Origin of the sequence: Paraburkholderia bryophila (assembly GCF_003269035.1) — a bacterium.
Taxonomy (GTDB): domain Bacteria; phylum Pseudomonadota; class Gammaproteobacteria; order Burkholderiales; family Burkholderiaceae; genus Paraburkholderia; species Paraburkholderia bryophila.
Map to the genome: position 1 here is coordinate 1 of NZ_QLTK01000022.1, position 56,511 is coordinate 56,511.

Here is a 56,511-nt window from a genome sequence, read left to right on the forward strand (position 1 = left end):
CCGCTGAATAGCGTTTCATCTTCCATTCGCTGTCCGCCCTCCATCTTTACACTAATCGGTTCGGCTGAGGCGACAACTAGCCTGACATGGAGGGCCGCAAAGAAAGTGAGTGCCGCCCCGCACAGGGGCAACGCTAATAGACCACAAGCAAAGCAACGAAACCCCAACACGACAAAACAACAACCAAAAAACCGCCGAACAGGCAAATAAACCCCACCAACCACCCAAAACAAGCGCACACTACCCCCCAGCTCCAGTAAGGAGCAAAAACCGCCAACCTGGGGAGTCCATCATGGCAAAAGGTCAAATGCGCAGCAACCGTGAAGTAAAGAAGCCTAAGCAGGACAAGAAGCCGCAGCCGGCGACATCCCCATCGGGTGGCACGCCGATCCGGGTCACGCCGAGCGCATCGACGCCTGCGAAGAAGAATTAACGATTGAGGTGAGCGCCCGCCACACCACTGGCGGGCACCCTAACCCGCGTCCAGCAACAAGCATCACCACCAGCTACCTGGAAATATCCTCCAACGCAACATCCCGCGTCTTAGGTCCCAGCACCCCGATCGCCACCATCACCACCGCCATCGCGCCGGAGATAAAAACAAACACCCCATTCACCCCAAACCGGCTCAAACATCCCGCAATAACAAACGCGGAAAACATCGCCGAAATCCGGCTCCACGAATAAACGAACCCAACAGCCCGCGCCCGAATACTCGTAGGAAAGAGCTCCGCCTGATAGGCGTGATAGCTATACGAAATAATATTGCCCGCCAGCACGAGACACACGCCAAGGCTCACCAGCAACACCGTCTCCCGCGCCTGACTAAAGGCCAACCCGCACACCACGTTCACCGCCGCCATAAAAATAATCACCGTCTTTCGTTCGAAGCGGTCGGCAATCAACATCCCCAGCAACGGCCCAAGCGGCGCGGCAATCGCGATAATGCTCGCGTACATCAGGCTGGTCGTCACCGTAATCCCCTGCTTGATCAGCAGCGTCGGAATCCAGTTCGCAAAGCCGTAATACCCCATCGTCTGAAACACGTGGAAGATGATCAGCATCAGCGTGCGTTTGCGATACGGCGGCACCAGCAGATCACGAAACGCCGCCCGCGCACGCACCGGCTCAGGCATCGCAGGCTCAGGCAACGGTCGGCCATATTCGCGCTCCACGCGTGCTTCGAGACGCGTCATCACGGCATCCGCTTCGTCGATGCGGCCTTTCTGAGCGAGCCAGCGCGGGCTCTCCGGCAATCGCCGCCGGATCCACCACACCACGATCGCGCCGACCACGCCGGTCAGCACGACAAGCCGCCATCCGTCGATTCCGAAGTACCGATGCGGCACCAGCAGATACGACAGAAACGCGACGATCGGCACCGCGCAAAAACCCACCGCCTGCGAACACGCCGACGCCCGTCCGCGCACATGCTTCGGCACCAGTTCGGAGATGTACGTGCCGATCGTCACGATTTCCACGCCAATGCCGATCCCTGCAATGAAGCGCCAGAGATTGAGACCGCCCGCCGTGTCCTGGAACGCCATGACGATGTTGGCCGCCGTGTACCACAGCAGCGACCACGTGAAGATCGCGCGTCGGCCGAAGCGGTCGGCGAGAAATCCGCACGCCGCCGTGCCGATAAACAGACCCGCGAACAACGAGGCGATAAAACTCGCCACGCCGCTGGTGCCGAACAACCCACGCGTGGTCGCGGTGAGAATGCCGCTGCGCACGAGCCCCGGTGCGATATAGCCGGAGAACATCAGGTCGTAGAGTTCGAAGAAGAGCCCGAGGCTCAGCAGCATCACCAGCTTCCAGATCGAACGCGTCGCCGGTAGACGGTCGAGCCGCGCGGAGATGCGCGCGCCGTCCAGCGCCATGCCATCGGCACGGCCGCCGCTCGACACATCCGTGCCCGAAGGCACGCCGCCCAACGCGCCGGCATCGCCGAGCGCCGTCGCATATACCGCCTGATTCGACGACTTCATCGCCTGTCTCCTTTGTTGCGGTCGGCCAGAGTTGACGCTTTCGCTCTGGCTACGATCCGGTGCAACGTGTTGCTGAGTTCCGGTCTTGGCGCCGGGTGAAATTGATTGACTACCATCGACGCGTCTCGCGGTGCATTCGCTTCGAGCCGCTTCAAGCCACCTCGCGCGGCGCCTGCGTCACGCCACCACCCAGCGCCGTGATTTGCGCATCGTCATAACCCAAACCGCGCAGCACCTCGACGGTGTGCTCGCCGATCTTCGCGATCGGCTGACGCGGCTGCAAACGCGCGCCATCGAGCGAAATGGGCAGCAGCGGCATGCCCGTTTCGCTGCCGTCGTCGAGCGTCAAACGCGCGAGGCCGCCGCTCGCGTTCAGGTGCGGATCGTCGAACAACGCTTCGGGTTTCGTGATCGACGCAAACGGAATATGGTCGCGTTCGAACTGCGGCACGAGCGTTGCCCCCTCGCATTCGCGCAGCGTTTCGCCGAGCGTCTTCAGCAGCCACTCGCGTGCCAGCACGCGGTCGTTGTTGGTCGTGAGGCGTGGGTCGGCCAGCAGATCCGCGCGGCCGAGAATGGTGCAGAGCGCGCGCCACTGACCGTCGCCGGTCGCGGCGATAAACATCTGCTCGTCATGGGCCAACGCGAACACGTCGTACACGGCCCAGGCGCTGATACGTTCGGGCATCGGCGCTGCCGGCACACCGGTCGCGGCGTACTGCTGCATGTGCTGCGCGGACAGCAGCACGCAGTTCTCGAACAGCGCGCTCTGCACTTCCTTGCCGCGTCCGCTCACGTGTCGTTCGTGCAGCGCGGCGAGCACGCCGATCGCTCCGAACATGCCGCCCATGATGTCGTTGACCGAACTGCCCGCGCGCAACGGACGGCCCACCGGACCCGTCATATACGCGAGGCCGGCCATCATCTGCACCACCTCGTCGAGCGCGAGGCGGTGTTCGTAAGGGCCGTTCAGAAAGCCCTTGTGCGACACGTAGATCAGCTTCGTGTTGCGCTCGCGCAGCGACGCGTAGTCGAGACCGAGACTCGCCATGCGACCGGGCTTGAAGTTCTCGACGAACACGTCGGCGGTGTCGACGAGCTTGTGCAGCGCGGCCAAGCCCGCTTCGCTATCGAGGTCGAGCGCGACACTCTTCTTGTTGCGATTGAAGGTGCGAAAGAACCCCGCGCCGGTGCCGAGCAACCGCCGCGTGCCGTCGCCGCGCGGCGGTTCGACCTTGATCACTTCGGCGCCGAGGTCGCCGAGAATCATCCCGCAGGTTGGGCCCATCACCATATGCGACAACTCGATCACGCGGATGCCGGCGAGCGGCAACGCGCCCGCTTGCCGCGGCACAGCCTGAGCCGAAAAAGAAGATGAAGCAGAAGTGGAGGAATGCGGGGTCATTGCAACACCTGTGATCCGGTAGAGTCGAAAGAGGAACTCGTGGCAGCGCCGATAGCGGTGAACTGCGTCGGCAAGCCGGCGCGTGCGAGATAGCCGTACAGCGGTTCGCCGGGCAACGCGTCGGCGAGCACGGCGCGCGACGCGAGCAATCGCGTGAGGTCGATGCCCGTGTCGTAGCCCATGCTGTCGAGCATGAAAACGAGGTCTTCGGTGTTGACGTTGCCGGTCGCGCCCGGCGCATGCGGACAGCCGCCGAGACCCGCCAGCGACGCGTCGAATTCGCGGATGCCGTGTTGCAACGCGATCAGCGTGTTGGCGAGACCGAGGCCGCGCGTGTCGTGGAAATGCAGTGAGCGCAATGTGTCGCCCACCGCGTCGCGGACCCGTTCAATGATTTCGCCGACCTGGCGCGGCGTCGCTTCGCCCGTGGTGTCGCCGAGCGCGATCACATCCGCGCCGGCCTGCGCGGCGGCGCGCGCGATCGCGGCGATATCGGCGTACGGCACCGCGCCTTGCAGCGTGCAGCCGAACACCGTCGACAGTCCGGCGACTAGTTCGACACGGCGTCCGCGCGGTCGGGTATTGATCTGCCCGTTGGCGGCAGCGCCAGCTTCAGCGCCTGTGCCTGTGCCTGTGCCTGCGTCAGTGCGTACCCCAGCATCGCTCGCCGCGCTATCGATCAACTCGCGCATGGCCGCGAACGCGTCGATCATCTCGGCAGGCGTCTTGCGCACATTGGCAAGACTATGCGCCGCGCTCACCGAGATCGGCGCGACGATGCGGTGCACGCCGGCTTCGAGCGCCCGTTGCGCGCCCTTCAAATTGGGCACCAGCGCGCTCACGATCAGATCGTCGTAGGTCAGTGCGTGGGCGATGACGGCATCGGCATCGGCCATTTGCGGCAGCAGCTTCGCGGGCACGAACGACGCGACTTCCATATGCCGCACACCGGCGGCGTATGCGGCGTCGATCCAGCGACGTTTGAATTCCGTGGGCATCGTGCGGGCAATGCTTTGCAGGCCGTCGCGCATGCCGACTTCGGTCACGACGACGCGCTCCCTGGTATCACTCATGATGTCGAATCCCGATCTTTAAGGTCGCGTTGAAGGCGGGGAATGAAGCAACCGGGTGACAGCGTGCGCGCGCCGGGTCGCGCGTAAAAGTCTGCGTTGACGACGCACTCCATCGCCGCTCGCGATGGTCGCGCAGGTAGGCGGGACGGGCATAAGCCGTCGCGAAGGGGAAACCCTTAAGGGCTTGTCAGGGGAATGGGAAGGAGAAAAACAATTGGCGCGGGTGCGGAAACGACGCCCACGCCCCGCTTCAAACCGTCCGCAACAAATGCTCGAGCAAATGCGAAGCCGCCAGCGTCAACGCCTGACGATCACGCACGCAAATCACGAACCGCCGCTCGGCCCACGCTTCGCGCAACGGCACGGCGACGATGCCGTATTCGTCCGCGGCATGGCGGGGCAGCGCTTCGCGCGGCAAGATCGCCACCGCGAGACCCGCCTGGATGAAGCGATAAGCCGCATCGAACGTCGACACGTAGGTTCGATAATTCAACTCGTGGCCCTTCTCCCCGGCGATACGCTGCATCAACGCATTCACCGACGCATTCGACGCAAGCCCGAGATGATCGAACGCCAGCGTCTGCTCGAAGCCGACAGCGGCCTCTCCCGCGAGCGGATGCGCGCGCGGCACGATCAGCGCGAGATGATCGGCGCGGTACGGCAAAACGTCGAGATTGCCCATCGCCACGACGTCGCGACAGATGCCGAGATCGGCGACGCCTTCCTCCAGGCCGCGCACGATCTCCGCGCTCACGCGCTCCTCGACATCCACGCGAATTTGCGGATTGCTCTTCAGAAACGACGACAGCGCCTCGGGCAAAAACTCCACCATCGACGACACGTTTGCCAGCACCCGCACATGCCCGCGCGCACCGGCGGCGTATTCGCTGAGTTCGGCCTGCAAGCGCTCATGGCCACGCATGATGAGCTTTGCGTGCCGCAACAGCGCTTCGCCGGCCGCAGTCGCGCGCACGCCGCGCTGGCTACGCGACAGCAGGGCGACGTCGACCAGCGCCTCCAGATCGGCGAGCCGCTTGCTGACCGCCGACGGCGCGATGAACTCGCGTTCGGCCGCGCGCGCGATCGTGCCTTCCTCGCAGACGGCGATGAACAGGCGCAAGGTCACCTGATCGATTTGCCACATGAACGGGCCCGCTCCGAGAAGGTGAAGTGAGAAAATTATGCCCGAGGAAAGCGCGGTTGAAGTTGGCCCCAGGGTATCCACGGCGGTCGGACGCACGCAGCATCGTAGCGAATCGCACCTCATCAGAAGGCTCGCCTGAAGCGACGGGGCATCCGCGCCGTGAACAACCTTGCCCGGTTTTTTAAGTCTCGCTATGCTGGGATGCTCTTCATTTTCAGCGCGCCGCCATGCAGCGCTGGAATGAAACACGACAATCCTCGTGGTAACGAACCACAACAATCAACCAGGGGTTTTAATGTCCACCACCAGCCTCTTCCTCACCTCTGCGGGCGTCGGTCTCGCGATTGCCGCGCCGGTCGGCCCGATGGGCATGCTGTGCATCCGCCGCACGTTGACCGGCGGCCCGCGCGCGGGCCTCGCGATCGGTTTCGGCATTGCGAGCGGCGACGCCGCCTACGGCTTGATCGCGGCACTCGGCCTCGTCGGCATTTCGCAGTTCATGCTGGCCTATGACCGCCCGTTGCATCTGCTGGCCGGTCTGTTCCTGCTGTATCTGGGCGTGCGCGCCCTGCTGCAAAAAGCCCCCGCCGACGATACCCACGGTGCCGGCAACGCCGACGGCAAGCTCGCGCAAGTCGGCCGTGCCGGCGCCCTGCGTGCCTATGCGAGTTCGTTTCTGCTCACGCTGACCAATCCGCAAACGGTGATCATGTTCGCCGCGCTGTTCACCACGCTCGCGCCGCGCGGCGCGTTTTCGTCGGCGGTTGCGCTGACCACGGTCGGCGGCGTTTTTTGCGGCTCGATCGCGTGGTGGTGTTGCCTCGTGACGGTGTTGTCGCTCGCGCGGCACGCGATCGGCAGCAAGCTGCGCGTCGCGATCGACCGGATGGTGGGGATCACGCTGGCGGTATTCGGCATCGTCGAGATTCGCCGCGCGCTTTGAACGCGAGCGGCGCCAACACATCGTGTTGCAGCGTGGCAGCGTGTGGGGCGGCTTCGAGCCGCTGCCCCTGCGCGCGTTAGGGCGTTCCGTACGCGGACGCGGCAGTTTTGCGACAATAGCGCCTTTCGCCGCACGCCAGCGCGTCCGCTGCAGCGCTCGCAGTTGCAATCGCAGTCGGTCTCGGGACTGTTGGGCAGCCAGGCGGCGCGTCGTCGGCAACGGTGCCATCGCCGGACTGCAGACACGCTGCCCAAGCCGCTGCGCGTGCCGGCGTCGTGACCTAACCTGTTCACCCCATCCGACCGTCAGCGGTCCACTCAATGGCTCTTCCCCACATCGATCTGCTGTACTCCGTCTCCGGCCTGTTCGTCGGCTTCCTGGTCGGCTTGACGGGCGTCGGCGGCGGTTCGCTGATGACGCCGATCCTGGTCCTGCTGTTCAACGTGCATCCGGCCACCGCGGTCGGCACCGACCTGCTGTACGCGGCCGCCACCAAGGCGACCGGCACGCTCGTGCACGGCCTGAAGGGCTCCGTCGACTGGCAGATCACACTGCGGCTCGCCGCCGGCAGCGTGCCGGCCGCCACGCTCACGCTGATCCTGCTGCATCGCTATGGCATGGACACGCCGGGCGCCAGCCGGCTGATTCAGATGGTGCTAGGCGTCGCGTTGCTGGTGACGGCGGTGGCGCTGGTGTTCCGCCCGCAACTCGCGGCGTTCGGCGCGCGCCGTCAACGCCCGCCGCGCCAGAGTCGCACGCTCGTGCTGACCATGCTGACCGGTGCGGTGCTCGGCGTGCTGGTGTCGTTGACTTCCGTGGGCGCGGGCGCGATCGGCGTGACGGTGTTGCTGCTGCTCTATCCGTTGCTGCCGACCACGCGGATCGTCGGTTCCGATATCGCGCATGCGGTGCCGCTCACGCTGCTGGCGGGCGCCGGCCATTGGCTGCTGGGCTCGATCGACTGGTCGATGCTGCTGTCGCTGCTGGTGGGATCGTTGCCGGGGATCGCGATCGGTAGCTATCTGTCGTCGCGCGCGCCAGACAAGCTACTGCGTAACCTGCTCGCGGCCACGCTGACGCTGGTCGGTGTACGGCTGGTGCTGGCCTGAGTTGCTGGCCTGAGGCAGTGGCCGTCAGCCCTGCGCCGCAACTCTCAGCCGATCTTCACTTGAAGAACCTGCACGTCAGATCGGCTTCGAACTGCCTGATCCATTGACCGTGCCGGTCATGATAAGACTGCGCCCAGCCGCCACGGCGGATCGTGACCAGACGCTCCTGCGCGGCATCGCCCGGATTCATGCACGCACTGATGTCGAAATGCGCCGGCGCGAAGCCGTGCCGCGCGCAAACCAGTTCGAAAGCCGCCCGATCGCCGATCGGCAGATCCGTATAGCGCAATAGCGTGATTTCCATCGCATCGACTCCGGTTTCCCATGCATCACAGTACGCTTGGGCCTACGGCAATTGTGTGTCGCAGCACACAGACTGGCGGTGGCGCTCGCCCGCGGTTCGGGACGCGACGGCGACGCACCATCTTCACCGCACAAAAATTCCTCGCGCTGAGAAATAAAGCGAAAAAAAAGCCCCGGCCGGAGCCGGGGCTTTTTGCACTGACCGGCTGTCGGCCGTGGCTTACTGCTGCACGACGGTCAGCTTGTTCGACACCGACGTCACGCCCGCGACGCCCTTGGCGGCTTCGCCGGCAGCGTCGATCTGGCCTTGGTCGGGCACCGAGCCCGTCAGGGTCACCGCGCCGCCACGGGCACGCACGGCGATGTTCGACACGTCGATGCCCTGCGCCTTGGCCAGCGCGCTACGCACCTTGCGGCCGAGTTGGCCGTTGGCCTTCTTGGTCGCCTTGGCGCTTGCAGCCGGCGCTGCGGTCGTGCTCGGTGCATCGCTTGCCTGAGCGTACACATTGCACGCCACTACCATTGCCACCACCGAGCCCAGCGTTTTCAGAAAACCGACCGATTTCATATTTCTCTTCTCCTTAGCTTCACATTGGACCGCATATCAAAGCGGCTTCGTTACGACTACCCGCGACCGCGCCGCGCGCGCGACAAGGCGCGGCGGGGCGTGGCCGACTAAGGCTGCAACACGGTGTGCGAGAGGCGAGAGAGGCCGGGCGCCGTGTGCGCATGGCAAGCCAGCGCTACGGGTCGAAACCGGCAAGCCGCGAAGTCCGCCGACGCGCCCGGTTCTTGTCTGTCATGCCGGGTCGCGCCGCGCAAACATCGGTTCGCGGCAGCGATGCACAATTTAATCTAGCCGGGCCAGAAGCGCAAAGGGTTTAGTCATCGGCGCGGTGTTCGAAGGTTCAGGTCCAGCGCCCTCGCACCAAGGTAGGCACGCTGTATCCATCGCGCGTGAACGCTGCGTTCACGCTGCGTTCACGATTTGTTACGGGTTTGTCTGCACAGCGCGCCGCCGCGCGTTTCGCCGCCGCGTGAATCTCAGGTACCATCGGCGCGACACACGCTGCCACGCGTCCCGTTCACCTTCAAGCGTCGCCGTCACGTCATCCGATGAAGCCTGCTACCGGCCGCAAACGCCCTCCCCGACTCGTTGCCCGTTTCGTCGCGATCTCCTGGCGCGACCTGGCGGTCTCGTTCGGCCCGATCCTGCTGATTGCCGCCGTGGCGGTTTGGGTCGCCGTGCGGCTGATCCAGCCCGCGCCGCCCAGTACCCTGACTATCAGCGCCGGCCCCGAGGGCAGCACCTTCTGGAACGCGGCGCAGAAGTACAAAACGATCCTCGCGCGCAACCGCATCACGCTGAACGTACTGGCCTCCGAAGGCTCGCTGCAGAACCTCAAGCGGCTCTCGGACCCGAACTCGAACGTCGATGTCGGCTTCGTGCAGGATGGCGTCGCGCCCGGTCCGGCCAACCCAGGCCTGATGTCGCTCGGCAGCGTCGCCTACGTGCCGCTGGCGATCTTCTATCACGGCCCCACGGTCACCCGGCTCTCCGAATTCAAAGGCCAGCGCCTCGCGGTCGGCGCCGAGGGCAGCGGCACGCGCGAACTGGCGCTCGCGCTGCTCAAGGCCAACGGCATCGAGCCGGGCGGCGCGACCAAACTACTGCCGCTGTCGGGCGACGACGCCGCCGACGCGCTCGTCTCCGGCAAGGTCGACGCGGCGTTCCTCGCCGGCGACTCGGCACAACCGGCGGTGATGGGCAAGCTGTACCGCACGCCGAACGTGCAGTTCTACGACTTCACCCAGGCCGACGCCTACACCCGCCGCTTCCCCTATCTGACGCAACTCGAAATGCCGATGGGCGCGTTCGACCTCGGCAAGAACCTGCCGTCCGCGCCGATTCACATGGTGGCGCCCACCGCCGAACTGGTGGCGCGCGACTCGCTGCATCCCGCCCTCTCCGATCTGCTGATCGAAGCCGCGCGCGAGGTGCACGGCAAGGCGAACATCCTGCAGCGCGCCGGCGAATTCCCCGCGCCGCTCGCGCATGATTTCCCGATCAGCGACGACGCCGCGCGCTACTACAAGTCGGGCAAGAGCTTCCTCTACCGGGTGCTGCCGTTCTGGCTCGCGAGCCTCGCCGACCGGCTGCTGGTGGTCGTGGTGCCGCTGATCGTGCTGCTGGTGCCGGCGCTGCGGCTGGTGCCGTCGCTCTATGCGTGGCGGGTGAAGTCGCGGATCTATCGGTGGTACGGCGCGTTGATCGCGATCGAGCGCAGCGCGCTCAGCGAGCATTCGGCAACGGAACGCGCATCGTTGATCGAACGTCTCGACGCGATCGAGGAGTCCGTCAACGGTCTGAAAATGCCGCTAGCCTACGCGGATCAGTTCTATGTGTTGCGCGAGCATATCGGCTTCGTGCGTCAGCGACTCACGCAGTCCCGCGACGCCCAGCGCGACGCCACGGCCGATGAATCGGACGACACGCCCGACGCCGCTGCCGACGAAGCCACCGCCGACAAAACCGCCGCCAGCGAAGCCGCCGAGATCGGCGAGACGCCGGGCAGCGGCGGTCGCAAACCATATTGATCGAGGGTGCAAGCGGCCGCCGCACCGCGTAAGATCATTACAAATCCGACGGTCCAGCAGAGGCGCCGTGCGGAACAGGCAATCCGGGAGACACTTATGACCGTTGGCATCGACGCCAGGCAACCGCTTTGGTTTTACGACTTCGTCTCGCCGTTCACGTACCTGTTGCTCGAGCAACACGACAAATGGCCGGGCTTCGACTTCGCCTTCACGCCGGTCGTCCTGAACGACCTGTATAGCCACTGGGGACAACGGCCGGCCTACAGTGTGCCCGCCAAGCGCACCTTCCTGTACCGGCACGCGCTGTTTCGCGCGGAGCAACTCGGCATTCCGTACAAGATGCCGCCGGCTCATCCGTTCGATTCGATGAAACCGCTGCTGCTCGCCACTGCGGCGAAGGGCGACGTCCAGTTCGTGCGCGAGATTTTCCGCTTCATCTGGCGCGAAGGCCGCGATCCGTCGAGTGACACCGCGTTTGCCGAACTGTGCGAACGCGTCGGGATGCCCGACGGCCCCGAGCTGATCAGAAGCCCGGACATCAAGGCGCAATTGCAGCGCAACACCGCGGACGCGATCGGACTCGGCGTCTACGGCGTGCCGACCTTCCGGCTCAACGATCAGCTGTTCTGGGGCGAAGACGCGCTGCCGATGGTGCTGTATTGCGCGCGCACGCCGAACTGGCTCGAGTCGCAGGAAGTAAAGCGAATCAGCGCGCTGGCTTCGGGTTTGGTCGACCCAGCGCCGAATCTGCCGAACCCGGCGTAAGGCACGCGAAAGCTTCGCGCGATTCGAGTGGGTCGCGCGTGCACGTGCGCTTCGGCAGAGGCTTCAAAACAGTCGAAAAACAGCCGCGTCAGCGCCGAAAAGGCCGTGCTGATGCCGGCCATACCGCGCCCGCTATGCTGCGGCTCCGCAAACGGCCTAAGGTTATAACCTTTGCGCCCGGAGCGCGGGCAGGTCCGCGGGCGGCCCGCGTCCGACGCTCTTTTGCGGCCCGAACCGCCTGCCCCGTTTAGCCTCGAACATGGACGACACCGCCGCCTCCCTCGATATCTGGCTCGTGCGCGTATTGCGCACGCTGCTGGTCGAGCGCAGCGTCACGCAGACCGCGCTGCGTCTGAATCAAACTCAACCTGCCATCAGCACCGCGCTGCGCAAACTGCGCGAGACGCTCAACGACCCGATCCTCGTGCGCGGCAAGTCGGGCATGGTGCCGACCGAATATGGCGAGTCGCTGCTCGCCTCCGCACAACGCGTGCTGCGCGAAGTGGATTTTGTCGCGACACCGCATGGCGATTTCGATGCCGGCCGCTCGCGCCGTACCTTTCGCGTCGCCGCGCCGGATTATCTGAACGACTTCTTCATGCCGACCGTGATCGCGCAGTTCCGCGAAGCGGCGCCGCATGCCCGGCTCGAAATCGATTCGTTGAGCCCGATGCTCGACCATTCCGCCGCGCTCGACGCCGGCGAACTCGATCTGGTGATCGGCAACTGGCCGAAACCGGACCCGCGTTTCGAACGCAGCGACCTGTTTTCCGACACGGTGGTGTGCCTGATGCGCGCCGACCATCCGCTAACCCGCATGCCGCTGACGCGCGAAGCGTATCTCGCCGCGCCGCATCTCGCGCCGACGCCCTATAGCGGCGCGCGCGGCGGGGCGATCGACATCGGCTTCGCGCGGGCGCGTGCCGACCGGCGCATCGTCGCCACGCTGCCTTACTTCGGACTGGTGCCGCAAACGCTGCTGCAATCGGATCTGATCTTCACGACCACGCGCCGCTTCGCGATGCACTACGCGAGCATCCTGCCGCTTGCGGTGGTCGACGTGCCGATTCCGTTCCCGCGCATCAAGTGCTATCAGTTATGGCATCCGCAGCCGGATCGCCCGAGCGATGTGGGCTGGCTGCGCACGCTGATGTCGCAAGTGTCGGATGGCCTGGTCGCACAGAAAATGCGCCGCGCCAAACGGCCGCCCAAAAAGGAAACGTCAGCCGCGTAGGGCTGACGTTGTCGTCGTTGAAGCGGGCGCCTCGCGCCCCGCTGCGTCTTTCTTAGTCGTTCCCACGTTCACACGTTCACACGCTGGCGCACAGCTTCTGCATCGTGGCCTGCGCCGCTGCCTGTCGCGAACGGATCTGCAGCAACTCCGCACACACCGCCACGGCAATCGCCGCAGGCGCCTTGTCGACGATCCCTGCCACACCAATCGGACAGGTCATCTCGACCAGCCGGTCCAGATCCACGCCACGATCGATCAACCTGCGCTCGAACTTCACGCGTTTGGTCTTCGAGCCGATCATGCCGAAGTACGTGAAATCGCGCCGCCGCATGATGCGCGCGGCCAGCGAGAAATCGAGCGCATGGTTGTGCGTCATCACCAGAAAATAGGCACCCGGCGGCGCGGTGTCGACGATCGCGTCCGGCGTGTCGGTCGCTTCGACCTGCACGTTGGCGGGCGTTTCGTCGGGGAACAGATCGTCGCGTTCGTCGACCCACTGAACCACGCACGGCAAGCTGCCGAGCAGCTCGACGAGCGCATGCCCGACGTGACCCGCGCCGAACAGCACGATGTGCATCGGCGCCGGACGCGGCGCTTCGACCGTGCTGCGCCGGCCGATCTGAACGGAGGAAAAAGCGTTCATGGCGATCATTCCAGTGAGTGAGTGATTCACGCGTCAGCGACGCCGCGACGTTTATTGCCGGGCCGCGGCCGTCGCCGCCCGCACCGCGCCGACCGCCTTGAGGATTTCCTCGCTGGTGGCCGGGGCGTTCAGCGGCGGGTTGACCTTGTGGTCGCCCACCGCCGAGACCGCGTCGCGCACCGCGAAGAACACCGAGAACGGCAGCAGCAGCGGCGGCTCGCCGGTTGCCTTCGAGCGGTGAATGCTGTCTTCCGCATTGCGGTTCTTGAACAGGCGCACACGGAAGTCCGGCGGCGTGTCGTTGACCGTCGGAATCTTGTACGTGGACGGCGCATGCGTCATCAGCTTGCCGCCCGCGTTCCACCACAGTTCTTCGGTCGTGAGCCAGCCCATGCCTTGAATGAACGCGCCTTCCACCTGACCGACGTCGAGCGCCGGATTCAGCGACGCGCCCACGTCATGCAACGCATCCGCCCGCAGCACGCGCATTTCGCCGGTCAGCGTGTCGATCACCACTTCCGACACGGCCGCGCCGTACGAGTAGTAATAGAACGGCCGGCCTTGCAGCTTCGACTGATCCCAGTAGAGCTTCGGCGTCGCGTAGAAACCGTCCGACCAGAGCTGAATACGCGCGACGTAGGCCTTCGCGATCACCTCCTCGAACGGCACGATCATCTCGCCGACCACCACGCGATCGTGCAGGAAACGCACTTCCGAGGCGCTCACCTGGCCCGCGCCGAAACGCTCGGCGGCGAACGCCGACAGACGTTCGCGCAACTGGCGCGCGGCATCCTGCGCGGCTTTGCCGTTCAGGTCCGAACCAGTCGATGCAGCAGTCGCCGACGTATTGGCGATCTTGCTGGTATCGGTCGCGGTCACGCGAATGCGGTTGAAGCCGATCCCCAGTTCATGCGCGACGACCTGCGCGACCTTGGTGTTCAAGCCCTGGCCCATTTCGGTGCCGCCGTGGTTCACCAGCACCGAACCGTCGGTGTAGATGTGGACCAGCGCGCCGGCCTGGTTGAAGTGAGTCACGTTGAACGCAATGCCGAACTTGACCGGCGTCAGCGCCATGCCTTTCTTCAGCACGTCGTTGCTGGCGTTGAATTCGTCGATCGACGCGCGACGTGCGCGGTATTCGCTGGTCGCTTCGAGTTCGTCGATCAACTCGTGAATCACGTTGTCCTCAACCACTTGCCCGTACGGCGTCTGGTTGCGCTCGGTCTTGCCGTACAGATTGCGGCGGCGCACGTCGAGCGAATCCTGGCCGACCGAGCGCGCGACGTTGTCCATGATGTATTCGATCGCGAACGCGCCTTGCGGACCACCGAAGCCGCGAAACGCCGTGTTCGACTGTGTGTTGGTCTTGCCGCAGAAACCGTCGATCGTCACGTCCGAAAGCCAGTACGCGTTGTCGAAGTGGCACAGCGCGCGCGTCATCACCGGACCGGACAGGTCGGCGGAAAAACCGCAGCGCGAGGTCATGTCCACGGTCACGCCGTCGATCACACCTTGCTCGTCGTAGCCGACTTCATACGTGTAGTGAAAATCGTGGCGCTTGCCGGTGACCATCATGTCGTCGTCGCGGTCCGGACGCAGCTTCACCGGGCACAGCAGCTTCCATGCAGCCAGCGCCGCGCAGCACGCGAACAGGCCCGATTGCGATTCCTTGCCGCCGAACCCCCCGCCCATCCGGCGGCATTCGATCAGCACGTTGTGCGACGCCACGCCCAACGCATGCGCGACCATGTGCTGCATTTCGGTCGGGTGCTGCGTCGAACAGTAGACGTGCATGCCGTCGTCGTCCTTCGGCACGGCGTACGAAATCTGGCCTTCCAGGTAGAACTGCTCCTGCCCGCCGAGCAACATCTCGCCGGCTTCGCGACGCGCGGCGCGCGCGATCTTCATGTCGGCTTCGCCGCGCGCGAGTTTCATCGGCGGCAGCACGTGCTGGTTCGCGGCACGCGCCTGCTGCGCGGTCAGAATCGCCGGCAGTTCCTCGTAGACGACTTCGGCGCGACGCGCGGCGAGCCGTGCGACGTCATGCGACGTCGCGACCACGATGAACATCGGCTGACCGACGTATTGCACGAGACCATCGGCCAGAATCGGATCGTCGCCATGGATGATCGGGCCGACGTCGTTGACGCCGGGGAAATCCTCGGCGGTGAAGATCGCGACCACGCCCGGCGTGGCGCGTACTTTGTCGAGCGACATCGAAACGATCTTCGCGTGCGCTTTCGGCGACAGACCGAGCGCGGCGTGCAGCGTGCCGGCGAGCGTCGGAATGTCGTCGGTGTAGGTCGCGCGGCCGCTCACGTGCAGATGCGCGGACTCGTGCGGCCGCGAAATATGCACCTGGGTGAAGTCGTCGAGCTCCTTGAGGTCTTTCAGGAACGGTTCGGCTTGCTGATTCATTGTGTGTTCTCCGTGTGCTTCTCGTGCTTCTTGTACTTACCGCGCACTGAACGCGTACTTACCGCGTCTCAGACATTCGCGCCGGCTGGGGCGCATGCCGCGGCCACCGCGCGGACGTCGAGCGCGCTCTTCGGCAGCGGATTGTTCGGACGCGTTTCGAGCCAGAAACGGTACAGCGTGTTTTTCGCGGCTTCGAGCCGGTAGTTGCTGGTAGCCCGCATGTCGGAGAGCGGCGCATAGTCGTTGCCGAGCGCGATCATCGCGGCCTGCGCGGTGGCTTCGTGCCAGTCGGCATCGCGCAGCACGGCTTCGGCGTGCGTCGCGCGCTTGGAGGTGGCGGCCATGCCGCCGAACGCGATGCGCGGCTCGCGGATCACGTCGCCATCGGCGATAAACGAGAACGCGGCGCACACGGCCGAGATGTCGGAATCGAAACGCTTCGACAGTTTGTAGGTGCGGAACTGGAAGTTCTTGCGCACACCGGTGCGCGTCGGCACCTTCAGCCCGACCACGAATTCGTGTTCGGCCATGTCTTTCTTCTGATACGCGAGGTACAGATCTTCCAGCGGCATTTCACGTTCGATCTCGCCGCCGCGCACGATCACGCGCGCGCCGAGCGCGATCAGGCCGGGCATCGAATCGCCGATCGGCGAACCGTTGGCGATATTGCCGCCGAGCGTGCCGGCGTTGCGAATGGGCAGCGACGCGAAGCGCTGCTGCATTTCGAACAGTTCCGGATACTGCTTGATGATTTCCGTGTAAGCCTTTTCGACGCTCACGCCCGCGCCGATTTCGATCCAGTCGTCGTTCGTTTCGAGCTTCTGGAATTCGGCGATCTGCCCGATATACACGATGTTGCCCAGATCGCGCATCATCTTGGTCACCCACAGGCCGATGTCCGTGCTGCCAGCGAGAATCCGCGTGGCCGGTTCGGCTTCCTTGATTTTCGCGAGCGCGGCGACCGTACGCGGCGCGTCGAATTGCTGGCCGGCGTGCTGGTAGTGGAACGTGTCCGTGCGCTCGAGCTTGGCGAGCGTGGCGGCGAGCGCGTCGACATCGACCGGCGCTTTGGGCGGCGGCGCTTCGAACATGCGCACGGCCGCGTCGACGATCGGGCGATACCCCGTGCAGCGGCACAGGTTGCCGGTCAGCGCATTGCTGATCGTGTCGCGCGAGGGCACCGTTTTGTTCGCGCAGCTATGCTCGTGGCCGTGCTTTTCATACAGCGACCACATCGACATGACGAAACCCGGCGTGCAGAAACCGCACTGCGAGCCGTGGCATTCCACCATCGCTTCCTGCACGGGATGCAGCGAGCCGTCCGGCTGGCGCAAATCCTCGACCGTGAAGAGCGCCTTGCCGTCGAGCGTCGGCACGAACTGGATACAGGCGTTGACCGCCTTGAAGTCGACGCCGCCCGCCGCGTTACGCTCGCCGAGCACGACCGTGCACGCGCCGCAGTCGCCTTCGGCACACCCTTCCTTGGTGCCGGTGCAGTGCACGTCTTCGCGCAGATACTGCAGGACGGTGCGGGTGACGGGCGCGTCCTTGATCTCGCGGATCGCGTTGCGGTGGTAGAAGCGAATCGGCTCAGTCATGTCTCTTTACTCTCGAATGTTCTGTGTCCGTGGGGACGTGCTGCGTGATGGTTCGAAAACTATCATTCCCAATAAAACCAACCCATAGCTCGGATCGCATGCGGGACATATCCGCGAGGCGATAACGAGATAGGTTTGAGGGTCGGTCCGCTTATGTTGATGTGGCAATTTAGCTTGGTTTTATGATTTATTGCGACAATACGGACACATCGGGATTGGTCAACCCGGCCGGAGCGAGGGGCAAAACCCGCGCTTATGCGCCAAAACCGGACCACTATATGCATCCGGCACTGTTTTTAATGGGTAAAACTATTAAGCAACTCCTGCAAGAGAATCGGTTCCATGGGAAAATCACGGCTTCCCGCCGTTTTCAAGTCTCGTTTTCCCCATGTCCACCGACTCAGCGTCACCGCGCAGCGAATTTGCGACGACCTTACAGATCATTCCGGTCGTTTTTTTCACGTTTCTTTGCTATCTGACGATCGGTATTCCGCTCGCGGTACTGCCCGGCTACGTCCACGACGACCTCGGCTACAGCGCCGTGCTGGCCGGCGCGGCAATCAGCGTGCAATACCTGGCCACGCTGGCGTCACGGCCGCTGGCCGGTCGTTCGGCGGATACGCTGGGGCCCAAGCGCACGGTGTCGATCGGTCTGCTGGGGTGCGGCGCGAGCGGCATTCTGTTGCTGCTGGCCATCCTGTGCGGGCGCTGGCCCGTGCTGAGCCTCGGTTTGCTGGTGTGCAGCCGTCTGGTGCTCGGTTTCGGTGAAAGTCTGTGCGGCACCGGCGCGATTCTGTGGGGTATCGGCCGGGTCGGCACGAGCAACAACGCGCGGGTGATCTCGTGGAACGGCATCGCCACTTACGGCGCGCTGGCCGTCGGCGCGCCGCTCGGCGTCGCGATCGCGCACACGGTCGGGTTTGCGGCGCTGGGGATACTCGTGACCTTCCTCGCGGCGCTCGGCTTCTATCTGGCCCGGCCGATCGCGCCGGTGCCGATCGTCCACGGTGAGCGGATGTCGTATGGCAGCGTGCTCACGCGCGTGTTGCCGCACGGTATCGGCCTCGCGCTCGGTTCCGCCGGGTTTGGCTCGATCGCCACCTTCATCACGTTGTTTTACGCCGCGAAGCATTGGCCGAATGCGGCCTTGTCGCTGACGGTGTTCGGCACGCTGTTCATCGGCGCGCGCCTGCTGTTCGCGAGCACCATCAAGAGCTACGGCGGTTTCCGCGTCGCGATCGTGTCGTTCTCGTTCGAATGCGCCGGGCTGTTGATGCTGTGGCTCGCGCCGGAGCCGCATATCGCGCTGGCCGGCGCGGCGTTGACCGGTTTCGGCTTTGCGCTGGTATTCCCCGCGCTCGGTGTCGAAGCGGTCGGCCTCGTGCCGCCGGCCAGTCGTGGCGCGGCGTTGTCGGCGTATTCGGTGTTTCTCGATCTTTCGCTCGGTATCACCGGGCCGCTGGCCGGCTACATTGCCGGCGAGTTCGGCTACGCTTCCGTGTTTCTGTTTGCGGCCGTGGCGTCGGCCGCTGCCGTGGTGCTCTCGACGGTGATGTATCTGCGCAATGCGCGGGCGCCGATTTCGCCCGCAACGACCTGATCGTTCACCACGCTACCCAGCGCGGCACGCCCGCGCTGGATACGCACAGCGCGCCGCATTCAAGTCGGCGCCAGACTACCGCGCCAGAACGCGCGCGCCGCTCGACAACGATTTTTCCAGCGCCGCCACCCCAGCCGGCAAATCCACCGCCGCGCCGAGATCCACCATCGTCCGACCCAGCGCGTGCAGCGTCCTGAACAGATTGTGTTCGCGGCATTGCTCGCCCATCTGCCCGATGCGGACAATCGGCAAACCGAACGAGCCGGAAATCTCGACCTGATGCTGCCGCGAGATGTGGCCGCAGATATCGCCGGGACTCAAGCCTTGCGGCACCTCGATACCGACCACCGAATTCAACCGGCAGGCCGGCGGCGCATATAGATTCAGCCCCAACGCGGCGATCCCTTCCTGCAAGGCCAGCGAACATTTCAGATGCCGTGCGAAGCGCTTCTCCAGCGTCTCCGCGCACACCAGCCGCAACGCCTCGTGCAAGGCCAGCACGCCCGACACCGGCGCGGTGTAGTGATAGCCCGCGTTATGCCAGAAGTTTTCCGCGAGCGACGCATCCAGGCACCAATGCGCGTTCGGTGCGGTGCGTCCTTTGACGCGCGCCCAGGCCGCGTCGGAAAACGCGATCAGCGAGACGCCCGGAATCGACGACAAGCCCTTCTGCCCGCCGGTGATCACCGCGTCGATACCCCACGCGTCCATCTCCAGCGGCATCGTGCTCAACGTACAAACCGCGTCGACGATCACTAGCGCTCCGGCGGCTTTCGCCAATGCAGCGATGTCCTTCAGGTGGTAATTCCACACCGTGTTCGACGTCTCGCCCTGCACCACCGTCACGATCTCGGGACGCTCGCGGCGAATCGCCTCGGCCACCTGTTCGAGACTCGCCACCGCGCCATCGTCGACGTCGAGCATGCTCACGCGCGCACCGACGCGGCGACCCATCTCCGCCATCCGTTCGCTGAAGAAACCGTTCTTGATACTCAACACGCGCGTGCCTTCCCACGCGAGGTTGGAGATCGCCATTTCCATCGCGGCCGAGCCCGGTCCCGCCACACCCAGCACCCATTTCGAATTCGTCTGGAACACGTAGCGCGCCATGGTCTTCACCTGGCCGATCACCTTCACCATCGTGCCGCCCAGGTGATTGATCACGATCGTATTGGCCTTGGCGACGGCGGCGGGAATCGGCACGGGGCCGGCGCCCATCATCAGCAGCGGTTCTTCGGGGAGGATGGCGTCGAGCGATTCGACAACCGGACAGGGCACAGCGGAAGCAACGGGCGAGAGGGATGAAGTCGGCATGATCGGTACGTGAATGTCAGAACGCTAAGGAACAATCGGCCTCGCCAACAATCATGCTGGCGAGGCCGTTGATCCGATCATTCACTGATCCGCGCGATTGCGCAAGACTTTAAGCCCTGTTTTCAGGCATTAAATGCAATCAATGCGCGCACATCTGCTACTGCATTAACAACGCGCGGACGCGTGTTATTTCACCTTCGTTTTATCGAGCTTTTTGCCGGTCGCCGCGTTGAATCGCTCGATGTACTCTTCGATCAGTTTGCGCAACGCGCGGCCGATCTGCCGATAGTCCGACTCGTTCAGATTGGCGAGCGACACGCGCCCCGACGGATGCTGCGTACCGAAGCCGCGCCCCGGCAACAGCACGACCCGCGCTTCACGCGCCAGACGGAACAGCAGTTCGGAAGGCTCGGTGTTCTTCAGCAACCAGTCGACGAACTCACGCCCGAACATCTTCTCGCCGAGGAACTCGATGTCGAGAATCGTGTAGTAGTCGACCTGATTCGGATGGTCGTCCTCGAACGAAATGCCCACTTCTTCGTAGAGCGCCTGCTTGCGTTTGCGGATCAGACGCTTCAACGCGTTCTTGTACGCGTCCGGCGTGTCCATTAGCGAGAACAGTGAGAACAGCACCATCTGCACCTGCTGCGGCGTCGACAGACCCGCCGTGTGATTCAGCGCGACGGTGCGGCTGTCGGCAACCAGGCGGTCGATGAACTTCAGTTTGTCCGGTTCGGTCGTGATCGACTCGTAACGCTCGTGCAACTGTTTCTTCGCGTCCTTCGGCAACTCGGCGATCAGACGGTCGAGCACGTTGTCGCGATGCGTCGCGATCGTACCCAGACGCCAGCCGGTCGCGCCGAAATACTTCGAGTACGAATAGACCAGGATCGTGTTCTTCGGCGCCAGCGCAAACAGCGACACGAAGTCGTCGGCGAAGGTGCCGTACACGTCGTCGGTCAGCAGAATCAGATCGGGCCGTTCCTTGACGATGTCGGCAATGTACTGAAGGCTCTCGTCGTTGATCTTCACCGAAGGCGGATTGCTCGGGTTCACGAGGAAGAACGCCTTCACCTTCGGATCGCGCAGCTTGTCGAGTTCCTTCTTCGAATACTGCCAGCCGCTTTCCACGTCCGCTTCGAGATTGACGACGTTCAGCTTGTAGTCGTTCAAACGCGGAATTTCGATGTACGGCGTGAAGATCGGCATGCCGAGCGCGATCGTGTCGCCTTCCTTGATGAGGTGGTTCTCGCGCATCGTGTTGAAGATGTACGTCATCGCCGCCGTGCCGCCCTCCACCGCGAACACGTCGAACTCACCGACGAACGGATGGTTGCCGATCATCTCGCGGCGCAGATACTGACCGACGATCAGCTCCGACATCTTGAGCATGCGGTCCGGCACCGGATAGTTCGACGCGAGAATGCCTTCGCACATTTCATACAGGAAGTCGCCAGCCGAGTAGCCGAGCTGGTCGCGCACGTACGACACCGCGCCGCGCAAAAAGTCGATGCCCGCCACGCCCTTGTTCTCGCGCAGGAACAGATCGAAGCGCTCTTCCAGACCGTCGCGCCGTGGGAAACCGCCCACGCCTTCCGGCATGTACGCGAACGAGCGCTCCGATTCGCGCATCGCAAACAGGCCGAGTTGCCAGAAGCCGTGACGCGGAACCGTCGCGAGAAAGTTCGGATTGCCACGACCGGCGTTGAGCATCGCGACATTCGCGGCGCGCTCCACGGCGGCGCCGCCGGCCGCCTTGATCAGTTCGTCCTTCAGTTCGAACGGGCTGAGCGCGGACAGACCCGCTTGCGCCATATCGGCGTGTTTCTTGTCGCCCTTCTCTTTTGCCATGATGCGTTCTCCAATGAGCAGGTGAATGACGCCGGCGTCGCGAGGATCGCCCGCTTACCGCCGGCGTGAGAGAGATCGATAAAAGATCGAAAAAACGCGCGCGCCTAAACCAGCCCGACCACGAGCGGCCCCAGCAGCGTCAGCGCAACGTTGGCGATCGCATACGTGATCGCGAACGGCACCGTCGGCACCGCGCTTTCCGCCTTGTCGAGCACGCCGCCGAAGGCGGGATTCGCGCTGCGCGAGCCCGTCAGCGCACCGGCCAGAATCGCCGCGTTGTTGTACTTCAGAACGTAGCGGCCGAACAGCATGGTCAGCAGCAACGGGAACAACGTGACGAACACGCCGAGCAGGAAGATCGTCATGCCGCTCTGCTTGACCGTCACCACGGCTTGCAGGCCGGAGTTCAGCCCCACCACCGCGACGAACGCCGCGAGGCCGAAATCCTTGAGCAACTGCGAAGCCGCCGACGGCATCACGCCGTACATGGGATGCTTGCCGCGCATCCAGCCGAACAGCAGACCCGCCAGCAGGCAGCCGCCGCCCGAACCGAGCGTAAGCGGAATACCGCCCACGTTGACGACGATCAGCCCGATCAGCAAGCCGAGCACGAGGCCGACGCCCATGTAGATGAAGTCGGTCTTGTTGGTGTTCGGCAATTCGTAGCCGGCGGCGTCGACGGCGCGTTTGGTGTCGTTCGGCGAGCCGTAGAACGTGATGACGTCGCCGTGCTCCAGTTTGGTTTCGGGCAGGATCGGCAGCGGCTGACCGGCGCGTGAAATGTGCTGGATGTAGACGCCGTGGCGCAGGTCGCGGTCCACCACTTCGCGCGCGGCGGCGATCGTCGTGTGATTCATGCCTTTGCGCGTGAACACGCCGTCGCGGGTCTGCATCACCACGCCGATCTCGTCGACGTTGGCAATTTCGTTGCCGTTCGCGCCGAACGCGACCACCGCTTCGCGGCGGCCCACCACCAGCACTTCGTCGTTGAGCTGCAAGGTCAGATCCGGCGTGGGATCGAGGCTCTTGCCGTCGCGTCTGATCTTTTCGACCGTCAACATGTCCTGATGCAAGGTCTCGACCGCCTTGACGGTTTTGCCGGCGCTGACATCGATCCGGTACGCGCGTCCCACCAGTTCAGGCAACGCACGAATCTGCCCCGCCGCGAGCGAGGTCGACGCGCCCGCCGACAACTCGCGTTCCGCGTCGATCGACGCCTCCCGCAAGCCTTGCCCCATGAACTTGGGCAGGATGTTCACGCAGACGATGATCGCCCCCAACGAGCCGAACACATAGGTCACCGCGTACGCGATCGCCACGTCCGACTGCAGCGATTTCACCTGATCGGCCGGCAACCCGAGCCGCGCGATCGCGTCGCCCGCCGTGCCGATAATCGCCGACTGCGTCAGCGCGCCGCCGGCGAGTCCGGCCGCGAGGCCCTTGTTCAGATGGAACAGCTTCGCGCACACCACCACGGTGATCAACGCGGTGACGGCGAGGAAGATCGCCATCGCGATTTCACGCAGCGTCTTGCGGTTCAGCGAATTGAAGAAGCCCGGGCCGGAGTCGTAACCGACCGCGTAGATGAACACGGCGAACATGACCGACTTCACGCCGTTGTCGATCGTGACGCCCGCCTGGCTGATGACGACCGCCGCGAGCAGCGAACCGCCCACGCCCCCCAGCTGGAATTTGCCGAAGTTGATCTGCCCGATGAAGTAACCGGCTGCTAGCGATAAAAACAGCGCGATTTCTGGGGATTTCTGAAAAATGTGATGTAGCCAGTCCATCATGCCCTCGCTGGATAGTTTGAGATATTGAGTACTGGGTGCCGCCTGCTGGGGTACTGCGGGCGGGGATGCCGCCTGTCGATGCGCGAAGCGGATCGTGTCGTGCCGCGCATGGGGTGTTAGCTATCCGAGCTTGCCGGCAAGACCGACCACGATCGGTCCCATCAACGGCAATAGAACGTTCGAAAGTGCGTAGGTGATCGTGTAGCCGATCACCGGCGTCGAGTTGCCGGTCACGCCGACCAGCGCGCTGATCGCGGGCGTGCTGCATTGCTGGCCGGCAATCGCGCCGAGCAGCATGGGCGCTTCGAGCTTGAGAAACGCACGGCCGATCCACAGCGACAGCAGTCCCGGCACCAGCACCATCAGAATGCCGACCACCGGCAGCGCGAGGCCGTATTCGCGCACCAGCTTGATGGCGTCCGGTCCCGCCGACAAACCGACCGCGGCGATGAAGGTGGCGAGGCCGAAGTCCTTGAGAATCTGCGCGGCCGCCGACGGCAGCGAGCCGATCAACGGATAGCGCGAGCGGATCCAGCCGAACAGCAAACCGGACAGCAGGCAACCGCCGCCCGTGCCGAGCGCGATCGAGACGCCGCCGATCCGCCCGCCGAGATGGCCGATCGCCATCCCCACCAGCACGCCCAGCGCGAGGTACACGAAGTCGGTTTTCTGGGTGGCGGCGAGGACGTAGCCCAACCGTCGCGCGCCGCGCTCGACATCGACCCTGGCGCCGACCAGCGTCAGCACGTCGCCGCGGTTCAATGTGGTGCCGGGCAACGCGGGCATCGTGGTTTCGAGCCGCGTGACCGCCGCGATGTAGACGCCGCGCGCCTGTTCCGGATCGGCCCGTTCCCGCACCTGCGCGATCGTCAGCCCTTCCGCGTCGCGGCGCGTCAGCACCACGTCGAGCCTGGCGGCGACGATCTGGTCGAAACCGCCACCGTCGATTTCCTCGCCCAGACTGGCCGACGCTGTCACGATCGCTGCACGCCGGCCGCCGACCAGGACCAGGTCGTCGGCCATCAACACCAGCTTCGGTTCGACCGGCACGACCGCACCGTCACGCCGCAGTTGCTCGATGGTCAGGTTGTAGCCATGCTGCTGCTCGAACGCCACGACCGTCGTGCCGGCCGCCGCGCCGACGCGGAACGCGCGGCCCACCAGCGCCGGCGCCGCCGCCCGCTGCCCTTCGCCGAACGCGCCGTCGCCGCCGAGCTTGCGCCATACGCGCTCGGCTTCGTCGCGCAAATTGACGCGCAGCAGCAGCGGTGCGAACTGGCTCGTGAACAGCACGATGGTGATCAGGCCGAACAGGTAGCTCACGCTGTACGCCGTCACGATATTGGCCTGTAGACGCAGCGTGTCCGCGTCGCCGAAACCGAGCTTGCCAATCGCCTCCGACGCCGTGCCGATCACCGCCGATTCGGTTGCCGCACCGGCCAGCAGCCCAGCCGCCGTGCCCGCGTCGAGCCGCATCACGACCACCGCGATCAGGATCAGCACCAGCACCGAAACGATCTCGACCACCGACAACACGCCATAGCGCCAACCGCGTCCGATGTTCGCAAAGAACTGCGGCCCGCCGGTAAAGCCCAGCGCAAAAATGAACAGCGCAAACGCGATGTTCTTCAGATCGGGCGCCAGTCGCGCGCCCGTCTGTCCTAACAGCAATGCAACGATCAACGTGCCGCAAACGCCGCCGAGCTGAATTGGCCCAATACGAAAAGAGCCAATGAAATATCCGATTGCCAGGCTTGCGAACAGCGCGATCTCCGGTTGAGACCTCAGCAATTCACCGATCATGTAGGCTCGCCGATTTACAGGTTTATTAGGAGGAGACTGAAAAACAATGGCTCAAAAAAAGTGCAAATAATTCGCTCAGACCCGGTACGGCTCAGCAATTATTCAACCGGCATCGCTAGCTGAATGACACTATTTATGGCAATGGGATGACGCGACATGCGTCGAGGAGAATTGCGGCGCTGCGGCGATGTTATGGAAAAGCGCTTGTGATAGTTCGACGGTCACACTGTCCTCGCAAAAATCGCTCGATGCCTTGAAAAAGACACTCAATTCTGATGGCCTAATTTTTCTACTTTGCCGCATGAATGAACATGCTTTTATCAGACTGCTTTTTTAATAAATATTCAAATTCTTCACACCTGTCAATATTATTTTCAATCTTGACCCGATTGCCTTCGCAAAACATGATCTTTAGCAAAGACTGAATGGCAAAAGGCACCGTGCGCCGCGACCGGCAGCCGGGCCTTTATACTGGCCCATCCGCGTGACGCGCGGCGAGTCCGCCACGTTTGAATCCCTTGCCGCCGGCACGCAATCCTCGGAGCCCGACATGCGCATGATCCTGTTCAGCAGCCGTCAATACGACCGCGACACGTTCATCGAAGCCAACGGCAGGCATTGCTACGAACTGCACTTCCAGGAATCGCACCTCGATAGCGAAACCGCGATCCTGGCGCACGGCTATGAAGTGGTGTGCCCGTTCGTCAACGACAAAGTCGACGCGGCCGTGCTGGCGCGGCTTCATGCCGGTGGCACGCGCTTGATCGCGTTGCGCTCGGCAGGCTTCAATCATGTGGACCTGGCCGCGGCCGAACGCCTCGGCATCCCGGTCGCGCGCGTGCCGGCGTATTCGCCGCACGCGGTGGCCGAGCACGCGGTCGGCCTGATTCTGGCGTTGAACCGGCGTCTGCCGCGCGCCGTCGCACGGACGCGCGAGGGCGACTTTTCGCTGCACGGGCTGCTCGGCTTCGATCTGCACGGCAAGACGGTCGGCGTGATCGGCACTGGGATGATCGGCCGCGTCTTCGGACGGATCATGGCGGGTTTCGGCATGCAGGTGCTCGCGCACGATCCCGGCACGCCGGCCGAAGACCTGCTCGCGCTCGGTGCGCGCTATGTTCCGCTGGATATGTTGCTGGCAGAATCGGACGTGGTCAGCCTGCACTGTCCGTTAGTGCCGGACACCTACCATCTGATCGACAGCCACGCGCTCGCCAGGATGAAACGCGGCGCGATGCTGATCAACACCGGCCGCGGCGGCCTGGTCGAAAGCAATGCGCTGATCGGGGCGTTGAAAGACGGCCAGCTCGGCCATCTCGGACTCGACGTGTACGAGGAAGAAGGCGGCCTGTTCTTCGAGGATCACTCGAACCTGCCGCTGCAGGACGACGTGCTCGCACGTCTGCTGATGTTCCCGAACGTGATCGTCACCGCGCACCAGGCGTTCTTCACACGCGAGGCGATGAGCGAGATCGCCCAGACCACCCTCGACAACGTCGCGGCCTGGGAGAGCGGCACACCGCGCAACCTGGTGCGGGCGGCGGGTTAGGGATTGCCGACTGGCGGGGGAACGATCTGAGGCGGCCCGCCCAGCGTCGTGGCGCGAATCGCGGTGCGGGCGTCGTCCGGCGCACCGCACAGTTCGCGCAGCATCGCCGCCTCGCGCTCGTGTACTTCCACCGGAAACCAGCGCGCGCCGGCATCGGCCAGATAGCGCGCGCGATGTTGCCCGTTGCGAAACGACACCACGCCTTCGCGCTCCAACCCCACCAGGCCGAGCAATCCCGGCGCGCGACGCGTCGTGATCGTCACGTAGGGCATCTGCGGAATGCGCGGATTGTCCGGATCGAGAAACTCGCGAATGCCGCGCACCTTGCCGGCATGCCATTCGGCAACCGGCTTCAGCACGTAGTCGGTGTTGTCGCGATCCGCGCAGGCGAGCAGCTTGCGCACGTCGATCAGCACGACCTGATGCCGCGTGCCGTCGGTGACGAAGACGCGTTTCAGGCGCACATGATCGAACCACGCATGCTCGAGGAGCGGCACGATCCACACGGTTTCGGCGCAAGCCGGCGAAGCGGCGGACGATGGATTGGACGAAGGCAAAGGCAGGCTCGATAAGCTGGCGAAAATCCGCCAGCGCGTTAAAAGAGCGCTAACGCTACGAGTCGACTGTGTAAGAAGCATGACAGACCACGGCATTAATCACACTGCATGCTCATGCTGCCAGGACACCTCGGCATGAACACACTTTAAAAGTACCCGCACACACGGGCAGACGCTGACCTCTATCGATGTAACGACTATAGCCACGCAAAATTTCAATAGCTATGCGCGCGTCGAAGTTAAGCAGGATATCGGCGGCGCGACGCTCGTCCTTGAGGAGCCCGCGCGCCGTGTGCAGCAAAAAACAACATTTGCCTTACGCCTCGGCACGGGTGTTTTGACTTAGGTAGAATCCCCTACTGTTTCGCCTCATGCACGGCGCACGCGTTCTCGCCCCGAAAACGCGCGCCGGCCGCGCGGCACTCCCCGTCGCGCTGATTCACGCTCCGCCACCATGCCTTTACCCCTGCTAGCCCTTGCCGTTGCCGCCTTTGGAATCGGTACCACCGAATTCGTGATCATGGGCCTGCTGCCCGACGTGGCACGCGATCTGTCCGTCTCGATTCCGGCCGCCGGCATGCTGGTGTCGGCGTATGCGCTCGGCGTCACGATCGGCGCACCGATCGTCGCGATCGCGGTCGCCAACATGCCGCGCAAGAAAGCGTTGATGAGCCTGATCGGCGTGTTCATCGTCGGCAATCTGCTCTGCGCGATCGCGCCGGGCTACGCGGTGCTGATGGCCGCTCGGATCGTCACGGCGTTCTGCCACGGCGCCTTCTTCGGTATCGGCTCGGTGGTGGCCGCGGGCCTGGTCGCGCCGAATCGCCGCGCGCAAGCCATCGCGCTGATGTTCACCGGCCTGACGCTCGCCAACGTGCTCGGCGTACCGCTCGGCACCGCGCTCGGCCAGGCCGTGGGCTGGCGCGCAACCTTCTGGGCGGTGACCGGCATCGGCATCGTCGCGGCGGCCGCGCTCGCCGTCTGCCTGCCGGCAAAAATCGAAATGCAGAAGGCCAGTCTCATCCACGAATTCAGCGTGTTGAAGAATCCCCAGGTGTTGATGGTGCTCGGCATCAGCGTGCTCGCGTCCGCCAGCCTGTTCTCGACCTTCACCTACATCACCCCGATTCTCGAAGACGTGACCGGCTTCACGCCGCATGCGGTCACACTGGTGCTGTTGCTGTTCGGCCTCGGTCTGACCGTGGGCAGCACGCTCGGCGGCAAGCTCGCCGACTGGCGGCTGTTGCCGTCGCTGGTGGCATTCCTGCTGGCGATCGTCGTGATCCTGACGATCTTCGCGGGCACGATGCACGCGCAGATTCCGGCGATGATCACGATCTTCGTCTGGGGCATTCTGGCCTTCGCGATCGTGCCGCCGCTGCAAATGCTGATCGTGGACCGTGCGAGCCATGCGCCGAATCTGGCTTCGACCTTGAATCAAGGCGCGTTCAATCTCGGCAATGCGACAGGCGCCTGGCTCGGCGGCATGGCAATCGGCGCGGGCGCGCCGCTCACCACGCTGCCATGGGTCGGTGTGGCGACCTCGATCGGCGCGCTGGTGCTGACGCTGTGGTCGGTATCGATCGACCGTCGCGCACAGCGGATGATGGCCGCGGGGTAATTGCCGTGTTGATTCGCCGTGTTGATTCGCCGCGCGGCGTGAACCTGCCGATGCGTGCGCACGACCAGCGGCCGTAGTAGCATCTCGGCCGATGAAAGTCATCTTCACTCGCGATTTCCTCGCGCTCATTCTCAGTGTTGCCGTGGTCGGGCTCGGCAGCGGCGCGACCCTTCCGCTGACCGCGCTCGCCCTGACGCAAGCCGGCTATGGCACCGACGTGGTCGGCCTGCTGACCGCCGCGCAAGCGGGCGGCGGCCTCGTCGTCGTGCCGTTCGCCGGTTGGGTCGCGGCGCGCTTCGGTGGCCGCCAGGTGATCGTCGGCGCGGTGCTGGTGGTGGCGATCGCCACCGCGCTGATGCAACTCACCGCAAACCTGTGGCTCTGGGCGCTATTGCGCGTGCTCTGCGGCGCGGCGCTAATGCTGCTCTTCACGATCGGCGAAGCCTGGGTCAACCAGCTCGCCGACGACGCCACCCGCGGCCGTGTGGTCGCCATCTATGCGACCAACTTCACGCTATTCCAGATGTCGGGGCCGGTGCTGGTGAGTCAGATCTCGGACCTCATGCATTCGCGCTTCCTGATCTGCGGCGCGCTCTTTCTACTGGCGCTGCCGATGCTCGCCACCCTCCGCACCACACCGCACGCGGCCGACGACGAACACGCCGCGCACGGCAGCTGGCGCCGCGTACTGCCGCAGATGCCGGCGCTGGTGGTCGGCACCGGCTTTTTCGCGTTGTTCGACACGATCGCGTTGTCGCTGCTGCCGCTCTTCGCGATGTCGCACGGCGTGACGAGCGAGGTCGCGGTGTTGTCCGCCTCGGCTTTGCTGCTCGGCGACACCACGATGCAGTTTCCGATCGGCTGGCTCGCGGACCGGCTGGGCCGCGAGCGGGTGCATATCGGCTGCGGCGTGATCGTCGTGCTGCTATTGCCGTTGCTGCCGTGGGCAATCAAGTCGCCGTGGCTGTGCTGGCCCTTGCTGTACGTGCTCGGTGCGGCGGCGGGCGCGATTTACACGCTGTCGCTGGTCGCGTGCGGCGAACGCTTTCGCGGCATCGCGCTGGTGTCGGCGAGTTCGCTGGTGGGCGCTTCATGGAGCGCGGCCAGTTTCGGCGGGCCGCTGGTGGCGGGTGCATTGATGAAGGGCGTCGGCGACGATGCAATGGTCGGCGTGTTACTCGTGGCAGCGCTCGCGTTTCTGGCGGCGGTGTGGTGGGAACGGAGGCGGCTGACGGTGCGGGCGGTGGGGTAATCGACCGCGATCTGGCTTTTCTCGCCCTGCATTTCGACCACTTTAATTTGGGAAATTTCTCACAACAGAACGACCGTGCATTAAGGCAAACTAATCCATACGTATTCCTATATACATCAATAACGTATGAGAGACTTCTTAATTGCAACCGGAGATTCCGCGCCGCCACCGGCGGTTCGTTTCGCGCAGAACACCAGCACGCTCGCTTCGACGGAAAATCACACGGCGTCTCAGCCCGTCTGCGCCGCCGAGTCTGAACAGGCTATCGCGCATCTGATGCGGGCGGCCCTGATGGAGTGCACACCGCCCGATGTAACGCGGATCGTCACCGCACACGGCTGTTTCGCGCAGGCATGCCTGCTCGCCCATGAAGACCTGCATGCGTTCTGTTCCAAGGATCCCGCTCAAAAAGGGTCGGCGAGCGCCGTTCTGGTCGGCTCCACGTCCTTCAAGGCCACCCTCCATTACCGGCTCGCACACGCACTGATCGCCATGGCGGGCATCGGCCCGCACGCGCGCGCGGACATGGAAGCCTATGCCTCGCTCGTCGCCAATCGCGGCAAACTGCTGTCCGGCGCGGAAATCCATCCGCGCTGCGCAATCGGCCGGCGGTTCATCCTCGACCACGGCTGGGGATCGGTGATCGGCGAGACCAGCGTGATCGGCAACGATTGTTATTTGCTAGGCGGCGTCACGTTGGGCGCCACGGGCATCGCCGGTAATCCGGCGGGCAAGCGCCACCCCACGCTGGGAGACCGCGTTCAGATCGGGGCATTCGCGCGCCTGTTCGGCGACATTCGGGTCGGCAGCGACGTATTCATCGGCACGCACTGCTGCGTGACTCACGATATCGCGCCACATTCCGTGGTCACACTCCGTTCCCAGACGCAGGTCGTCCGCAGCGGCGTCTCCGCGCGCGCTTGACAGCATTGCATCAGACGAGGTCATTCAATCCATGCGTCCATTTTCCAGATCTACCGATAAACTTTATTATTCGGATACCTTTCTATCTGAGATTCACTCGACTGTTTCAAAGGTCGGCGCCGACTTCGTCGAATTGAGCGCCACCATCGCCTATCCGGAAGGTGGCGGCCAGCAGGCGGACGTCGGTACGTTGACGTTGCCCGATGGCCAGCTCATCCGCTTTATCCACGTCCGCAAGATGTACGGGCAGCGCGCGAACATTCCCGATTTTCCGGACATTCAGCTAGGCGGCGTGGTGGAACACGTCGTGGATCCCGCCGACACGCACCATCTCGCCAACCTGAAACCGGGTGACGAAGTGCGGATCAGCATCGACACGATGCGCCGGGCACGGTTGTCCTTGAGCCACACTGCGTCGCATCTTCTCTATCTCGGCGTGGGCAGTGTCCGGCCCGACGCCGTGGCGTGGACCTTGGGCTGCCATATCCGCCCCGACGGCGCGCGCTTTGATTTCGGCGTCGATACCCGCTTCACGGCTCAGGAAATTGACGCGATCGAGCAGATCGCCAACGACTTCGTCGCGCGCGGCAGCACGGTGCGGACCTACGCGCATGCCGATCACGGCGACGCCCGCTACTGGCAATGCGAAGACCACACCATGCCTTGCGGCGGAACGCATATCGGCAATACCGCGCCGATCGGGCGCATCGTCGTTCGCCGCAAAAGCATGGGTGCCGGCAAGGAGCGGCTGTCGTGTCAATTCGACGGTGCGCGCGTCGATATCGCATCGTTCCATACCGACGCCCTCCGCCATGTCGCGCCGGAGGCGAAGCCATGAACCGCGTGAGCAACGCGCCATCGCCCCATGCAAGTGTTTCGACGAGACTGCCTGGTACGACCTACCTGCTGACGCTTTGTCAGGCCATCAACCTGACCGCCGCCGTGGTGTCCGTCACTATCGCGGCACTGGTCGGCGGCAAGCTCGCGCCGAGCCAGGCATGGGGCACCGTGCCTTACGGTTTCCAGTTCGCGGCGGTCGCCATCGCCACGTATCCAGCGGCCAGCTTCATGCATCGACATGGCCGCAAGGCAGGGTTCCTGCTCGGCGCGCTGTTCCTGATCGCGGCCGGCTGCATGGGCTACCACGCCGTGGTTCGCGCCCGCTTCGCGGAACTGATCGTCGCGCACGGTATGCTCGGCGTGTACGTGGCGTTCGCCAACTTCTATCGCTTCGCCGCCGTCGACGGCCTCGCGCCGGCGCTGCGGCCTAAGGGCGTATCGCTGGTGGTCGCGGGCGGCATCGTTGCCGCGCTCAGCGGTCCGCTGCTGTCGATGGGGCTGAAAAACGTAGACGGTTTCGCGCCGTTTTCGCTGTGTTACGCGTCGTTCGTGCTGCTCGGCCTGGCCACCATCGCGGCGATCGCGTTCTGGCGGCCGGCTCGACCGCCCATGGCCACGGCACGCGCCGTCCAGGCGGGCGCCGTCACCGCGCGCGCGCCGATCATGGCCGCGATCGTTGCCGCCGCGCTGAGCTATCTGCTCATGAACATGCTGATGGTGCAGGCGTCGCTGCTCATGGCGTCGCTCTGCGTGTCCTTCGACACAAGTTCGTTCGTAATCCAGGGGCATGTCGTCGCCATGTTCGCGCCGTCGTTCGTGACTGGTGCGATTCTGGTTCGCGCCGGCCATCGCAATACGCTGCTCGCCGGTTATCTGCTGCTGGCAGGCTCTGCGATGCTGGGCATTTGGGGAGTCGGTCTCTGGCCGGTCGTCGCCGGTCTGATCCTGCTCGGCGTCGGCTGGAACTTCGGCTACGTGGGCGGCGGCGCGTTGCTGGCCTGTACGCTCACCGACGCAAATCGCTATCGGATGCAAGGTATCAACGATTGCGTGATCGCGATCTGCGCGACCGTGGGCGCCTTTCTCCCGGCCGTCCTGCAAAGCGCGATCGGTTGGCCGGCCACCAACCTGGTCTGCCTCGTGCTGTGTCTCGCCGCCGCCGGCCTGACCTGGGTGTGGATGCGCGAAACGCAACCGCGCATTGCGCAGGCGCTTCCATCATGACGCTCGAACCGATTCATCCAACGCCGCTTGCCAACGTCGAGCAGGAAACGCCCCATACGGGCAACACCCTGCTGACCCCACTTCGCGAGGTCCAGCCCGGATTGCTGCTCAAATTCGAATGCGATAACCCGGGCGGTAGCCACAAAGTACGGGCCGCGCGCTTTATCGTGCGAAATGCGATCGCCAGCGGCGAAATCGTGCCCGGCCGCACCACGGTCATTGAAAAGACCGGCGGCAATTTCGGCTTCGGGCTGGCCATCGCCTGTCACGCGCACGGAGTACCGGTCCACCTCGCCGTGGGCCTCGGATTCAGCGCGGTCAAACGCCGCTGCCTCGAACTGTTCGGCGCGCAGCTCATCGGCCTCGATATGCTCGAACGTGGCGCAACGCCGCGCGAGGTGGTGGAATCGCATCTGACTCATCAGGCGGAACACGAGCGCAACTACTTCTACACGGATCAGTTCCGCAACGCGGGCAGCGTAATCGCGCACGAAATCGAAACCGGGCCGGAGATCGCGGCGCAACTCCAGGCGTGGCCCCACGTTCGCCAATTGACCTTTGTCGCGTGCGCCGGCACGGGTGCAAGCCTCGTTGGCATTGCCAAAGCGTTGAAGTCAGCGGGCTATCGGGTCCACGTCGTGCTGGTGGAGCCGCAGGGGTGCGACTCGCGCAACGGCGTCTTTACGGACCACAAGCTCGAAGGCATGTCGGTCGGCGCGGCGCCGCCTTTTCTCGGCTGGGATCTGATCGACGAGGTGAGGACCGTGTCGTACGAGCAGGTGCTCAGTACACGCAGAACGTTCGCGTGCACGAGCGGCTTTCTGGTGGGCAATACCACAGCCGCTTGCCTGAGCGTCGCACATGGGTTGGCGCGCAACGCAACGCGCGAGCATAAGGTCCTTTCGATTCTGTACGATCATGGCCTGTGGTACGTCCGGTAACCGGATCGCGCCGATTTCCGCTCGGCGGCAAAAGCGGAAACAAAAAAGGTCGGCGCCATTGCGCCGACCTCGCTTCATCATCGATTCAAAGCTTATTGCCGCGCCGGCAAAATCTGCCCCGCGCACACCCCGAAGCCGACCCGATAACCCTCTCCCTGGCACCAGCCCGCCAACGTCAGTTCGTCGCCGTCTTCGATAAAACTGCGCGTGCCGCCCTGCTGCAACTCCACCGGCTTCTTGCCGTTCCACGTCAGTTCCAGCAGGCTGCCGAACGAATCCTCGCTCGGCCCGCTGATCGTGCCGGAACCCATCAGATCGCCCACCCGCGTGTTGCACCCCGACACCGTGTGATGCGCGAGCTGCTGCGCCATCGTCCAGTACATATGCCTGAAATTGGTCCGCGCGATCGTGCTCGCCTGGGTGGCCTGGTGCGGACGCAAGGTCACTTCCAGATGGATGTCGAAAGCGTGCGCGCCGTCGTGACGCAGATAAGCCAGCGGCTGCGGCTCCTGCACCGGTTGCGCGACGCGGAACGGTTCGAGCGCGTCGAGCGTCACGATCCACGACGAGATCGTGGTCGCGAAGCTCTTCGCGTTGAACGGACCGAGCGGCACGTATTCCCATTGCTGGATGTCGCGCGCGCTCCAGTCGTTCAGCAGCACCATGCCGAAGATATGCGCCTCGGCATCCGCGCAGGCCACCGGCTCACCTAGCGCATTGCCTGCGCCGATCACGAAACCCGTTTCCAGTTCGATATCCAGCTTGCGGCACGCGCCGAACACAGGACGCTCCTGATCCGGCAGCTTCAGTTGACCCTTGGGCCGACGCACCGGCGTCCCGCTCACCACCACCGACGACGCCCGTCCGTTGTAGCCGATCGGCATTTCCGACCAGTTCGGCAGCAACGCGTTCTTCGGATCGCGGAACATCGAACCGACATTCGTCGCGTGTTCTTTCGACGAATAAAAATCGGTGTAGCCCGGAATCTGCACCGGCAGATGCAATTGCGCGTCGGCCTGACGCACCAGCGCCTTCGCACGTAGCGCGCTGTCGTCGCGCAAGGCCGCGCTCTCGCGTGCCAGCAGATCGCTTAATTGGACACGGACACTGCGCCATGCGTCGCGTCCGAGTGCGATGAAGTCGTTCAACGTCTCGCGTGCAAACACGTCTGCTTTCGACGATACCTTGAGCAGGCCCGCGGTCTGCAACGCGGCCAGATCGACGATCTCGTCGCCGATCGCCACGCCCACGCGCCGCGCCCCGTTCAGCCCGTCACGCGGGTCGCTAAACACGCCGAACGGCAGATTCTGGATCGAAAAATCGCTGGTCGGGTCGTTGGCCGATTCGATCCAGCTCTTGCGCGACGGATCGAGCGTCGCCTGAAAATCGCTGAACGCGCTCATCGTTGCTCCGGGTTGAAATGTTTCTTGAGGCCTTGCCAGCACTCGTAGTAATGGGCCTGCAATTGCGCGGTTTCGAGCGCGAAGCGGGTCGGCTTGAGCAGCGTGCGCGTTTCGAACATGAAGGCCATCGTGTCGCTCACTTTATGCGGTTTGGACGTATCGCTGTGCGAGGCCTTTTCGAACGTGTCCGCGTCCGGGCCATGACCCGACATGCAGTTGTGCAGACTGCCGCCGCCGGGCACGAAGCCCTCGGCCTTGGCGTCGTACACGCCATGCACGAGGCCCATGAATTCGCTCGCCACGTTGCGATGGAACCAGGGCGGGCGGAAGGTATCTTCGGCGGCGAGCCAGCGCGGCGGGAAGATCACGAAGTCGATCGTATCGACGCCCGGCGTGTCGCTTTGCGATTGCAGCACCAGGAAAATCGACGGGTCCGGATGGTCGAAGCTGATCGAGCCGATCGTGTTGAAGCGGCGCAAATCGTACTTGTACGGCGCGTAGTTGCCGTGCCATGCCACCACGTCGAGCGGCGAATGGCCGATATCCGCGCGCCACAGATTGCCGTTCAGCTTGGCGACGAGTTCGAAGTCGCCTTCGCGGTCTTCGTAGGCCGCGTGCGGCGTGAGGAAATCGCGCGGATTCGCGAGACCGTTGGAGCCGATCGGGCCGAGATCCGGCAAGCGCAGCAGCGCGCCGAAGTTCTCGCAGATATAGCCGCGCGCCGTGCCGTCCGGCAGGCTCACCGCGAAGCGCACGCCGCGCGGAATCACCGCGATCTCGAACGGTTCGATATCGAGCCGGCCCATTTCGGTCGCAATGTGCAGACGCCCTTCCTGCGGCACGATCAGCAATTCGCCGTCGGCGCTATAGAAGAAACGGTCCTGCATCGCGCGGTTCGCGGCGTACAGATGAATCGCGCAACCGCTCATCGATTCCGCGGCGCCGTTGCCCGCCATCGTCACCCAACCGTCGATGAAATCGGTCGGCTCCGTCGGCATCGGCAAGGCGTCCCAACGTAATTGATTGGGCGGCGTCGGCGGGACGTCGGCGAAATTGGCGACCAACCGCGCTGGGGGCAGTAGCGTGAACGGCTTGTGCACGGCTGCCGGCCGGATCCGGTAGGTCCAGGTGCGGCGATTGTGGCCGCGCGGCGCGGTGAACGCGGTGCCCGAAAGCTGCTCGGCGTACAGACCGTAGGCCGCGCGCTGCGGTGAATTGCGGCCGTCGGGCAACGCGCCCGGCAGCGCCTCGGTGGCGAATTCATTGCCGAAGCCCGACTGATAACCCGGCTCGATCTCGAGCCGCGAGTGCGCGATATTCGGCTGACGTGTTGCGGTGTCCATGCAAGGTTCTCCGTTGATACTCGTTCGTTTCATCTCAAGCGGTCTGCGGCTCGGCCGGCCGGCCGCGTTGCCGGGTCGCCGCGGCGAGCGCGATCACCAGCAGCGCGGAACACAGCACCGGCACGGCTGCCGCATGGAACAGCGACGCGTTCGACCAGTTCATCGCGATCAGTTGGCCGCCGACCAGCGGGCCGAACACCGAGCCGATCCGGCCGATGCCGAGACTCCAGCCGATGCCTGTCGAGCGCAGCGTGGTCGGATAGAAATGGCCGGCCAGCGCGTTGACCGCCGGTTGTCCGCCGACCACGCAGAAGCCGCCCGCGAACACCACGACCAGCAGCCACGGCAACGCATGGGCGACCGTGCCGATGGTGCCGACCGCGAGCGCCGCGCAGGCAAAACACACGAACAGCACGCGCACGAAACCGAAGCGTTCGATAAACCAGCCGAGCAGCAACGTTCCCACCACGCCGCCGGTCTGCAGCACCGTACCGACGATCACTGCGGTGGAGGGCGAATAGCCGGCGTCGCGCATCACCGTGGGCAGCCAGTTCGACAGGAAGTACAGGTCGATCAGGTTCATGAAACTGATGGCCCACAGAATCAGCGTGACCGGCGTGCGGCCCGCGCGGAACAGTTCCGCGACCGGCGCGCCGCCGGTGCCCTTCTCACGCACGACGACGCGGGTGTTCGCGTCGATCCGCAGCGTCGGATCGAATTTCGCGAGCCAGCGCAGCGCGCGCTCGCTGCGTCCCTTGAGCACGAGGAATTGCAGCGATTCCGGCAACGCCGCGAGCATCGCGAACGCGAGCAGCAGCGGCACCGCGCCGCCGACCCAGAACACCGCGCGCCAGCCGTAGGCCGGAATCAGCGCGGCACTGACGAAACCGCCGAGCGCCGCGCCCAGCGTGAAGCCGCACGACACCAGCATCATGCGCTTGACGCGGTGCGCGGGCGACGCAAACTCGCCGACCAGCGCCATCGCGTTCGGCATGATGCAGCCGAGCCCGAGTCCCGTGACGAAGCGCAGCGCGATCAACGCAGGAATCGTCGAAACGAACGCCGTGGCCAGCATGGACAGCGCGAAGAAAAACGTCGCGCCGATCAGCACCGGCCGGCGTCCGATCCGGTCCGCCAGTACCGACAAACCCAGCGCGCCGAGCAGCATGCCGAACAGGCTCGCGCTGAACACGGGGCCGAGCGCCGCCTTCGACACATGCCATTCGCCGATCACGCTGGGCGCGACGTAGCCCATGGCCTGCGCGTCGAAGCCGTCGATCACGAGACACAGCCCGCACAACGCGAGCAGCATCCACTGGAAGGCCGGGTGATGCGTTTCGCCGAGCACGCGCTCGACTTCGATCACGTTGGCGGCGGCTGGAGCCGGATTAGCGCTCATTCGGGTGTCCCCTCATCCTGATGGATTGTCTGGTGGCCGCGTGGATGGCAACGACGGCCCCGTTCCGTGCAGAACGATCGCCGTCACCGTCAACACGGCGATTTACGTATAGTAAAACGAATTACGTATAGTGAAATTAACGTATACCCTGAAGCACCGCGCGAATACGGCCGGAAGCCCGCGCGCACAAGCGTTCGGCGGATAACGTTATGAGCATTTTGTTCATGTGAGCACGGGCTGTACTGCTACCATCATTGGATGCGGCGACGCGTCGCGTTGCCGGGCGCCGAGCGCGCCTCCTTTGCCATCCATCCGCCTACATGATTCCGCCGACCATCCCCAACCTCATCGCCCGCGCCGCCGACCACCCGTTTCTCGGCGAGTACCTGGCGATGGGACACGGCGAGCACAGCGACATTGCGCTGGCCCGCTTCGACGGTCACGAACTGGCGAGCAGTTACGAGCCGATCTTCGACATCAGCGTGCATTCGCTGGCGCAGTCGCTCACGTCGGGCGCCGAGGGCGTGGACCGGTTCGGCGACGAACTCGGTTTTCAGGCGGTCACGCAGCGCCTCGACGCGCCGCCGTTCGACGTGTTCGACCCGTTCGACCGGATTGCCGACGACCAGCAACTGGTCGCGCTCGACCGGATGTCGCGGGCGCTCCATGCGATCAATTTCTTTGGCGCGCAACGGCATGGATTGCTGTTTCTGCGCGTGCACGAGCGTCTGCTGAAGAGCGTGAAGTACGACCATGGCCGGCATTTTTCGACGGTGCTGGTGTCGTTCGGATTGAACCCGTCGCGAGTGGTGATCGAGTTGCCGGCGGCGGCCGTCGCGCACAAGACGTTTCTCGGCTACCTGACCCAGAGCTATCAGCGCTACGGCTTCAAGGTGGCGGGCAATCTGTCGAACGCGGGGCAGATTCTCTCGGTGTCGGAAACCGCGCGGCTCGACTTCATCAAGATGGATGCGGGCGTCGCGTTGCGCGATGCGATGGTGAAACCGCTAGTGGGTTACGCGAGCCGTCTGCGGGTTCCACTAATCTTCAACCGCGTGATGGATGAAGCGCAGTTCGTGGCGCTGCAGCAATACGACGTGCGCTTCGTGCAAGGGCCGTTGTTCAATGCGCATTATCACGACCGGGCGGTTTGAACGGGGCGGCTGGCGTTTGAACCCGTTTTAGCCCGTTTTAACCCGTTTTAACTCGTGTCGCCCAGACGCCGCGCGAGCGCTTTCAGGCGCGGCCCGACGGTCTCGCGAAACACCTCCTCTCCCATCGACGACGCCGGCCCGCTGCAACTGAGCACGAGCCAGCGCCCTTCGCGCGGCTCGCGAAACGGCACCGCAACCGCATTCACGTCGTCGTGCCACGCGCGGAACGAGTAGCAGCAACGTTCCTCGGCGAACGCGGCGATTTCGGTTTCGGCGTCGGCGATTAAAGCCGGCGCGTCTTTGCCCGCCGCCTTCCTGAGTTCCGCCAGCAGCGCCGCGCGCACATCGGGCGCTTGCACGGCCAGATACGCGCGGCCCATCGAACTCGTCAGCATCGACAGTTTCGAGCCGGAGGCCAGTCCGAGCGTCAACGCGGTTTCGCTGCGGATCGTCTCCAGATAAATCATGTCGAGCCCGTCACGGCAACCGAGCGACACCGCCGCGCCGACTTCGCGAGCGAAGGTGCGCATATGCGGACGCGCGAGCTCCAGCGTGTCGGTGCCCGACAGCAGCGCGAAACCCAGCGACAACACACCCGCGTCGAGCGCGTATTTACCCAGCGTTTCGTCGAGCCGCAGATAGCCCAGCACCGTCAGCGTATAGGCGAGACGGTTGACCGTGGCCTTTGGCAAACCCGTGCGTTCAACGAAATCGCGATTGCCCAGCATGGTTTCGCCCGGTTTGAACGCGCGCAGCAAATCCAGCCCGCGGGCAAGGGCGACGACGAATTTACGCTCGTCGAGCGGATCGGACAGAGTAGATGTGGGCGGCATGGGGTGATACACTCGGTCGTGGTTTGCAAAACATTGTTTCGCATAGCGGAACTCCAGTCAAGCCCGAAGATGTCGCTCAAACACGTTTCAGTCCAGAAGGAATCAGGAGATCAATCATGGCCGAGGCCGCGCAGTTTCACTGGGAAGACCCGTTGCTGCTGGATCAGCAGCTCACCGAAGACGAACGCATGGTGCGCGACGCCGCCGCGGCTTACGCGCAGGACAAGCTGCAACCGCGCGTGCTCGAAGCCTTCCGCCATGAGAAGACCGACATCGGGATCTTTCGCGAAATGGGCGAGCTCGGCCTGCTCGGCCCGACGATTCCCGAGCAATACGGCGGTCCCGGCCTGAACTACGTGGCGTACGGGTTGATCGCGCGCGAGGTCGAGCGCGTCGATTCCGGCTATCGGTCGATGATGTCGGTGCAGTCGTCGCTCGTCATGGTGCCGATTTATGAATTCGGCTCCGAAGCGCAAAAGCAGAAGTACCTGCCGAAGCTCGTCACCGGCGAATGGATTGGCTGCTTTGGCTTGACCGAGCCGAACCACGGCTCCGACCCGGGCAGCATGATCACGCGCGCAAAGAAGGTGGACGGCGGCTATTCGCTGTCGGGCGCGAAAATGTGGATCACCAATTCACCCATCGCCGACGTGTTCGTCGTGTGGGCGAAGCTCGAGGAAAACGGCAAGGATTCGATTCGCGGCTTCATTCTCGAGAAGGGCTGGAAGGGGCTGTCGACACCGACCATTCACAGCAAGGTCGGCTTGCGCGCGTCGATCACCGGCGAAATCGTGATGGACGAAGTGTTCGTGCCGGAAGAGAACCGCTTCCCGGAAGTCAGCGGTTTGCGCGGTCCGTTCACCTGCCTGAACTCCGCGCGCTACGGCATTGCGTGGGGCGCGCTCGGCGCGGCGGAAGCCTGCTGGCACACCGCGCGTCAGTATGTGCTGGACCGCAAACAGTTCGGCCGGCCGCTCGCCGCGAATCAGCTGATCCAGAAGAAGCTCGCCGACATGCAGACCGAAATCACGCTTGGCTTGCAAGGCGTGCTGCGCCTGGGCCGCATGAAGGATGAAGGCACTGCGGCGGTCGAGATCACGTCGATCATGAAGCGCAATTCGTGCGGCAAGGCACTGGACATCGCGCGGCTTGCGCGCGACATGCTCGGCGGCAACGGCATTTCGGACGAGTTCGGGATCGCGCGGCATCTGGTGAATCTGGAAGTGGTGAATACCTATGAAGGCACGCACGATATCCACGCGCTGATTCTGGGCCGTGCGCAAACGGGGATTCAGGCGTTTTTCTGATGGGTGGGTGAGGCGCCGATTGCATGAATACAAAAGGCCGGTTCTCTTGCGAGAACCGGCCTTTTACTTTGTAGCGTTTGCCGTGTCGCTCAGCCGCTCACTTGTTCGGCTGCGGCGTCATACGCAAATACGGACGCAGCGCTTTGTAGCCCTTCGGGAATTTCTGCTTGATGACTTCTTCGTCTTTCAGCGACGGGACGATCACCACGTCGTCGCCTTGCTTCCAGTTGCCGGGCGTCGCCACCGAATGGTTGTCGGTGAGTTGCAGCGAGTCGATCACCCGCAGCACTTCGTCGAAGTTCCGGCCGGTACTGGCCGGATAGGTGATGATGAGTCGCACCTTCTTCTTCGGATCGATCACGAACAGCGAACGAACTGTCAGCGTCTCGTTGGCGTTCGGGTGAATCATGTCATACAGTTCGGCGACCTTGCGATCGCCGTCCGCGAGAATCGGAAAGCCGACGTTGGCCGCCTGCGTTTCGTTGATGTCCTTGATCCATTCCTTGTGCGACTCTGCCGAGTCGACCGACAGCGCGATCGTCTTCACATTGCGCTTTTCGAACTCGCCGGCAAGCTTTGCCGTGAGACCGAGTTCGGTCGTGCAGACCGGCGTGAAGTCCGCCGGATGCGAGAACAGCACGCCCCAGCTATCACCCAGCCAATCATGAAACTTGATACGACCCACACTCGATTCCTGCTCGAAATCCGGTGCGATATCGCCAAGACGTAGACTCATGATGTATCTCCTATAGATGGTCGGACATTCCGCGCGAGCTTGGGCCCGCGGCCCCGCAAAGATAAAGCATACCGGAGCGCCGCTGCACCGCTAACGAACATCGCGTCACTACTTTATGCGATTTTGTAATTTTCACCGCTTTAATGGAAACTTTGCGGGACAGATCAACTCCATCTTAGGCAAACTTTCCTGCATGATGCTGTGGGTGGTAGCGTTCTTAAAGCTTTCCTCAACCGGGAACGGTTCGTGCGTTTGGTTCGAACAATCGGGCACTGCGCTCGCCAGCGGCCGTTTCTTTGGTTACGATTCACGCGTGGCGTAAGTCGAAGGGAGCTGTCAATGTCGGAAGTCAACAAGGAGAGATTGATGTCGGATATCAAAACCGTCCTCGCGGACGCGGAAGATCTGCTGAAACAGGCCGCGAGCGCCACAGGCGAGCGCGCTTCGGAACTGCGTGAAACGGCGCTGACGCGCCTGAAGCAGGCTAAGGAAAAAGCGGCTGACGTGCAGGTCGTAGTGGTCGAAAAAGGCAAGAAAGCTGCCCGCGCCACCGACGACTACGTGCATGAGCATCCGTGGGCATCCATTGGTATCGCCGCGGGCGCCGGCGTGCTGCTGGGTTTGCTGATCAACCGCAAGTAAGCAGCACCCCCTGATGCGCCGGGCCGCCAGCGTCCCGGCCTCCGTCTCGGCCCATCAGCGAATCGAGTTGACCGGCGGCTGTCTGGCCGGTCCGCTTTCCCTGGCGCGCGCACGCGCCGGTCAGGCCCGCCGGTCAGGCCTTTAAGCGCAACGCCCACAGTTATGACGATCGACACACAATCGCAGCGCGGAGAACACAGCCCGTTGCGCCGCATTATCGGTTCCGTGTTTGCCATTCTGCAGACACGGCTGGAACTGGTCGGCATTGAACTCGCCGAAGAAAAAGACCGTCTGCTCGCCGTGCTGTTTCTCGGCCTTGCCGCCATGATGCTCGCCACCATGGCGCTGATCGCGTTGACGGCGCTAGTTGCGATCGCCTTCTGGGACACTTACAGGTGGCAAGCCCTTGCCGGCATCACTGCGATCTATGCGATTGCAGGACTGGCTTGTGCGCTGAAAGCGCGCAGTGGCCTGCGCAATGCGCCGATGGTGTTCGAAGCAACGATCGCCGAATTCGAAAAGGACCGTGACGTGTTTCGCAAACCATGACGCAGGGTGCGCTGCGCTCAATGGGCACAGCGCATCGCCCTGTTGTTAAGCTTGTTTAGCTTGTCTAGCGATTGTCTGTCATTGTCCGATTGCCCCACCTCCACTGCCGCCGACACGCCATGAGCCAGATCCATTCCGATACCGCCTTCCGCAACAAACGCCATCAGGCAAAAGATCTGAGCGCGCCGCACCTGCGAGCATTGCGCAAGGAACTGCTGATGGTGCGCGCGGACGTCGAACGCATGGAGCTCGCTCAGGCAACCATCGAATTGCGTCAGGCAGTCACGCACTTCAGTTGGCTCAAGTTCCTCGTGCCTGGGTTCAGCAACATGCGTCCGGGGCGCGGCTCGAAGTCGAGCTTCCTGAACACGGCGAATCTCGGCACATTGCTGAAAGAGTATCCGCTGATCAGTTCCATCGCTTCGATGGTGCTCGCCAAGCCCTTGCGCGCGACGCTTGCCGCCGGTGCCAAGCCCGCACTCAAGTGGGGCAGCCTTGCGCTTGCCGGGTGGGAAGCGTATCGCATCTGGCAGCAGATGAAACGCGATTCGGCAGCGCCTTCGCGCGAGAAGGTTGATGCGACGGATGGGGGGGGTTGAGGGCTGGGGGGGGGGCGGCGGTGTGGGCGGTCTGCGTCCCTGCGTGCTGTTTTCCCTGTGCTCTGTTTCTCCTGCACTCTGTTTCCGTCTGCCATTCGCTCTGCCCTTCGCTTCTTGGGTCCCATCCTCTGCTTCGCAGGCTTCCCACCCTCTGCGTCCCCCCACTCGTTCCGCCTGCAATCGCCTAACCGGTCTTCCAGCATTCGCTGCTTGATGGCGCTGAACCGCTGCTCCCGCTTCTATTGCCGCGCTGCCCCGTCGCATCCAGCGTAAAAATGCCGCAGGCGTCGTCGCGCATGGGTCCGGACTCCGTCGGCGTGGCCTCTATCGAATAGCCGCCATTGGCGTCGTCCGCAGGCAGAACACGCAGGCTGTAGATCTGCACACCGAATTGCGGCGCCCGATCCAGACCCGGAGGCAGGGCCGTTGGGTTGTCGCTTGTCGCACCCTCGACGAATTGCGCCGCCCGATATAGCGCCGATGCCGCGTCGATCCGATGTGCGCGCTCGACGTGACTCCGATATGACGGGACGGCGAAGACGGCAAGCGTGGCAGCTATCGCGAGCGTGATCATCAATTCGAGCAGCGTGAATGCGCATGTATGTCGGCCTCTCATGAGCTCCCTTCAAAATGGCTTTGCGGCGACGCGGCGCCAATGGCGCTCGACTTTTCCGCTCTCGATTACAAGTTCCATCTGCAACCACACCTGCGACTCTCTAGTCCGGCCGAAGCCGCGCGAAGTCAGCAGGAATGCTCGCGCGTCGGCGCGTGTGGCCAAACGCCACGCTTCGATCAAACATTGCGGCGGTCGCAGCGATCCCGGCCATTGCGAAACGGGTGCGACGGCGCCAGCTTCGAATGCGGATTCGATCTTCCATTGCGCCGGCTCGCCGGAAGCGGCCGATGGCATGGAGGCAGCACCATCATCTGTTGCCGTCGCCGTGACGACGGAGCGGGCGCACAGCGTCAGCACGGAATCGGCTGCATGAAAGGCCTGCAGATAATCGCGGGCGTTGGCGGCGGCACGCGCCGACGCAAGCGAATTTTCGAACCACGCCGCGGACGTGCCCAACATCATGGCGGCAATCAGCAGCACGATGGGGAGCACGGTGCCGCGATGACGAGAGCGCGACACGCAACCGAGGGGCCGCCTCTTTCGATGCGCCATCACAGCGAGTCCCCCGCCGCCGAATTACGAATCGCCACGCGCCGCCAGAACGCCTGCCGCGCGCGTGAGTCGACGCTCATAGCGCGAATGCCGTCGCAATCGACATAACTTCCGCGTTGCGCCCGCGGCGCGCCTCGAACGAGGACGCAGAGATCGACCGCAACGATCTTCGCCCATTGGTCAGCCATGACCGATGACGCTTCAATTGCGTCCAATCGGTCAGCCAGCCAGTACTTGATTCGCACGCGTTCGATGCCTTCGACGAGCGGTTGCGCGGACCCCGCCTTGCCACTGCCCTCGCAATAGAGCTCCGGCTCGCCGGTCGAAGCGCTGACTCGCGCGAAATACCGGTTCACCACGGGCACACTGCGGTCGCCGAGCGCCGCGTTGGTGGCCGTCACAGCCTGTCCGAGGCAGTCGGTTGTTTGTCCTGCGGTCGATGGCCACGTCGAGATGTTGTCCCCAACGTAGCGGACCACGATGCCGTCCGAGCGGCCGGCCAGCGTCTCGCAGACAGGGCTCTCGTCAGTGCCCGTCGGCCGGCCTCCCGAGCATCCGAACAATGGTGGGGGATTAGCGTAGCGCACGACATCCGCAGGCACGAAGCCGGCCATTTGCAGTTGCTGTCCAATCAAGGTCAGCGCGGTCAAGCCGGCTTCGCGGATCCGTGCCGCGTCGCTGGCCTGTTCGAACGCGGCCCGCTGCCCCGAGTAAAGCGAAACAGCGCCCGCGACCACCAGCAAACCCAATGCGACGGCGATTGCGAATTCCAACAACGTATGGCCGCACGCGCGAGACGAACGCACCATCATTTCGCGAACGCCAATGCCACACACGAGACACCCGCAGGAACATCCGCCCCTCCACAAGATTCGGGTTTGTCGATGATATTGTCGGCGGGTGGCATGTCGCGCGGGGCCACCCACGTCACTCGCGCAGCGGACAACCCACCGCTCGCTTCCACCGACGCCTGTCCATGCGGCAACAGCGCCGCTGCTCGTGCGTTCCATTGCCTGATCGCAGCGTCGCTCGTGGCCGGCGCGCATATGGCCTCAGCGACAGAATCGGCTATCCACGCCGCGTGCTCGCGGAGGGCCGTCGCACGCGCTTCGCGAGCGGTCCACAATTGGCCGGCGATCAATCCGAGCGCCGTCACCGCCATCAACGCGACCGCCAGCATGACTTCGATAAGCGAGCTGCCGTTGCACGCGAATAGGCAGTGGCGCCGCCGGAGCCTCACTGAAATCCCCCTCACGACAGGGCTCCGCAAGCACCCTGGACAATCCGCACGCGTCCCCCAGCGGCGATATGGATACAGCGTCGCCACGCATTCCCCTGAGTCGCTCTTGAAGATACGCGCGGTGCGATCTCGAAGCTGCGAAACGTGCCGATCAATTGTCCTGCCGGCGGCGTAAACGTGAGATTCGTCTGCGTCCCGCTGATGCTCACCGCGCTTAACGAAGAATGTGCGCGCAGGATCGAAAGCGCGCCGCTGCGTTCCGCCATGACGGCCCAGCCGCAAGACCAGTCAGCAATGCCGTTCGCGCAGGGTTGCCCCGCCGCAAGACACCGGCGCGCGGCATCGACCCGGCACACGGTGACACGTGTGCCGCGACGTAGCGCCTCACTGCGTGCATAGGCGAAGGTCGATGCCAACGCTTTCGTGCGTGCGTCGATCTGATCCCGTGCCTGCCAGACAGCGAACGACGGCGCCGTGAGCGCGGCGACTATAGCTAGTAACGCAACTACGGCCAGCGTTTCGACGAGCGTAAACCCGCTGGATGGCGGTCGACAAACGGCGTCCTGTTTCATCTGCATCCCTGATCGTTGCAAAGAATGCAGCCAATCTAGCGGTTCGCAAACGGCTCAACAATCGGCCGAATGGCCAGGTGGCACTCAGACGCTCTCCCGCGCAAAAATGCACGCGTCGAACCATAACGGAGCGGGAGCTATCAATGCGCGAATCAACGCGGAGAAAACCGGATACTCGAACGCAGCACGCGGCGCGGCCGCGATCAGCGCTTGCGGGAAGGCTTGGGAGGAGAAGAGGCGCGGCGGAATTCTTCGATTACGTCTTCGAACTCAGAGACGTCTTCAAAGCGCCGGTAGACGGAGGCAAACCGAACGTAGGCAATCGTATCGAGTGCGCGCAACTCGTTCATGACGAGTTCGCCGAGGCGCTCGCTGCGCACCTCGCGCTCGCCGCTACCGAGCAGTTGGTCCTCGATGCGGGCGACGGCCGCGTCGATCGCGTCCGCTGCAACCGGGCGCTTGCGCAGCGCCAGTTGCATGCTCGCGACGATCTTGCGGCGATCGAATTCCGTGCGACTGCCGTCTTTCTTGACGACCGACGGCAACGCCAGCTCGACCCGCTCATACGTTGTGAAACGTTTGTCGCAGGCCGGGCAGCGGCGGCGCCGGCGAATCGTTGCGCCATCTTCGGATACGCGCGAGTCGACAACCTGCGTATCGGCGTGACGGCAGAAGGGGCAGTGCATAACGGCTTAGCGGTAGACCGGGAAGCGTTGGGTCAGCTCGGCAACCTGGCCGCGCACACGTTCGATCGTGGCGGCATCTTCAGGGTTGTCCAGCACGTCGGCGATCAGGTTACCCACCTGCTCCGCTTCCTTGACACCGAAGCCGCGCGTGGTCATGGCCGGCGAGCCGAGACGCACGCCGCTCGTCACAAACGGCTTTTCGGGGTCGTTCGGGATCGCGTTCTTGTTGACGGTGATGTGAGCAGCGCCCAGTGCGGCTTCCGCAGCCTTGCCGGTGATCTTCTTGGCCCGCAGATCGACCAGCATGACATGGCTTTCGGTACGGCCCGAGACGATACGCAGACCGCGCTTGACCAGCGTTTCGGCCAGCACGCGAGCGTTTTCGACCACTTGCTGCTGGTATACCTTGAATTCCGGCGACAGCGCTTCCTTGAACGCAACAGCCTTACCGGCAATCACGTGCATCAGCGGACCACCCTGAATGCCCGGGAAGATAGCCGAGTTGATCTGCTTTTCGAACTCGGCCTTCATCAGGATCACGCCGCCGCGCGGGCCGCGCAGGCTCTTGTGCGTGGTGGTCGTGACGAAATCGGCGAACGGCACGGGGTTCGGGTACACGCCTGCGGCGACCAGGCCGGCGTAGTGCGCCATGTCGACCATGAAGTATGCGCCGACCGACTTGGCGATCTTCGACAGGCGCTCGAAATCGATACGCAGCGCAAATGCCGAGGCACCGGCCACGATCAGCTTCGGCTTGTGTTCCTGGGCGAGCTTCTCAGCCGCGTCGTAGTCGATGTCTTCCGCTTCGTTCAGGCCGTAGCTGACCACGTTGAACCATTTGCCCGACATGTTGACCGGCGAACCGTGCGTCAGGTGACCACCGTGCGCGAGGCTCATGCCCATGATCGTGTCGCCCGGCTTCAGCATGGCGAAGAACACGCCCTGGTTCGCCTGCGAGCCCGAGTTCGGCTGGACGTTGGCCGCTTCTGCGCCAAACAGCTGCTTCACGCGGTCGATCGCCAGCTGCTCGGCGATGTCGACGTATTCGCAGCCGCCGTAGTAGCGCTTGCCCGGATACCCTTCGGCGTATTTGTTGGTGAGCTGCGAGCCTTGCGCGGCCATCACGGCTGGGCTCGTATAGTTTTCCGACGCGATCAGTTCGATGTGCTCTTCCTGACGGCGGTTTTCCTGCTCGATGACCTTCCAGAGTTCAGGATCGACGTTGGCGATGGTGCTTTGGGCTCTGTCAAACATACGGATTCCGTTGAGTGTGTTCAGGTTGACCGGATCGTGCGCCGAATCTTGCGTAGAGGGTACGCAGCGCTGCTGGCGGCTGGGCCAGCCCTGACGTGGCGGACAGAGAGACGCCGCACACGCGAGGCAGGACAGCCACCGTCAGCGCAGAACAATGCGCGCGGATCACGGCTGCCCAGGCGAACGGCAAAACGGCACCCTGCGCTTCACGGTGGGTTGTTCCACCTTGAACCCGATTGCTTGAACCGGTTCTATCGCCAGTCACGCAGGGATGAGCGCGTTAGTTTATTGGAAGAGGATCGAATAGGCAACCGGCTCACCGTCGCAGCCGGGCACGCTCGCGAGGCCGCCCCACAGGCCTCCCGGCGCGAGCTGCGAAGGTCTGACGAAAACGCACGGCAAAGCCGCTGTTCGGCTCTTCCGCAGCCGCTCATATGGCCGGTTCAGCCTTGCCGCAACGCCGCATTGGAAGTAGGCTTGGGACCTTTCTCCTTTACCGACCAGGAAACTGCAATGATCGTGTTCGTCACCGGAGCGTCCGCGGGATTCGGCGCCGCTATCGCTCGCGCTTTCGTCAAGGGCGGCCACCGTGTCGTCGCCACCGCGCGCCGGAAGGACCGCCTTCAGGCGCTCGCCGACGAACTCGGCGACGCGCTTCTGCCCTACGAACTCGACGTACGCGACCGCGCCGCCGTCGAAGCCGTGCCCGCCGGGCTGCCGGCCGATTTCGCCGCGATCGACGTGCTCGTCAACAACGCCGGCCTCGCGCTCGGCACCGAGCCCGCGCAAAAAGCGAGTCTGGACGCATGGCACACCATGATCGAAACCAATTGCACGGGTCTCGTACAGATTACGCACGCCTTACTACCCGGTATGGTTGAGCGCAATCGCGGCCATGTCTTCAACCTGGGCTCCGCGGCGGGCAGCTGGCCATACGCGGGTGGTAACGTTTACGGTGCCACCAAGGCCTTCGTGCGCCAGTTCAGCCTGAACCTGCGCGCCGATCTTGCCGGCACCGCGCTGCGCGTGACCGACATCGAACCGGGTTTGTGTGGCGGCACCGAGTTCTCGAACGTGCGTTTTCGCGGCGACGACGACAAGGCCGCGAAAATGTACGAAAACGTGCAACCGCTGACACCCGAAGATATCGCCGACTCGATCTACTGGATCGCGACCCGCCCGGCCCACGTCAACATCAACACGATCGAGCTCATGCCGGTGGCGCAATCCTTCTCCGCGCTGAGCGTTCATCGCGGCTGAGGCCCGCCGGATAAGGCGCACACTTTGAAACAGACCGCAAGGTATGCGTTCCGGTAAAATGCGCCGCATGAATGAGTCGACCAGCCAGCCCGGCACCAAAATCGGCGGCACGTGGTCTATCCGCGTGTACTACGAAGATACCGACGCCGGTGGCATCGTGTTTTACGCGAACTACCTGAAGTTTTTCGAGCGGGCGCGCACCGAATGGCTGCGCGCATGCGGCGTCGACCAGCGCCGGCTCGCCGATGAAACAGGCGCGATGTTTATCGTGAGCAGCACCGCGGTCGACTATCGGGCGCCGGCACGACTCGACGACATCGTCAACATCGTGAGCCGGATCGAACGGCTAGGCAGGGCATCGGTCGACTTCGTGCAGGAGGCGTGGCGCGACGGCACGCTGCTTGCTACCGGTTCCATCCGGGTCGGCTGTGTCGATCGCATCGCGCTGCGGCCGGCCGCGATTCCTTCGCCGGTTCTGGCCGCTTTGCGGCGTGGGCCGGGCGCCGACGGCGGCGGCGTGTCAACGGACAACGACTGAACCCCGTTGTTACGGGGCCAGTGAACTCATATCGATCAAGCAACACAAAGCATGGTTCGGCTTGCAATATCGCCGATGCTTCCGTTTTGCTCACGGCAAGCCTCGACTGACCTTGCAGCCGGACGCCCCCTTCCGGGACGTTAAAACGAACCTTTATGAACACTACACAAGATCTGTCGATCGTTTCACTCGTACTCAATGCGAGCCTGCTGGCGCAGGCCGTGATGGCGCTGCTGCTGTTGCTGTCGCTGTTGTCGTGGACTTTCATTTTCCGCAAGTGGTTTGCGATCCGCCGGGCGCGCGCGCAAACTGAACGCTTCGAACGCGATTTCTGGTCGGGCGGCGACCTGCAGGCGCTGTATCAAAGCGCGGCCAACAACCGCCATACGATCGGCGCGCTGGAACGCATTTTCGAATCCGGCATGCGCGAATTCCTGAAGGGCAAGGAAAAACGCCTGAACGATCCGGGCGCGATTCTCGACGGCGCCCGCCGCGCCATGCGCGCGGCGTTCCAGCGCGAAATGGACGTGCTCGAGGCGAATCTGGCGTTTCTCGCGTCGGTCGGCTCGGTCAGCCCGTACATCGGTCTGTTCGGCACGGTGTGGGGGATCATGAACGCGTTCCGCGGCCTCGCCAACGTGCAGCAGGCCACGCTGGCAAACGTCGCGCCGGGTATCGCCGAAGCGCTGACCGCCACCGCGATCGGCCTGTTCGCCGCGATTCCGGCCGTGGTCGCCTACAACCGCTACGCGCACGACATCGATCGTCTGGCGATCCGTTTCGAGACCTTCATCGAAGAATTCTCGAACATTCTGCAGCGCCAGGCACAGTAAGGAGTCCACGATGGCAGGCTCTCGTTCCTCCAGCATGCGCGGCAGCCGTCAGCGCCGCGCCATGGCCGACATCAACGTCGTGCCGTATATCGACGTGATGCTCGTGCTGCTCGTGATCTTCATGGTGACCGCGCCGCTGGTCGCTCCGTCGATCGTCAATCTGCCCACTGTCGGCGGCGCCGCGCCGCAACAGCAAACGCCTCCTGTGATCGTGAACATCCGCGCGGACGGCAACATGAGCGTCAAATACAAGGACGATTCCGGCGCGCAGCAGCAGGAAGACATGTCGAAGGCCGATCTGAAAGGCTTCATCGCCGATCGCGCGCAGGCGCATCCCGATCAGCCCGTGGTGATCGCCGCCGATAAAACCGTGAAGTATGAAGTTGTAATGAACGTGATGTCCGAGTTGAAAGGCGAAGGCGTCAAACGCGTTGGATTGCTCGTCAAATCGCAATGATCCGCAAGAATTCCGACTACCCGCTCCAGCCGCCGCGTGAACGCGGTACCGGGCGAGCCTTTGCGTTCGCGCTGGTGATGCACGCGCTGCTCGGGTTCTTCCTGTATCACGGCATTCAGTGGCAAAACAGCACGCCGGAAGGCGCGGAAGCCGAGTTGTGGACCGAGGTGCCGGATACGGCCATTCCGCGTCCCGTTCCGCCACCGCCGCCCGTGCCGGTCGCCCCTGCCCCGCCGGTACCGGACGAGCAGGCCGACATCGCTTTACAGGAAAAGAAACGCCAGCAACAGGAAGCGGCCCGTCAGGCGCAACTGGCCGAGCAGTTGCGTCAGCAAAAGTTGCAGGCCCAACAGGAAGCCGAGGCGAAACGTCAGCAGCAACTGGCGGCCGACCAGGCTGCGCAACTCGCCGCGCAGAAGGCTGCGGCAGCGAAACAGAAGCAGCAGCAACAGCAGGCCGACAGGCTCAAGCAACAGCAACTGGCCGATCAGCAAAAGCAGCAGCTGAAAGAACAGCAACAGGAACAACAGAAACAGGCCGATGCTGAAGCGGCGCAGAAGAAAGCCGACGCGCAGAAGGCGGCAAAGGCCAAGGCGCAGGCCGATGCTGCGGCGCAAGCCAAGAAGGTGGATTCGGAACGTCGCGCGCGTCTCGCGCAGATGATGCAGGGTTCGGCCGGCGGAACGGGCTCGACAGACGGGCTCGGCAAGAGCGGCACGGGTACGGGTTCGGGCGGCACGGCGACATCGCCGGGTTACTCGGACAAGGTCCGCCGCGCAGTGCGCCCGCACATTTCGTGGGGTGGTGAAACGGCCGGTCTGGAGACCGTCGTTTCCGTGCGTTGCTCGCCGACCGGCACCCTGCTCGACGCCACGATCCAGCGCAGCAGCGGAAACTCGGCGTGGGACGACGCTGCTTTACGCGCCGTCCAGCGCACCGACCCGATGCCTCAGGATATCAACGGCAAGACGCCGACGAGCTTCCTGATTACCTTGAAGCCGGCAGGTTGATTTCAGCAGCATGACAGTCAGTTGACAGCAGACCCGGCGCCCCGCCCAGCGTGGCGCCACTCGGGAACGAATTAGTGCTTTCCGGGTCTGTCTGCTGTCGTGAAGTGTTAGTAAAACCGTTTTTGGGGAAACCATACAGCATGAGTTTGATGACCAAGCTAGGCCTGCGGACACTGGTAGCGTCGTGCCTGATCGCCGTCGGCGGTGCCGCCAACGCACAACTCAACGTCCTCGTGACGGGCGTCGGGTCAACCCAGTTTCCGATCGCAACGGCGAATTTCGCCAATGAAGCGAACTCGCCGCAACAGGTCAGCACGATCGTGCGCCAGGATCTGCAACGCAGCGGCAAGTTCACGAATATCGACGCCGGCGCCACGCCCGTCGCCGAAACCGATTCCGTCGACCTCGGCAGCTGGAAGGCCAAGGGCGCCAATGCGTTCGTCTCGGGCAGCGTGAACCGCCTGCCGAACGGTCAATACGAAGTGCGTTTCAAACTGTACGACACGGTCAAGGGCGAAAGCCTCGGCGGTCTCGTGCTCGTGAGTCCGGAAAGCGGCTTGCGAATGAGCGCGCATAAAGTCGCGGACTACATCTACGCCAAGCTGATGGGCGGCCGCGGCGTGTTCGCTACACGCCTGTCATACGTGATCAAGACCGGTGGACGTTATCAACTGCAGATTTCCGATTCGGACGGCCAGGACGCGCATATCGCGCTGTCGAGCCCCGAGCCGATCATCTCGCCGGCGTGGTCGCCTGACGGCACCAAGGTCGCTTACGTATCGTTCGAGAAGAAGAAGCCGATCGTCTACATTCACGACCTGCCGACGGGGCGCCGTGTAGTCGTCTCGGATCAGAAGGGCAACAACAGTGCGCCGGCGTGGTCGCCGGATGGCCGCACGCTGGCCGTGGCGCTCTCGCGTACCGGCAATACGCAGATTTTCGCCGTCAATGCAGATGGCAGCGGCCTGCGCCGTCTCACGCAAGGCAGCTCGATCGACACCGAACCGTGCTTCTCGCCCGACGGCCAGTCGATCTATTTCACGAGCGACCGTGGTGGTCAGCCGCAGATCTACAAGATGCCGGCAGCGGGCGAAAACGCCGGCGCCGCGCAACGCGTCACGTTCACGGGCAGCTACAACACCAGCCCGCGCGTCAGCCCGGACGGCAAACAGCTCGCTTATATCTCGCGCGTCGGCGGCGGGTTCAAGCTTTATATCCAGGACCTGCAAGGCAATACCGCCACGGGCCTGACGGACACGACACATGACGAATCGCCGAGCTTCGCGGCGAACGGTCAGTACATTCTTTACGCCACACAGGTGAACGGCCGTGGCGTGTTGGCCGCAGTATCGACCGACGGTCGCACTCGGCAGGTCCTGTCTGTTCAGGGTGGCAGCGTACGCGAGCCGTCCTGGGGCCCGTTTATGCAATAACGTTGATGCAATAACACAAGGAGAGTAACCAAATGATGTCCAAACTTCGTTTCGCCTTTGCCGTATTGATGGTCGGTGCGCTGGCCGCGTGTCACTCGGGCGTCAAGCTCGACGAAAACGCTAACAAGGGTGGTGCAGTCTCGACGCAACCGAACCCGACCGATGTCGCGCAGGTCAACGTCGATCCGCTGAACGATCCGAACAGCCCGCTGGCCAAGCGCAGCATTTACTTCGACTTCGACAGCTATTCGGTCAAGGACGACTACCAGTCGCTGCTGCAACAACACGCGCAATACCTGAAGAGCCATCCGGAACGTCACGTCCTGATCCAGGGCAACACCGACGAACGCGGCACCAGCGAGTACAACTTGGCACTCGGCCAGAAGCGTGCTGAAGCTGTGCGCCGTTCGCTGTCGCTGATGGGCGTGACGGACTCGCAAATGGAAGCCGTGAGCCTCGGCAAGGAAAAGCCGCAAGCTACGGGTCATGACGAATCGTCGTGGGCACAAAACCGCCGCGCCGACCTCGTGTACCAACAGTAAGTAACGGGTGATGAGCCGAATGACGCATCGTTTCTCCTGGCTGCGGTTTGCCGCAGCGGCCTGTGTCGCAGGCACCGCCTTCGTGACGGTGCCCGCGCATGCGGGCATCTTCGACGACGATCAGGCCCGTCAGGCCATTCTCGATCTGCGTTCGAAGACCGATAGCCTGTCGAGCCAGTTGTCGGCGGCACAGCGTACGATCCTCGATCAGTCCAACCGTCTCGACCAGCTCAACCAGCAGGTCGCTACGTTGCGTGGGCAGAACGAGGACATGGGCAACCAGCTCACCACACTGCAAAAACAGCAGAAGGACTACTACACCGATCTGGACACGCGTCTGAAGAAATTCGAGCCGCAGCAACAGACGGTGGACGGCGTCCAGGGTGAGGTTCAGCCGGGTGAAACCGATTCGTTCAACGCGGCTTCGCAGCAGTTCCGCAGTGGCGATTTCAAGAATGCGGCGGCGTCGTTCCGCACCTTCATCTCCAAGTATCCGAACAGCCCTTACCAGCCGACCGCGCAGTACTGGCTCGGCAACGCGCTGTATGCGCTGCGCGATTACAAGGGCTCGACGGCGACCTGGCAAGGTGTGGTGAAGAACTACCCGCAGCATCCGCGTGCGCCGGATTCACTGATGGCAATTGCGAACAATCAGCTCGAGCAAGGTCAGAAGGCTGCGGCCAGGAAGACGCTTGAGCAGATCGTCGCGCAATACAGCGGCTCGGACGTCGCTCAGTCGGCTCAGAGCAAGCTGTCGCAGATCAAGTAGTTCCGATGGTTGCGATGGCTGAGTAGCAGGCAGTAACGCGCAGTGTCCGACGTCATAGCCACGCGCGCCTCTCGCTGAAAAGCCCGGGTAGCGATACCCGGGCTTTTCACTATATGAAGCGCCGGCAATGCATTGAGTCACTGTGGGTTGACAGCTCGCAAAGGCTATCGCTATAATCTCGCTTCTCTTTTGGGTCGTTAGCTCAGCTGGTAGAGCAGCGGACTTTTAATCCGTTGGTCACAGGTTCGAATCCCGTACGGCCTACCAAAGACATGAAGGGCTCAGCGCAAG

54 protein-coding genes, 1 tRNA gene and 1 riboswitch (1 of these 56 only partly in view) are annotated in these 56,511 nt (G+C 63.6%); of the genes, 28 read left to right on the forward strand and 27 right to left on the reverse strand.

Annotation, left to right across the window (positions count from 1 at the left end; genetic code table 11):
- The first annotated feature begins 292 nt into the window (after positions 1–292).
- Positions 293–433 carry a hypothetical protein gene (locus BX591_RS36580; RefSeq protein ID WP_167444612.1) on the forward strand — a complete coding sequence of 47 codons (141 nt, stop codon included), beginning with the start codon at positions 293–295 and terminating at the stop codon, positions 431–433.
- A 73-nt stretch (positions 434–506) separates the two neighbouring features.
- Here the strand turns inward: BX591_RS36580 and BX591_RS25540 are convergent, their stop codons facing one another.
- The 4 genes from BX591_RS25540 to BX591_RS25555 all read right to left on the reverse strand — a co-directional run bounded on the left by BX591_RS25540 (position 507) and on the right by BX591_RS25555 (position 5,613).
- On the reverse strand, positions 507–1,991 hold the full coding sequence (locus tag BX591_RS25540; protein ID WP_111934113.1) for an MFS transporter: 1,485 nt from the start codon (positions 1,989–1,991) through the stop codon (positions 507–509).
- Between the two features lie 151 nt (positions 1,992–2,142).
- Positions 2,143–3,396, reverse strand: a complete 1,254-nt coding sequence (locus tag BX591_RS25545; protein WP_111934114.1) for a CaiB/BaiF CoA transferase family protein — start codon at positions 3,394–3,396, stop codon at positions 2,143–2,145.
- Positions 3,393–4,469: a hydroxymethylglutaryl-CoA lyase gene (locus tag BX591_RS25550; protein WP_111934115.1), complete on the reverse strand. Its 1,077-nt coding sequence runs from the start codon at positions 4,467–4,469 to the stop codon at positions 3,393–3,395. The genes BX591_RS25545 and BX591_RS25550 overlap by 4 nt, the downstream gene beginning before the upstream one ends.
- 250 nt (positions 4,470–4,719) lie before the next feature.
- Positions 4,720–5,613 carry a LysR family transcriptional regulator gene (locus tag BX591_RS25555; protein ID WP_111934116.1) on the reverse strand — a complete coding sequence of 298 codons (894 nt, stop codon included), beginning with the start codon at positions 5,611–5,613 and terminating at the stop codon, positions 4,720–4,722.
- Positions 5,614–5,908: 295 nt separating this feature from the next.
- On the opposite strand from BX591_RS25555, the gene BX591_RS25560 reads away from it, so the two are divergent.
- Together BX591_RS25560 and BX591_RS25565 are read left to right on the forward strand one after the other, a co-directional pair.
- Positions 5,909–6,556, forward strand: a complete 648-nt coding sequence (locus BX591_RS25560) for a LysE family translocator (RefSeq protein WP_111934117.1) — start codon at positions 5,909–5,911, stop codon at positions 6,554–6,556.
- A 320-nt stretch (positions 6,557–6,876) separates the two neighbouring features.
- Positions 6,877–7,665 (forward strand): sulfite exporter TauE/SafE family protein, encoded by a 789-nt coding sequence (locus tag BX591_RS25565; protein WP_111934118.1) that lies wholly within the window; start codon positions 6,877–6,879, stop codon positions 7,663–7,665.
- A 55-nt stretch (positions 7,666–7,720) separates the two neighbouring features.
- Here the strand turns inward: BX591_RS25565 and BX591_RS25570 are convergent, their stop codons facing one another.
- Together BX591_RS25570 and BX591_RS25575 are read right to left on the reverse strand one after the other, a co-directional pair.
- Complete coding sequence (locus BX591_RS25570; protein ID WP_111934119.1) at positions 7,721–7,969, reverse strand: hypothetical protein; 249 nt, start codon at positions 7,967–7,969, stop codon at positions 7,721–7,723.
- Positions 7,970–8,188: 219 nt separating this feature from the next.
- Entirely contained in the window at positions 8,189–8,536 is a 348-nt protein-coding gene (locus BX591_RS25575; protein WP_111934120.1) for a BON domain-containing protein, read from the reverse strand.
- 548 nt (positions 8,537–9,084) lie between these two features.
- Here BX591_RS25575 and BX591_RS25580 point away from each other — a divergent pair.
- The 3 genes from BX591_RS25580 to BX591_RS25590 all read left to right on the forward strand — a co-directional run bounded on the left by BX591_RS25580 (position 9,085) and on the right by BX591_RS25590 (position 12,565).
- Entirely contained in the window at positions 9,085–10,566 is a 1,482-nt protein-coding gene (locus BX591_RS25580) for a TAXI family TRAP transporter solute-binding subunit (RefSeq protein WP_111934121.1), read from the forward strand.
- 96 nt (positions 10,567–10,662) lie between these two features.
- Positions 10,663–11,331, forward strand: coding sequence for a 2-hydroxychromene-2-carboxylate isomerase (locus tag BX591_RS25585; protein WP_111934122.1), 669 nt, complete (start codon positions 10,663–10,665; stop codon positions 11,329–11,331).
- Between the two features lie 259 nt (positions 11,332–11,590).
- Positions 11,591–12,565 (forward strand): LysR substrate-binding domain-containing protein, encoded by a 975-nt coding sequence (locus BX591_RS25590; protein WP_111934123.1) that lies wholly within the window; start codon positions 11,591–11,593, stop codon positions 12,563–12,565.
- A 76-nt stretch (positions 12,566–12,641) separates the two neighbouring features.
- Here the strand turns inward: BX591_RS25590 and xdhC are convergent, their stop codons facing one another.
- The 3 genes from xdhC to xdhA all read right to left on the reverse strand — a co-directional run bounded on the left by xdhC (position 12,642) and on the right by xdhA (position 17,224).
- Positions 12,642–13,208, reverse strand: coding sequence for a xanthine dehydrogenase accessory protein XdhC (gene xdhC / locus BX591_RS25595; RefSeq protein WP_111934124.1), 567 nt, complete (start codon positions 13,206–13,208; stop codon positions 12,642–12,644).
- 51 nt (positions 13,209–13,259) lie between these two features.
- Positions 13,260–15,626 (reverse strand): xanthine dehydrogenase molybdopterin binding subunit, encoded by a 2,367-nt coding sequence (xdhB, locus tag BX591_RS25600; protein ID WP_111934125.1) that lies wholly within the window; start codon positions 15,624–15,626, stop codon positions 13,260–13,262.
- Positions 15,627–15,694: 68 nt separating this feature from the next.
- The gene (xdhA, locus tag BX591_RS25605; RefSeq protein ID WP_111934126.1) at positions 15,695–17,224 is read right to left on the reverse strand and encodes a xanthine dehydrogenase small subunit; all 1,530 of its coding nucleotides are present in this window, start codon (positions 17,222–17,224) and stop codon (positions 15,695–15,697) included.
- Positions 17,225–17,612: 388 nt separating this feature from the next.
- On the opposite strand from xdhA, the gene BX591_RS25610 reads away from it, so the two are divergent.
- On the forward strand, positions 17,613–18,824 hold the full coding sequence (locus tag BX591_RS25610; protein ID WP_111934127.1) for an MFS transporter: 1,212 nt from the start codon (positions 17,613–17,615) through the stop codon (positions 18,822–18,824).
- 75 nt (positions 18,825–18,899) lie between these two features.
- Here the strand turns inward: BX591_RS25610 and BX591_RS25615 are convergent, their stop codons facing one another.
- From BX591_RS25615 to aspT (BX591_RS25630), 4 genes are all read right to left on the reverse strand, one after another.
- Positions 18,900–20,138: a pyridoxal-phosphate-dependent aminotransferase family protein gene (locus BX591_RS25615; protein ID WP_111934128.1), complete on the reverse strand. Its 1,239-nt coding sequence runs from the start codon at positions 20,136–20,138 to the stop codon at positions 18,900–18,902.
- A 186-nt stretch (positions 20,139–20,324) separates the two neighbouring features.
- Positions 20,325–21,989: a bifunctional aspartate transaminase/aspartate 4-decarboxylase gene (locus tag BX591_RS25620; protein WP_111934129.1), complete on the reverse strand. Its 1,665-nt coding sequence runs from the start codon at positions 21,987–21,989 to the stop codon at positions 20,325–20,327.
- Positions 21,990–22,093: 104 nt separating this feature from the next.
- On the reverse strand, positions 22,094–23,779 hold the full coding sequence (gene aspT, locus BX591_RS25625) for an aspartate-alanine antiporter (RefSeq protein ID WP_111934130.1): 1,686 nt from the start codon (positions 23,777–23,779) through the stop codon (positions 22,094–22,096).
- Between the two features lie 123 nt (positions 23,780–23,902).
- Positions 23,903–25,585, reverse strand: a complete 1,683-nt coding sequence (gene aspT, locus BX591_RS25630; protein WP_111934131.1) for an aspartate-alanine antiporter — start codon at positions 25,583–25,585, stop codon at positions 23,903–23,905.
- A 550-nt stretch (positions 25,586–26,135) separates the two neighbouring features.
- On the opposite strand from aspT (BX591_RS25630), the gene BX591_RS25635 reads away from it, so the two are divergent.
- A complete protein-coding gene (locus BX591_RS25635) occupies positions 26,136–27,134 on the forward strand; it encodes a 2-hydroxyacid dehydrogenase (protein WP_111934132.1) in 999 nt (332 codons plus the stop codon).
- Here the strand turns inward: BX591_RS25635 and BX591_RS25640 are convergent.
- A complete protein-coding gene (locus BX591_RS25640) occupies positions 27,131–27,772 on the reverse strand; it encodes a plasmid fertility inhibition factor family protein (RefSeq protein ID WP_111934133.1) in 642 nt (213 codons plus the stop codon). The two genes, BX591_RS25635 and BX591_RS25640, sit on opposite strands and share 4 nt — an antisense overlap.
- 373 nt (positions 27,773–28,145) lie before the next feature.
- Between BX591_RS25640 and BX591_RS25645 the strand changes: the two genes are divergently transcribed.
- The 6 genes from BX591_RS25645 (at position 28,146) to BX591_RS25670 (ending at position 34,493) form a co-directional block, all read left to right on the forward strand.
- A complete protein-coding gene (locus tag BX591_RS25645; protein WP_111934134.1) occupies positions 28,146–29,312 on the forward strand; it encodes an MFS transporter in 1,167 nt (388 codons plus the stop codon).
- A gap of 91 nt (positions 29,313–29,403) precedes the next feature.
- On the forward strand, positions 29,404–30,564 hold the full coding sequence (locus BX591_RS25650) for an MFS transporter (RefSeq protein ID WP_111934135.1): 1,161 nt from the start codon (positions 29,404–29,406) through the stop codon (positions 30,562–30,564).
- Positions 30,565–30,840: 276 nt separating this feature from the next.
- Complete coding sequence (locus BX591_RS25655; RefSeq protein ID WP_111934136.1) at positions 30,841–31,488, forward strand: serine O-acetyltransferase; 648 nt, start codon at positions 30,841–30,843, stop codon at positions 31,486–31,488.
- A gap of 133 nt (positions 31,489–31,621) precedes the next feature.
- Positions 31,622–32,326 carry an alanyl-tRNA editing protein gene (locus tag BX591_RS25660; RefSeq protein ID WP_244147110.1) on the forward strand — a complete coding sequence of 235 codons (705 nt, stop codon included), beginning with the start codon at positions 31,622–31,624 and terminating at the stop codon, positions 32,324–32,326.
- Complete coding sequence (locus BX591_RS25665; RefSeq protein ID WP_111934138.1) at positions 32,323–33,552, forward strand: MFS transporter; 1,230 nt, start codon at positions 32,323–32,325, stop codon at positions 33,550–33,552. Before BX591_RS25660 ends, BX591_RS25665 begins: the two co-directional genes overlap by 4 nt.
- Positions 33,549–34,493: a PLP-dependent cysteine synthase family protein gene (locus BX591_RS25670; RefSeq protein ID WP_111934139.1), complete on the forward strand. Its 945-nt coding sequence runs from the start codon at positions 33,549–33,551 to the stop codon at positions 34,491–34,493. The genes BX591_RS25665 and BX591_RS25670 overlap by 4 nt, the downstream gene beginning before the upstream one ends.
- Before the next feature lie 92 nt (positions 34,494–34,585).
- Here the strand turns inward: BX591_RS25670 and fahA are convergent, their stop codons facing one another.
- The 3 genes from fahA to BX591_RS25685 are packed head-to-tail and all read right to left on the reverse strand — an operon-like array spanning position 34,586 to position 38,638.
- Positions 34,586–35,896, reverse strand: a complete 1,311-nt coding sequence (gene fahA / locus BX591_RS25675; protein WP_167444613.1) for a fumarylacetoacetase — start codon at positions 35,894–35,896, stop codon at positions 34,586–34,588.
- Complete coding sequence (gene hmgA, locus BX591_RS25680) at positions 35,893–37,239, reverse strand: homogentisate 1,2-dioxygenase (protein ID WP_111934141.1); 1,347 nt, start codon at positions 37,237–37,239, stop codon at positions 35,893–35,895. The genes fahA and hmgA overlap by 4 nt, the downstream gene beginning before the upstream one ends.
- A 34-nt stretch (positions 37,240–37,273) precedes the next feature.
- Positions 37,274–38,638 (reverse strand): MFS transporter, encoded by a 1,365-nt coding sequence (locus BX591_RS25685; protein WP_111934142.1) that lies wholly within the window; start codon positions 38,636–38,638, stop codon positions 37,274–37,276.
- Positions 38,639–38,958: 320 nt separating this feature from the next.
- Between BX591_RS25685 and BX591_RS25690 the strand changes: the two genes are divergently transcribed.
- Positions 38,959–39,792, forward strand: coding sequence for an EAL domain-containing protein (locus BX591_RS25690; RefSeq protein WP_111934143.1), 834 nt, complete (start codon positions 38,959–38,961; stop codon positions 39,790–39,792).
- A gap of 47 nt (positions 39,793–39,839) precedes the next feature.
- Here BX591_RS25690 and BX591_RS25695 read toward each other — a convergent pair whose 3' ends face one another.
- Positions 39,840–40,625 carry an IclR family transcriptional regulator gene (locus tag BX591_RS25695; protein WP_111934144.1) on the reverse strand — a complete coding sequence of 262 codons (786 nt, stop codon included), beginning with the start codon at positions 40,623–40,625 and terminating at the stop codon, positions 39,840–39,842.
- 116 nt (positions 40,626–40,741) lie between these two features.
- On the opposite strand from BX591_RS25695, the gene BX591_RS25700 reads away from it, so the two are divergent.
- Positions 40,742–41,932, forward strand: a complete 1,191-nt coding sequence (locus BX591_RS25700; RefSeq protein WP_111934145.1) for an acyl-CoA dehydrogenase — start codon at positions 40,742–40,744, stop codon at positions 41,930–41,932.
- A gap of 97 nt (positions 41,933–42,029) precedes the next feature.
- On the opposite strand, the gene BX591_RS25705 is transcribed toward BX591_RS25700, so the two are convergent.
- Positions 42,030–42,668, reverse strand: a complete 639-nt coding sequence (locus tag BX591_RS25705; protein WP_111934146.1) for a peroxiredoxin — start codon at positions 42,666–42,668, stop codon at positions 42,030–42,032.
- Positions 42,669–43,007: 339 nt separating this feature from the next.
- On the opposite strand from BX591_RS25705, the gene BX591_RS25710 reads away from it, so the two are divergent.
- From BX591_RS25710 to BX591_RS25720, 3 genes are all read left to right on the forward strand, one after another.
- Positions 43,008–43,310, forward strand: a complete 303-nt coding sequence (locus tag BX591_RS25710) for an ElaB/YgaM/YqjD family protein (protein ID WP_028198798.1) — start codon at positions 43,008–43,010, stop codon at positions 43,308–43,310.
- Between the two features lie 162 nt (positions 43,311–43,472).
- Positions 43,473–43,859 (forward strand): phage holin family protein, encoded by a 387-nt coding sequence (locus tag BX591_RS25715; RefSeq protein ID WP_111934147.1) that lies wholly within the window; start codon positions 43,473–43,475, stop codon positions 43,857–43,859.
- A gap of 119 nt (positions 43,860–43,978) precedes the next feature.
- Positions 43,979–44,458 carry a DUF3318 domain-containing protein gene (locus BX591_RS25720; protein ID WP_111934148.1) on the forward strand — a complete coding sequence of 160 codons (480 nt, stop codon included), beginning with the start codon at positions 43,979–43,981 and terminating at the stop codon, positions 44,456–44,458.
- Between the two features lie 184 nt (positions 44,459–44,642).
- Here BX591_RS25720 and BX591_RS25725 read toward each other — a convergent pair whose 3' ends face one another.
- The 7 genes from BX591_RS25725 to glyA form a co-directional block, all read right to left on the reverse strand.
- A complete protein-coding gene (locus tag BX591_RS25725; protein WP_111934149.1) occupies positions 44,643–45,074 on the reverse strand; it encodes a type IV pilin protein in 432 nt (143 codons plus the stop codon).
- Positions 45,075–45,083: 9 nt separating this feature from the next.
- Entirely contained in the window at positions 45,084–45,566 is a 483-nt protein-coding gene (locus BX591_RS25730) for a pilus assembly protein (protein ID WP_111934211.1), read from the reverse strand.
- A 59-nt stretch (positions 45,567–45,625) separates the two neighbouring features.
- On the reverse strand, positions 45,626–46,438 hold the full coding sequence (locus BX591_RS25735) for a PilW family protein (RefSeq protein WP_111934150.1): 813 nt from the start codon (positions 46,436–46,438) through the stop codon (positions 45,626–45,628).
- On the reverse strand, positions 46,435–46,881 hold the full coding sequence (locus tag BX591_RS37010; protein WP_111934151.1) for a type IV pilus modification PilV family protein: 447 nt from the start codon (positions 46,879–46,881) through the stop codon (positions 46,435–46,437). Before BX591_RS37010 ends, BX591_RS25735 begins: the two co-directional genes overlap by 4 nt.
- Positions 46,878–47,438 (reverse strand): GspH/FimT family pseudopilin, encoded by a 561-nt coding sequence (locus BX591_RS25745; RefSeq protein WP_176343121.1) that lies wholly within the window; start codon positions 47,436–47,438, stop codon positions 46,878–46,880. Before BX591_RS25745 ends, BX591_RS37010 begins: the two co-directional genes overlap by 4 nt.
- Positions 47,439–47,641: 203 nt before the next feature.
- On the reverse strand, positions 47,642–48,124 hold the full coding sequence (gene nrdR / locus BX591_RS25750; protein WP_111934153.1) for a transcriptional regulator NrdR: 483 nt from the start codon (positions 48,122–48,124) through the stop codon (positions 47,642–47,644).
- Between the two features lie 6 nt (positions 48,125–48,130).
- Entirely contained in the window at positions 48,131–49,378 is a 1,248-nt protein-coding gene (glyA, locus tag BX591_RS25755) for a serine hydroxymethyltransferase (RefSeq protein WP_111934154.1), read from the reverse strand.
- A gap of 166 nt (positions 49,379–49,544) precedes the next feature.
- Positions 49,545–49,653: riboswitch (ZMP/ZTP riboswitch) on the reverse strand.
- Positions 49,654–49,891: 238 nt separating this feature from the next.
- On the opposite strand from glyA, the gene ydfG reads away from it, so the two are divergent.
- The 9 genes from ydfG (at position 49,892) to BX591_RS25805 (ending at position 56,487) form a co-directional block, all read left to right on the forward strand.
- A complete protein-coding gene (gene ydfG / locus BX591_RS25765) occupies positions 49,892–50,638 on the forward strand; it encodes a bifunctional NADP-dependent 3-hydroxy acid dehydrogenase/3-hydroxypropionate dehydrogenase YdfG (protein WP_111934155.1) in 747 nt (248 codons plus the stop codon).
- 58 nt (positions 50,639–50,696) lie between these two features.
- The gene (gene ybgC, locus BX591_RS25770; protein WP_111934212.1) at positions 50,697–51,176 is read left to right on the forward strand and encodes a tol-pal system-associated acyl-CoA thioesterase; all 480 of its coding nucleotides are present in this window, start codon (positions 50,697–50,699) and stop codon (positions 51,174–51,176) included.
- Between the two features lie 155 nt (positions 51,177–51,331).
- Complete coding sequence (gene tolQ, locus BX591_RS25775; RefSeq protein ID WP_007179119.1) at positions 51,332–52,009, forward strand: protein TolQ; 678 nt, start codon at positions 51,332–51,334, stop codon at positions 52,007–52,009.
- 10 nt (positions 52,010–52,019) lie between these two features.
- Positions 52,020–52,466, forward strand: coding sequence for a protein TolR (gene tolR / locus BX591_RS25780; protein WP_035552913.1), 447 nt, complete (start codon positions 52,020–52,022; stop codon positions 52,464–52,466).
- Positions 52,463–53,476, forward strand: coding sequence for a cell envelope integrity protein TolA (gene tolA, locus BX591_RS25785; RefSeq protein ID WP_111934156.1), 1,014 nt, complete (start codon positions 52,463–52,465; stop codon positions 53,474–53,476). The genes tolR and tolA overlap by 4 nt, the downstream gene beginning before the upstream one ends.
- Before the next feature lie 140 nt (positions 53,477–53,616).
- Positions 53,617–54,909, forward strand: coding sequence for a Tol-Pal system beta propeller repeat protein TolB (gene tolB, locus BX591_RS25790; RefSeq protein WP_111934157.1), 1,293 nt, complete (start codon positions 53,617–53,619; stop codon positions 54,907–54,909).
- Between the two features lie 32 nt (positions 54,910–54,941).
- The gene (pal, locus tag BX591_RS25795; protein ID WP_111934158.1) at positions 54,942–55,451 is read left to right on the forward strand and encodes a peptidoglycan-associated lipoprotein Pal; all 510 of its coding nucleotides are present in this window, start codon (positions 54,942–54,944) and stop codon (positions 55,449–55,451) included.
- A gap of 19 nt (positions 55,452–55,470) precedes the next feature.
- Positions 55,471–56,220 carry a tol-pal system protein YbgF gene (gene ybgF / locus BX591_RS25800; protein WP_111934159.1) on the forward strand — a complete coding sequence of 250 codons (750 nt, stop codon included), beginning with the start codon at positions 55,471–55,473 and terminating at the stop codon, positions 56,218–56,220.
- Positions 56,221–56,411: 191 nt separating this feature from the next.
- Positions 56,412–56,487, forward strand: a tRNA-Lys gene (locus BX591_RS25805).
- Positions 56,488–56,501: 14 nt separating this feature from the next.
- Here the strand turns inward: BX591_RS25805 and BX591_RS36585 are convergent.
- A protein-coding gene (locus BX591_RS36585; RefSeq protein ID WP_167444611.1) for a hypothetical protein crosses the window boundary here: on the reverse strand, positions 56,502–56,511 show its 3' portion. The gene runs 224 nt beyond the window's last position; only the last 10 of its 234 coding nucleotides appear in the window; the start codon falls outside the window, past its right edge; its stop codon occupies positions 56,502–56,504.

Bases quoted from the DNA above. Each gene is read 5' to 3' on its own strand.
- BX591_RS25665 (WP_111934138.1), top strand. From the start codon at position 32,323: ATGAACCGCGTGAGCAACGCGCCATCGCCCCATGCAAGTGTTTCGACG.
- BX591_RS25560 (WP_111934117.1), top strand. From the start codon at position 5,909: ATGTCCACCACCAGCCTCTTCCTCACCTCTGCGGGCGTCGGTCTCGCG.
- BX591_RS25645 (WP_111934134.1), top strand. From the start codon at position 28,146: ATGCCTTTACCCCTGCTAGCCCTTGCCGTTGCCGCCTTTGGAATCGGT.
- xdhA (WP_111934126.1), bottom strand. From the start codon at position 17,224: ATGACTGAGCCGATTCGCTTCTACCACCGCAACGCGATCCGCGAGATC.
- tolB (WP_111934157.1), top strand. From the start codon at position 53,617: ATGAGTTTGATGACCAAGCTAGGCCTGCGGACACTGGTAGCGTCGTGC.
- BX591_RS25735 (WP_111934150.1), bottom strand. From the start codon at position 46,438: ATGATGGTGCGTTCGTCTCGCGCGTGCGGCCATACGTTGTTGGAATTC.
- BX591_RS25635 (WP_111934132.1), top strand. From the start codon at position 26,136: ATGCGCATGATCCTGTTCAGCAGCCGTCAATACGACCGCGACACGTTC.
- BX591_RS25745 (WP_176343121.1), bottom strand. From the start codon at position 47,438: ATGAAACAGGACGCCGTTTGTCGACCGCCATCCAGCGGGTTTACGCTC.
- BX591_RS25545 (WP_111934114.1), bottom strand. From the start codon at position 3,396: ATGACCCCGCATTCCTCCACTTCTGCTTCATCTTCTTTTTCGGCTCAG.
- BX591_RS25700 (WP_111934145.1), top strand. From the start codon at position 40,742: ATGGCCGAGGCCGCGCAGTTTCACTGGGAAGACCCGTTGCTGCTGGAT.
- nrdR (WP_111934153.1), bottom strand. From the start codon at position 48,124: ATGCACTGCCCCTTCTGCCGTCACGCCGATACGCAGGTTGTCGACTCG.
- xdhC (WP_111934124.1), bottom strand. From the start codon at position 13,208: ATGAACGCTTTTTCCTCCGTTCAGATCGGCCGGCGCAGCACGGTCGAA.
- BX591_RS25555 (WP_111934116.1), bottom strand. From the start codon at position 5,613: ATGTGGCAAATCGATCAGGTGACCTTGCGCCTGTTCATCGCCGTCTGC.
- xdhB (WP_111934125.1), bottom strand. From the start codon at position 15,626: ATGAATCAGCAAGCCGAACCGTTCCTGAAAGACCTCAAGGAGCTCGAC.
- BX591_RS25615 (WP_111934128.1), bottom strand. From the start codon at position 20,138: ATGCCGACTTCATCCCTCTCGCCCGTTGCTTCCGCTGTGCCCTGTCCG.
- glyA (WP_111934154.1), bottom strand. From the start codon at position 49,378: ATGTTTGACAGAGCCCAAAGCACCATCGCCAACGTCGATCCTGAACTC.
- pal (WP_111934158.1), top strand. From the start codon at position 54,942: ATGATGTCCAAACTTCGTTTCGCCTTTGCCGTATTGATGGTCGGTGCG.
- BX591_RS25710 (WP_028198798.1), top strand. From the start codon at position 43,008: ATGTCGGAAGTCAACAAGGAGAGATTGATGTCGGATATCAAAACCGTC.
- BX591_RS25575 (WP_111934120.1), bottom strand. From the start codon at position 8,536: ATGAAATCGGTCGGTTTTCTGAAAACGCTGGGCTCGGTGGTGGCAATG.
- BX591_RS25725 (WP_111934149.1), bottom strand. From the start codon at position 45,074: ATGAGAGGCCGACATACATGCGCATTCACGCTGCTCGAATTGATGATC.
- BX591_RS25565 (WP_111934118.1), top strand. From the start codon at position 6,877: ATGGCTCTTCCCCACATCGATCTGCTGTACTCCGTCTCCGGCCTGTTC.
- BX591_RS25620 (WP_111934129.1), bottom strand. From the start codon at position 21,989: ATGGCAAAAGAGAAGGGCGACAAGAAACACGCCGATATGGCGCAAGCG.
- BX591_RS25715 (WP_111934147.1), top strand. From the start codon at position 43,473: ATGACGATCGACACACAATCGCAGCGCGGAGAACACAGCCCGTTGCGC.
- BX591_RS25655 (WP_111934136.1), top strand. From the start codon at position 30,841: ATGCGGGCGGCCCTGATGGAGTGCACACCGCCCGATGTAACGCGGATC.
- BX591_RS25690 (WP_111934143.1), top strand. From the start codon at position 38,959: ATGATTCCGCCGACCATCCCCAACCTCATCGCCCGCGCCGCCGACCAC.
- BX591_RS25610 (WP_111934127.1), top strand. From the start codon at position 17,613: ATGTCCACCGACTCAGCGTCACCGCGCAGCGAATTTGCGACGACCTTA.
- BX591_RS25695 (WP_111934144.1), bottom strand. From the start codon at position 40,625: ATGCCGCCCACATCTACTCTGTCCGATCCGCTCGACGAGCGTAAATTC.
- aspT (WP_111934131.1), bottom strand. From the start codon at position 25,585: ATGATCGGTGAATTGCTGAGGTCTCAACCGGAGATCGCGCTGTTCGCA.
- tolA (WP_111934156.1), top strand. From the start codon at position 52,463: ATGATCCGCAAGAATTCCGACTACCCGCTCCAGCCGCCGCGTGAACGC.
- ybgC (WP_111934212.1), top strand. From the start codon at position 50,697: ATGCGCCGCATGAATGAGTCGACCAGCCAGCCCGGCACCAAAATCGGC.
- BX591_RS25540 (WP_111934113.1), bottom strand. From the start codon at position 1,991: ATGAAGTCGTCGAATCAGGCGGTATATGCGACGGCGCTCGGCGATGCC.
- BX591_RS36580 (WP_167444612.1), top strand. From the start codon at position 293: ATGGCAAAAGGTCAAATGCGCAGCAACCGTGAAGTAAAGAAGCCTAAG.
- BX591_RS25640 (WP_111934133.1), bottom strand. From the start codon at position 27,772: ATGCTTCTTACACAGTCGACTCGTAGCGTTAGCGCTCTTTTAACGCGC.
- aspT (WP_111934130.1), bottom strand. From the start codon at position 23,779: ATGGACTGGCTACATCACATTTTTCAGAAATCCCCAGAAATCGCGCTG.
- tolQ (WP_007179119.1), top strand. From the start codon at position 51,332: ATGAACACTACACAAGATCTGTCGATCGTTTCACTCGTACTCAATGCG.
- BX591_RS25550 (WP_111934115.1), bottom strand. From the start codon at position 4,469: ATGAGTGATACCAGGGAGCGCGTCGTCGTGACCGAAGTCGGCATGCGC.
- BX591_RS25670 (WP_111934139.1), top strand. From the start codon at position 33,549: ATGACGCTCGAACCGATTCATCCAACGCCGCTTGCCAACGTCGAGCAG.
- tolR (WP_035552913.1), top strand. From the start codon at position 52,020: ATGGCAGGCTCTCGTTCCTCCAGCATGCGCGGCAGCCGTCAGCGCCGC.
- BX591_RS25570 (WP_111934119.1), bottom strand. From the start codon at position 7,969: ATGGAAATCACGCTATTGCGCTATACGGATCTGCCGATCGGCGATCGG.
- BX591_RS25585 (WP_111934122.1), top strand. From the start codon at position 10,663: ATGACCGTTGGCATCGACGCCAGGCAACCGCTTTGGTTTTACGACTTC.
- ybgF (WP_111934159.1), top strand. From the start codon at position 55,471: ATGACGCATCGTTTCTCCTGGCTGCGGTTTGCCGCAGCGGCCTGTGTC.
- BX591_RS25590 (WP_111934123.1), top strand. From the start codon at position 11,591: ATGGACGACACCGCCGCCTCCCTCGATATCTGGCTCGTGCGCGTATTG.
- fahA (WP_167444613.1), bottom strand. From the start codon at position 35,896: ATGAGCGCGTTCAGCGATTTTCAGGCGACGCTCGATCCGTCGCGCAAG.
- BX591_RS25720 (WP_111934148.1), top strand. From the start codon at position 43,979: ATGAGCCAGATCCATTCCGATACCGCCTTCCGCAACAAACGCCATCAG.
- ydfG (WP_111934155.1), top strand. From the start codon at position 49,892: ATGATCGTGTTCGTCACCGGAGCGTCCGCGGGATTCGGCGCCGCTATC.
- BX591_RS25650 (WP_111934135.1), top strand. From the start codon at position 29,404: ATGAAAGTCATCTTCACTCGCGATTTCCTCGCGCTCATTCTCAGTGTT.
- BX591_RS25705 (WP_111934146.1), bottom strand. From the start codon at position 42,668: ATGAGTCTACGTCTTGGCGATATCGCACCGGATTTCGAGCAGGAATCG.
- BX591_RS25580 (WP_111934121.1), top strand. From the start codon at position 9,085: ATGAAGCCTGCTACCGGCCGCAAACGCCCTCCCCGACTCGTTGCCCGT.
- hmgA (WP_111934141.1), bottom strand. From the start codon at position 37,239: ATGGACACCGCAACACGTCAGCCGAATATCGCGCACTCGCGGCTCGAG.
- BX591_RS25685 (WP_111934142.1), bottom strand. From the start codon at position 38,638: ATGAGCGCTAATCCGGCTCCAGCCGCCGCCAACGTGATCGAAGTCGAG.